The 54,934-nt window shown below is 67.8% G+C and carries 58 protein-coding genes, 5 tRNA genes, 1 pseudogene and 1 riboswitch (2 of these 65 only partly in view); of the genes and pseudogenes, 33 read left to right on the top strand and 31 right to left on the bottom strand.

All coding sequences use genetic code 11. The features are described 5' to 3' along the window. The 4 genes from RCP38_RS03810 to pdxH form a co-directional block, all read right to left on the bottom strand. Positions 1-22 carry the 5' portion of an FKBP-type peptidyl-prolyl cis-trans isomerase gene (locus RCP38_RS03810; protein ID WP_308475686.1) on the bottom strand. 347 nt of this gene lie to the left of the window's left edge, so only the first 22 of its 369 coding nucleotides appear in the window; it begins with the start codon at positions 20-22; its stop codon lies beyond the left edge, outside the window. Between the two features lie 5 nt (positions 23-27). Continuing rightward, positions 28-1,323: a citrate synthase gene (locus RCP38_RS03805; protein WP_308475685.1), complete on the bottom strand. Its 1,296-nt coding sequence runs from the start codon at positions 1,321-1,323 to the stop codon at positions 28-30. Positions 1,324-1,425: 102 nt separating this feature from the next. Next, a complete protein-coding gene (locus RCP38_RS03800; RefSeq protein ID WP_308475684.1) occupies positions 1,426-2,715 on the bottom strand; it encodes an MFS transporter in 1,290 nt (429 codons plus the stop codon). A gap of 16 nt (positions 2,716-2,731) precedes the next feature. After that, a complete protein-coding gene (gene pdxH, locus RCP38_RS03795) occupies positions 2,732-3,391 on the bottom strand; it encodes a pyridoxamine 5'-phosphate oxidase (RefSeq protein ID WP_308475683.1) in 660 nt (219 codons plus the stop codon). 85 nt (positions 3,392-3,476) lie between these two features. Between pdxH and RCP38_RS03790 the strand changes: the two genes are divergently transcribed. Next, entirely contained in the window at positions 3,477-4,592 is a 1,116-nt protein-coding gene (locus RCP38_RS03790; protein ID WP_308475682.1) for a citrate synthase 2, read from the top strand. Positions 4,593-4,658: 66 nt separating this feature from the next. On the opposite strand, the gene RCP38_RS03785 is transcribed toward RCP38_RS03790, so the two are convergent. Beyond that, positions 4,659-6,359, bottom strand: coding sequence for an FAD-dependent oxidoreductase (locus RCP38_RS03785; RefSeq protein ID WP_308475681.1), 1,701 nt, complete (start codon positions 6,357-6,359; stop codon positions 4,659-4,661). Between the two features lie 10 nt (positions 6,360-6,369). Beyond that, entirely contained in the window at positions 6,370-7,404 is a 1,035-nt protein-coding gene (locus RCP38_RS03780; protein ID WP_308475680.1) for an AurF N-oxygenase family protein, read from the bottom strand. A gap of 185 nt (positions 7,405-7,589) precedes the next feature. Between RCP38_RS03780 and serC the strand changes: the two genes are divergently transcribed. After that, positions 7,590-8,708, top strand: a complete 1,119-nt coding sequence (gene serC, locus RCP38_RS03775; protein WP_308475679.1) for a phosphoserine transaminase — start codon at positions 7,590-7,592, stop codon at positions 8,706-8,708. A 125-nt stretch (positions 8,709-8,833) separates the two neighbouring features. Further along, positions 8,834-9,613: a septation protein SepH gene (gene sepH / locus RCP38_RS03770; protein WP_308475678.1), complete on the top strand. Its 780-nt coding sequence runs from the start codon at positions 8,834-8,836 to the stop codon at positions 9,611-9,613. Here sepH and RCP38_RS03765 read toward each other — a convergent pair. Together RCP38_RS03765 and RCP38_RS03760 are read right to left on the bottom strand one after the other, a co-directional pair. Beyond that, a complete protein-coding gene (locus RCP38_RS03765) occupies positions 9,604-9,879 on the bottom strand; it encodes a DUF2537 domain-containing protein (protein ID WP_308475677.1) in 276 nt (91 codons plus the stop codon). The genes sepH and RCP38_RS03765 overlap by 10 nt on opposite strands. Further along, positions 9,876-10,709, bottom strand: coding sequence for a TrmH family RNA methyltransferase (locus RCP38_RS03760; protein ID WP_308475676.1), 834 nt, complete (start codon positions 10,707-10,709; stop codon positions 9,876-9,878). The genes RCP38_RS03765 and RCP38_RS03760 overlap by 4 nt, the downstream gene beginning before the upstream one ends. Before the next feature lie 39 nt (positions 10,710-10,748). On the opposite strand from RCP38_RS03760, the gene RCP38_RS03755 reads away from it, so the two are divergent. Genes RCP38_RS03755 through RCP38_RS03745 form a run of 3 tightly spaced genes read left to right on the top strand, consistent with a single transcriptional unit; the run spans position 10,749 to position 12,116 of the window. Beyond that, on the top strand, positions 10,749-11,000 hold the full coding sequence (locus RCP38_RS03755) for a DUF2530 domain-containing protein (protein ID WP_308475675.1): 252 nt from the start codon (positions 10,749-10,751) through the stop codon (positions 10,998-11,000). Positions 11,001-11,031: 31 nt separating this feature from the next. Next, complete coding sequence (locus RCP38_RS03750) at positions 11,032-11,487, top strand: SRPBCC family protein (RefSeq protein WP_308475674.1); 456 nt, start codon at positions 11,032-11,034, stop codon at positions 11,485-11,487. Between the two features lie 47 nt (positions 11,488-11,534). Then, on the top strand, positions 11,535-12,116 hold the full coding sequence (locus RCP38_RS03745) for a hypothetical protein (RefSeq protein ID WP_308475673.1): 582 nt from the start codon (positions 11,535-11,537) through the stop codon (positions 12,114-12,116). Here RCP38_RS03745 and RCP38_RS03740 read toward each other — a convergent pair. Next, positions 12,113-13,123 (bottom strand): DUF3027 domain-containing protein, encoded by a 1,011-nt coding sequence (locus tag RCP38_RS03740; protein ID WP_308475672.1) that lies wholly within the window; start codon positions 13,121-13,123, stop codon positions 12,113-12,115. The genes RCP38_RS03745 and RCP38_RS03740 overlap by 4 nt on opposite strands. Positions 13,124-13,335: 212 nt before the next feature. Here RCP38_RS03740 and RCP38_RS03735 point away from each other — a divergent pair, with 212 nt between their 5' ends. Continuing rightward, entirely contained in the window at positions 13,336-14,907 is a 1,572-nt protein-coding gene (locus RCP38_RS03735; RefSeq protein WP_308477045.1) for an MFS transporter, read from the top strand. A gap of 7 nt (positions 14,908-14,914) precedes the next feature. Further along, positions 14,915-15,421 carry a DUF2771 domain-containing protein gene (locus RCP38_RS03730; protein WP_308475671.1) on the top strand — a complete coding sequence of 169 codons (507 nt, stop codon included), beginning with the start codon at positions 14,915-14,917 and terminating at the stop codon, positions 15,419-15,421. Here RCP38_RS03730 and RCP38_RS03725 read toward each other — a convergent pair. Continuing rightward, a complete protein-coding gene (locus tag RCP38_RS03725) occupies positions 15,403-16,422 on the bottom strand; it encodes a glutathione S-transferase family protein (protein ID WP_308475670.1) in 1,020 nt (339 codons plus the stop codon). The genes RCP38_RS03730 and RCP38_RS03725 overlap by 19 nt on opposite strands. A 41-nt stretch (positions 16,423-16,463) precedes the next feature. Continuing rightward, a complete protein-coding gene (locus RCP38_RS03720; protein ID WP_308475669.1) occupies positions 16,464-16,877 on the bottom strand; it encodes a cold-shock protein in 414 nt (137 codons plus the stop codon). 212 nt (positions 16,878-17,089) lie between these two features. On the opposite strand from RCP38_RS03720, the gene moaA reads away from it, so the two are divergent. From moaA to RCP38_RS03705, 3 genes are all read left to right on the top strand, one after another. Then, positions 17,090-18,217: a GTP 3',8-cyclase MoaA gene (gene moaA / locus RCP38_RS03715; protein ID WP_373692430.1), complete on the top strand. Its 1,128-nt coding sequence runs from the start codon at positions 17,090-17,092 to the stop codon at positions 18,215-18,217. Positions 18,218-18,221: 4 nt separating this feature from the next. Beyond that, a complete protein-coding gene (locus RCP38_RS03710) occupies positions 18,222-18,500 on the top strand; it encodes a MoaD/ThiS family protein (protein ID WP_308475668.1) in 279 nt (92 codons plus the stop codon). A 307-nt stretch (positions 18,501-18,807) separates the two neighbouring features. Beyond that, positions 18,808-18,993: riboswitch (cyclic di-AMP (ydaO/yuaA leader) on the top strand. 9 nt (positions 18,994-19,002) lie between these two features. Beyond that, positions 19,003-19,980 (top strand): transglycosylase family protein, encoded by a 978-nt coding sequence (locus tag RCP38_RS03705; protein WP_308475667.1) that lies wholly within the window; start codon positions 19,003-19,005, stop codon positions 19,978-19,980. Between the two features lie 69 nt (positions 19,981-20,049). Here RCP38_RS03705 and RCP38_RS03700 read toward each other — a convergent pair whose 3' ends face one another. The 4 genes from RCP38_RS03700 to RCP38_RS03685 are packed head-to-tail and all read right to left on the bottom strand — an operon-like array spanning position 20,050 to position 21,633. Further along, a complete protein-coding gene (locus RCP38_RS03700) occupies positions 20,050-20,487 on the bottom strand; it encodes a molybdenum cofactor biosynthesis protein MoaE (protein WP_308475666.1) in 438 nt (145 codons plus the stop codon). Continuing rightward, complete coding sequence (locus tag RCP38_RS03695; protein WP_308475665.1) at positions 20,484-20,963, bottom strand: MogA/MoaB family molybdenum cofactor biosynthesis protein; 480 nt, start codon at positions 20,961-20,963, stop codon at positions 20,484-20,486. The genes RCP38_RS03700 and RCP38_RS03695 overlap by 4 nt, the downstream gene beginning before the upstream one ends. Continuing rightward, positions 20,960-21,388: a cyclic pyranopterin monophosphate synthase MoaC gene (gene moaC, locus RCP38_RS03690; RefSeq protein ID WP_308477043.1), complete on the bottom strand. Its 429-nt coding sequence runs from the start codon at positions 21,386-21,388 to the stop codon at positions 20,960-20,962. The genes RCP38_RS03695 and moaC overlap by 4 nt, the downstream gene beginning before the upstream one ends. Before the next feature lie 56 nt (positions 21,389-21,444). Further along, on the bottom strand, positions 21,445-21,633 hold the full coding sequence (locus RCP38_RS03685; RefSeq protein WP_308475664.1) for a hypothetical protein: 189 nt from the start codon (positions 21,631-21,633) through the stop codon (positions 21,445-21,447). A 62-nt stretch (positions 21,634-21,695) separates the two neighbouring features. Here RCP38_RS03685 and RCP38_RS03680 point away from each other — a divergent pair, with 62 nt between their 5' ends. Genes RCP38_RS03680 through RCP38_RS03665 form a run of 4 tightly spaced genes read left to right on the top strand, consistent with a single transcriptional unit; the run spans position 21,696 to position 26,809 of the window. Beyond that, positions 21,696-24,023 carry a helicase-associated domain-containing protein gene (locus RCP38_RS03680; protein ID WP_308475663.1) on the top strand — a complete coding sequence of 776 codons (2,328 nt, stop codon included), beginning with the start codon at positions 21,696-21,698 and terminating at the stop codon, positions 24,021-24,023. Between the two features lie 39 nt (positions 24,024-24,062). After that, positions 24,063-25,715, top strand: a complete 1,653-nt coding sequence (locus RCP38_RS03675; RefSeq protein ID WP_308475662.1) for a DNA repair helicase XPB — start codon at positions 24,063-24,065, stop codon at positions 25,713-25,715. Between the two features lie 60 nt (positions 25,716-25,775). After that, on the top strand, positions 25,776-26,198 hold the full coding sequence (locus RCP38_RS03670) for a pyridoxamine 5'-phosphate oxidase family protein (protein WP_308475661.1): 423 nt from the start codon (positions 25,776-25,778) through the stop codon (positions 26,196-26,198). A gap of 5 nt (positions 26,199-26,203) precedes the next feature. Further along, positions 26,204-26,809, top strand: a complete 606-nt coding sequence (locus tag RCP38_RS03665; protein WP_308475660.1) for a class I SAM-dependent methyltransferase — start codon at positions 26,204-26,206, stop codon at positions 26,807-26,809. 10 nt (positions 26,810-26,819) lie between these two features. On the opposite strand, the gene RCP38_RS03660 is transcribed toward RCP38_RS03665, so the two are convergent. The 3 genes from RCP38_RS03660 to RCP38_RS03650 form a co-directional block, all read right to left on the bottom strand. After that, on the bottom strand, positions 26,820-27,104 hold the full coding sequence (locus tag RCP38_RS03660; RefSeq protein WP_308475659.1) for a hypothetical protein: 285 nt from the start codon (positions 27,102-27,104) through the stop codon (positions 26,820-26,822). A gap of 68 nt (positions 27,105-27,172) precedes the next feature. After that, positions 27,173-29,305: a 3-hydroxyacyl-CoA dehydrogenase NAD-binding domain-containing protein gene (locus tag RCP38_RS03655; protein ID WP_308475658.1), complete on the bottom strand. Its 2,133-nt coding sequence runs from the start codon at positions 29,303-29,305 to the stop codon at positions 27,173-27,175. Positions 29,306-29,320: 15 nt separating this feature from the next. After that, positions 29,321-30,532 (bottom strand): acetyl-CoA C-acetyltransferase, encoded by a 1,212-nt coding sequence (locus RCP38_RS03650; RefSeq protein WP_308475657.1) that lies wholly within the window; start codon positions 30,530-30,532, stop codon positions 29,321-29,323. Positions 30,533-30,711: 179 nt separating this feature from the next. On the opposite strand from RCP38_RS03650, the gene RCP38_RS03645 reads away from it, so the two are divergent. Next, positions 30,712-31,923 (top strand): pyridoxal phosphate-dependent aminotransferase, encoded by a 1,212-nt coding sequence (locus RCP38_RS03645; protein WP_373692429.1) that lies wholly within the window; start codon positions 30,712-30,714, stop codon positions 31,921-31,923. Here the strand turns inward: RCP38_RS03645 and RCP38_RS03640 are convergent. Then, entirely contained in the window at positions 31,910-32,362 is a 453-nt protein-coding gene (locus RCP38_RS03640) for an SRPBCC family protein (protein WP_308475656.1), read from the bottom strand. The genes RCP38_RS03645 and RCP38_RS03640 overlap by 14 nt on opposite strands. Before the next feature lie 55 nt (positions 32,363-32,417). Further along, positions 32,418-32,861, bottom strand: a complete 444-nt coding sequence (locus RCP38_RS03635; RefSeq protein ID WP_308475655.1) for an SRPBCC family protein — start codon at positions 32,859-32,861, stop codon at positions 32,418-32,420. 66 nt (positions 32,862-32,927) lie between these two features. Here RCP38_RS03635 and RCP38_RS03630 point away from each other — a divergent pair, with 66 nt between their 5' ends. Next, positions 32,928-33,269 carry a DUF732 domain-containing protein gene (locus RCP38_RS03630; RefSeq protein ID WP_308475654.1) on the top strand — a complete coding sequence of 114 codons (342 nt, stop codon included), beginning with the start codon at positions 32,928-32,930 and terminating at the stop codon, positions 33,267-33,269. Positions 33,270-33,273: 4 nt separating this feature from the next. Here RCP38_RS03630 and RCP38_RS03625 read toward each other — a convergent pair whose 3' ends face one another. Continuing rightward, the gene (locus tag RCP38_RS03625; RefSeq protein ID WP_308475653.1) at positions 33,274-34,107 is read right to left on the bottom strand and encodes a chymotrypsin family serine protease; all 834 of its coding nucleotides are present in this window, start codon (positions 34,105-34,107) and stop codon (positions 33,274-33,276) included. A 144-nt stretch (positions 34,108-34,251) separates the two neighbouring features. Then, a tRNA-Phe gene (locus RCP38_RS03620) sits at positions 34,252-34,316 on the bottom strand. Between the two features lie 175 nt (positions 34,317-34,491). Between RCP38_RS03620 and RCP38_RS03615 the strand changes: the two are divergent. From RCP38_RS03615 to RCP38_RS03575, 9 genes and pseudogenes are all read left to right on the top strand, one after another. Then, positions 34,492-35,943 (top strand): annotated as a pseudogene (locus RCP38_RS03615) (rolling circle replication-associated protein). An 18-nt stretch (positions 35,944-35,961) separates the two neighbouring features. Beyond that, positions 35,962-36,552 (top strand): DUF3800 domain-containing protein, encoded by a 591-nt coding sequence (locus RCP38_RS03610; protein ID WP_308475651.1) that lies wholly within the window; start codon positions 35,962-35,964, stop codon positions 36,550-36,552. Positions 36,553-36,923: 371 nt separating this feature from the next. Beyond that, positions 36,924-37,949 (top strand): S1 family peptidase, encoded by a 1,026-nt coding sequence (locus RCP38_RS03605; RefSeq protein ID WP_308477041.1) that lies wholly within the window; start codon positions 36,924-36,926, stop codon positions 37,947-37,949. A gap of 95 nt (positions 37,950-38,044) precedes the next feature. Next, positions 38,045-38,428, top strand: a complete 384-nt coding sequence (locus RCP38_RS03600) for a TIR domain-containing protein (RefSeq protein ID WP_308475650.1) — start codon at positions 38,045-38,047, stop codon at positions 38,426-38,428. Further along, on the top strand, positions 38,383-38,901 hold the full coding sequence (locus tag RCP38_RS03595; protein ID WP_308475649.1) for a RipA family octameric membrane protein: 519 nt from the start codon (positions 38,383-38,385) through the stop codon (positions 38,899-38,901). The genes RCP38_RS03600 and RCP38_RS03595 overlap by 46 nt, the downstream gene beginning before the upstream one ends. Further along, positions 38,898-39,194 (top strand): DUF7701 domain-containing protein, encoded by a 297-nt coding sequence (locus RCP38_RS03590; protein WP_308475648.1) that lies wholly within the window; start codon positions 38,898-38,900, stop codon positions 39,192-39,194. The genes RCP38_RS03595 and RCP38_RS03590 overlap by 4 nt, the downstream gene beginning before the upstream one ends. A gap of 92 nt (positions 39,195-39,286) precedes the next feature. After that, the gene (locus RCP38_RS03585; protein ID WP_308475647.1) at positions 39,287-39,934 is read left to right on the top strand and encodes an N-6 DNA methylase; all 648 of its coding nucleotides are present in this window, start codon (positions 39,287-39,289) and stop codon (positions 39,932-39,934) included. Next, positions 39,927-41,600 carry an Eco57I restriction-modification methylase domain-containing protein gene (locus tag RCP38_RS03580; protein ID WP_308475646.1) on the top strand — a complete coding sequence of 558 codons (1,674 nt, stop codon included), beginning with the start codon at positions 39,927-39,929 and terminating at the stop codon, positions 41,598-41,600. Before RCP38_RS03585 ends, RCP38_RS03580 begins: the two co-directional genes overlap by 8 nt. Further along, positions 41,593-44,136: a GIY-YIG nuclease family protein gene (locus RCP38_RS03575; protein ID WP_308475645.1), complete on the top strand. Its 2,544-nt coding sequence runs from the start codon at positions 41,593-41,595 to the stop codon at positions 44,134-44,136. Before RCP38_RS03580 ends, RCP38_RS03575 begins: the two co-directional genes overlap by 8 nt. 31 nt (positions 44,137-44,167) lie before the next feature. On the opposite strand, the gene RCP38_RS03570 is transcribed toward RCP38_RS03575, so the two are convergent. Both RCP38_RS03570 and RCP38_RS03565 read right to left on the bottom strand, forming a co-directional pair. After that, positions 44,168-45,124 carry a DUF3644 domain-containing protein gene (locus RCP38_RS03570; RefSeq protein ID WP_308475644.1) on the bottom strand — a complete coding sequence of 319 codons (957 nt, stop codon included), beginning with the start codon at positions 45,122-45,124 and terminating at the stop codon, positions 44,168-44,170. Between the two features lie 172 nt (positions 45,125-45,296). Beyond that, positions 45,297-45,725 carry an NUDIX hydrolase gene (locus tag RCP38_RS03565; protein ID WP_308475643.1) on the bottom strand — a complete coding sequence of 143 codons (429 nt, stop codon included), beginning with the start codon at positions 45,723-45,725 and terminating at the stop codon, positions 45,297-45,299. A gap of 93 nt (positions 45,726-45,818) precedes the next feature. Here RCP38_RS03565 and RCP38_RS03560 point away from each other — a divergent pair, with 93 nt between their 5' ends. The 6 genes from RCP38_RS03560 to RCP38_RS03535 all read left to right on the top strand — a co-directional run bounded on the left by RCP38_RS03560 (position 45,819) and on the right by RCP38_RS03535 (position 50,216). After that, positions 45,819-46,598 carry a GntR family transcriptional regulator gene (locus RCP38_RS03560; RefSeq protein WP_308475642.1) on the top strand — a complete coding sequence of 260 codons (780 nt, stop codon included), beginning with the start codon at positions 45,819-45,821 and terminating at the stop codon, positions 46,596-46,598. 101 nt (positions 46,599-46,699) lie between these two features. After that, positions 46,700-47,122 (top strand): plasmid replication, integration and excision activator, encoded by a 423-nt coding sequence (locus tag RCP38_RS03555; RefSeq protein ID WP_308475641.1) that lies wholly within the window; start codon positions 46,700-46,702, stop codon positions 47,120-47,122. After that, entirely contained in the window at positions 47,119-48,471 is a 1,353-nt protein-coding gene (locus tag RCP38_RS03550; RefSeq protein WP_308475640.1) for a cell division protein FtsK, read from the top strand. Before RCP38_RS03555 ends, RCP38_RS03550 begins: the two co-directional genes overlap by 4 nt. Further along, positions 48,464-48,805: a hypothetical protein gene (locus tag RCP38_RS03545; protein ID WP_308475639.1), complete on the top strand. Its 342-nt coding sequence runs from the start codon at positions 48,464-48,466 to the stop codon at positions 48,803-48,805. Before RCP38_RS03550 ends, RCP38_RS03545 begins: the two co-directional genes overlap by 8 nt. A gap of 5 nt (positions 48,806-48,810) precedes the next feature. Further along, positions 48,811-49,047 (top strand): helix-turn-helix transcriptional regulator, encoded by a 237-nt coding sequence (locus RCP38_RS03540; protein WP_308475638.1) that lies wholly within the window; start codon positions 48,811-48,813, stop codon positions 49,045-49,047. Next, positions 49,047-50,216, top strand: a complete 1,170-nt coding sequence (locus RCP38_RS03535) for a site-specific integrase (protein WP_308475637.1) — start codon at positions 49,047-49,049, stop codon at positions 50,214-50,216. The genes RCP38_RS03540 and RCP38_RS03535 overlap by 1 nt, the downstream gene beginning before the upstream one ends. Before the next feature lie 23 nt (positions 50,217-50,239). Here the strand turns inward: RCP38_RS03535 and RCP38_RS03530 are convergent. The 3 genes from RCP38_RS03530 to RCP38_RS03520 form a co-directional block, all read right to left on the bottom strand. Then, positions 50,240-50,316 (bottom strand) — tRNA-Phe (locus RCP38_RS03530). 33 nt (positions 50,317-50,349) lie between these two features. Next, positions 50,350-50,423: transfer RNA gene (locus RCP38_RS03525), tRNA-Asp, on the bottom strand. Positions 50,424-50,466: 43 nt separating this feature from the next. Next, a tRNA-Glu gene (locus tag RCP38_RS03520) sits at positions 50,467-50,539 on the bottom strand. A gap of 135 nt (positions 50,540-50,674) precedes the next feature. On the opposite strand from RCP38_RS03520, the gene RCP38_RS03515 reads away from it, so the two are divergent. Next, a tRNA-Lys gene (locus tag RCP38_RS03515) sits at positions 50,675-50,750 on the top strand. Between the two features lie 50 nt (positions 50,751-50,800). Here RCP38_RS03515 and RCP38_RS03510 read toward each other — a convergent pair. The 4 genes in view from RCP38_RS03510 to RCP38_RS03495 are tightly spaced (at most 38 nt apart) and all read right to left on the bottom strand, a layout consistent with a single transcriptional unit that may run on beyond the window. Then, positions 50,801-51,715, bottom strand: a complete 915-nt coding sequence (locus RCP38_RS03510; protein ID WP_308475636.1) for a class I SAM-dependent methyltransferase — start codon at positions 51,713-51,715, stop codon at positions 50,801-50,803. A gap of 38 nt (positions 51,716-51,753) precedes the next feature. Next, entirely contained in the window at positions 51,754-53,085 is a 1,332-nt protein-coding gene (locus RCP38_RS03505) for an amidohydrolase family protein (RefSeq protein WP_308475635.1), read from the bottom strand. Next, positions 53,079-54,176: a CoA transferase gene (locus RCP38_RS03500; protein WP_308475634.1), complete on the bottom strand. Its 1,098-nt coding sequence runs from the start codon at positions 54,174-54,176 to the stop codon at positions 53,079-53,081. Before RCP38_RS03500 ends, RCP38_RS03505 begins: the two co-directional genes overlap by 7 nt. After that, positions 54,173-54,934: the 3' portion of an enoyl-CoA hydratase/isomerase family protein gene (locus tag RCP38_RS03495; RefSeq protein ID WP_308475633.1), read on the bottom strand. The gene runs 195 nt beyond the window's last position; 762 of the gene's 957 nt are visible here — the last part of the coding sequence; its start codon lies beyond the right edge, outside the window; it ends in the stop codon at positions 54,173-54,175. The genes RCP38_RS03500 and RCP38_RS03495 overlap by 4 nt, the downstream gene beginning before the upstream one ends.

The following is a 54,934-nucleotide window of genomic DNA, read 5'->3' as shown; positions in this document are numbered from 1 at the left end:
GCGGTTTACCCGGGTTCGTCACGTCGCTTACCGCCCGTCGATGCCGAGGTAGTCGCGCTCGGTGGCGCCGGTGTAGATCTGCCGCGGCCGGCCGATCTTGGAGTCGCCCTCGTCGTGCATCTCCCGCCAGTGCGCGATCCAGCCGGGCAGGCGACCCAACGCGAACAACACGGTGAACATCTGCGCCGGGAAACCGATCGCCCGGTAGATCAGGCCGGTGTAGAAGTCGACGTTCGGGTAGAGCTTGCGCTCGATGAAGTAGTCATCGGTCAGCGCGGCCTCTTCCAGCGCCTTGGCGATGTTGAGCAGTTCGTCGTCGCCGCCGAGCTTGCTCAGGATCTTGTCGGCCTGCTCCTTGACGATGCGCGCCCGCGGGTCGTAGTTCTTGTAGACCCGGTGGCCGAAGCCCATCAGCTTCACGCCGTCCTCGCGGTTCTTCACCTTGCGGACGAAGTCGCCGACGTTGCCGTGCTGGTCGCGGATCTCTTCGAGCATCTCCAGCACCGCCTGGTTGGCGCCGCCGTGCAGCGGGCCCCACAGCGCGTTGATGCCACCGGAGATCGAGGTGAACAGGTTGGCCCGCGAGGACCCGACCAGGCGCACCGTCGACGTCGAGCAGTTCTGCTCGTGGTCGGCGTGCAGGATGAACAGCATGTCCAGGGCGCGAACCACTTCGGGGTCGGCCTCATACGGCTCGGCCGGCAGGCCGAACGTCATCCGCAGGAAGTTCTCCACCAGGCTCTGCGAGTTGTCCGGGTAAAGGAACGGCTGACCGGCGGACTTCTTGTACGCGTAGGCGGCGATGGTGGGCAGCTTGCCCAACAGCCGGATGGTGGCCAGTTCGACCTGGTTGTTGTCCGACGGGTCCAGCGAGTCCGGGTAGTAGGCGCTCAGCGCGTTGACCACGCTGGACAGCACCGGCATCGGGTGGGCGTTGCGGGGGAAGCCGTCGAAGAACCGCTTCAGGTCCTCGTGCAGCATGGTGTGCCGCTGGATCCGGTCGGTGAACGCCGCCAGCTGCTCGGCGGTGGGCAGCTCGCCGTAGATCAGCAGGTAGCTGACCTCGATGAAGGTCGACTTCTCGGCCAGCTGCTCGATCGGGTAGCCGCGGTAGCGCAGGATCCCGGCGTCACCGTCGATGTAGGTGATGGCGCTCTTGACCGGCGAGGTGTTGGCGTAGCCGTTGTCGAACGTGGTGTAGCCGGTCTTGGCCAGCAGCGACCCGATGGCCAGGGCGTCGGAACCCTCGGTGGCCTTGATGATCGGCAGTTCCAGCTCGCCGCCCGGATACTTCAGAGTGGCGGAGTCGTCGGTTGCGGCCACAAGGAACCCCTTTGCGCTATTCGGCTGACCAGATTGGGCGTGTATCAAGAAAAGGTAGTCGGTTCCGGGCCGGAGCGCCCGCCCGGGGCCGGGTATCTCATGTCAGCCGGCCGACGGCGGAGGCCGCCGCACGTCGCCTGGCCTGCGGTAGCGCAGGAACGCGGGGGCGGCCAGCGCGGCCAACACCACGCCCACCACCACCAGTACCCCGCCGCCGGCCGCTGCGGCGGCCGTCCCCACCGCCGCCCCGGCGGCACCGTGCACGGCATCGGCGAAGCGGGGACCACCGGCGACGATCACGGTGAACACCCCCTGCAACCGCCCCCGGATCTCGTCGGAGGCGGCCTCCTGCAGGATCGTCGACCGGTACGCCGCCGACACCATGTCCGCGGCACCGCCGACCGCGAGGAACGCCAGTGCTATCCAGAGCGCCCGACCCGCGTGCCCACCGCCGTGCCCGACCGCAACCCCGAAGCCGATCATCGCCGCGCCCCAGACCACGATCGCGATCACGATGGCCAGGCCCTGACGGGTGATCCGCGGCAACCAGCCCGAGAACACCCCGCCGAGCACCGCACCGGCCGACATCGCCGCGGCCAGCAGGGCCATCGTGGTGCCGCCCTCGACCGGTCCGCCGAAGTCCGCGGTGGCGATCTGCGGGAACAGCGCCCGCGGCATGCCCAGGACCATCGCGATCAGGTCGACCACGAACGACATCAGCACCACGGTGTTGCCGGCCAGATGGCGGAACCCGTCCAGTACCGCCCGCACCCCGAAGTCGGAGGGCCCGGCCGTCGCCGTCGGCGGCATCGGGGCCAGCCGGAACGTCGCCCAGATCGGGAAGACACAGGTCACCGCGTCGATCAGGTACAGCGTGGACAGGTCCACCCAACCGAGCAGCAACCCGGCCAGCAACGGGCCGACGATCGCCCCGAACTGCATCACGGTCATGTTCAGCGCGTTGGCGGCCGGCAGGTCGCCGCCGGCCACCAGTCGCGGGATCGCCGCGGATCGGGTCGGGGCGTTGACCGCGTAGAAGCCCTGCTGGACGCCGAGCAGAACGAGCACCACCCAGACGTTGTCCACGGCCGTCGCGGCCTGGATCCACAGCAGCACCGACGCCGCCGCGAGCCCGCAGGAGGCGATGATCAGCAGCTTGCGGCGGTCCATGGCGTCGGCCCAGGCGCCGCCGAGCAGGCCGAAGACCACCAGCGGCACCAGCGCGAACAGGCCGGACAATCCCACGTAGGCCGAGCTGCGGGTCAGCGCGTAGATCTGCACCGGGACGGCGAAAATCGTGAGGTTCGCCCCGATCACGGTCGGGATCCCGGCCACCCACAACCGCCGGAAATCGGGGCTGCGCAGCGGCGTGGTGTCGGCGAAGATCCTCACCGACGCGCTACCGGGTTCACGGCTGGATCCGCTCGACCCGTCCGTCGATCACCCGAATCCGGTTGTGCAGCCGGCCCTCCCGGCCCTGCCAGAACTCCACCACTTCCGGCGCTATCCGGTAGCCGCGCCAGTTCACCGGCGCCGGGATCGGGTCGGTCCCGGCCAGCCGCGCGGTCACCTCGTCGAGCCGTGCCAGCAGCGCCGCCCGCGAGGCGATCGGCTCCGACTGCGCCGATGCGCAGAAACCCAGTTGGGACTGCCGCGGCCGGTGCGCCCAGTATTCGGCGCTGACCGACTCGTCGAGCAGGGTCACCGGCCCGCGGATATGGACTTGGCGCCCCAGCCCGTACCAGGGAAACGTGGCCGACGCGTACGGGGTCGCGGCCAGTTGGGCGCCCTTGGCGGAGCCGGAGTCGGTGAAGAACGTCACACCGTGCTCATCGAGGTTCTTGCACAGCACCGAGCGGGTGACCGGCAGGCCGGCTTCCACGGTCGCGAGCACCATCGCGTTGGGTTCGGCCAGACCGGCGCGCTCGGCATCGCCGATCCAGTTGCGCAGCAATGCCTCCCAGCCCACGTCGAGCCAGTCCGCGTCGAGATCGCCGCTGTCGTCCTTCTCGCGGTATTCCATGCGCATCGCCGCCAGCTGCTCGTTGTCGGGGTCCGTCCTGTGCACCGCCCAACGCTACGCCCCGGCGCACGTCAGGCTTTATTACCAGCCGGTAGGAACGGTTGCGCACCGAAGTGAAAGAATCGGGGGCATGACCACTGCAGTCCCGGAGAACTTCGTCGCCGGCTTGGAAGGAACGGTGGCCTTCACCACCGAGATCGCAGAACCCGACAAAGACGGTGGCGCCCTGCGCTACCGCGGTGTCGACATCGAGGACCTGGCCGGCAAGGTCAGCTTCGGCGATGTGTTCGCGCTGCTGGTCGACGGCGATTTCAGCCGCCCGTTGCCGCCCGCCGAACCGCTCGAGCTGCCGATTCGCACCGGCGACGTCCGAGTGGACGCCCAGGCCGGGGTGGCGATGCTGGCACCGCGGTGGGGCTTCGAACCGCTGCTGGACACCGACGACGCCACCGCTCGCGACCAGCTGGCTCGCGCCGCGGTGACGGTGTTGTCCTTCGTCGCGCAGTCGGCGCGCGGCGAGGCGCCGGCGGTGCCGCAGGCCACCATCGACGGCTGCGCCACCATCACCGAGCGGTTCATGACCCGGTGGCGCGGCGAGCCCGACCCGCGGCACGTGGAGGCGATCGACGCCTACTGGGTGTCGGCGGCCGAGCACGGCATGAACGCCTCCACCTTCACCGCCCGGGTGATCGCCTCCACCGGCGCCGACGTCGGTGCCGCGTTGTCGGGTGCGATCGGCGCGATGAGCGGCCCGCTGCACGGCGGCGCCCCGGCCCGGGTGATCCCGATGATCGCCGAGGCGGAGCGCACCGGTGACGCCCGCGCCGTGGTCAAGGGCATCCTGGACCGCAAGGAGAAGCTGATGGGCTTCGGGCACCGGGTGTACCGGGCCGAGGACCCCCGCGCCCGGGTGTTGCGGGCGACCGCCAAGCGGTTGTCGGCGCCGCGTTTCGAGGTGGCCGCCGAGCTGGAGCAGGCGGCGTTGACCGAGCTGCGCGAGCGCCGGCCGGACCGTGCCATCGAGACCAATGTGGAGTTCTGGGCGGCGGTGATCCTGGACTTCGCCGAGGTTCCCCCGGCGATGATGCCGGCGATGTTCACCTGCGGCCGTACCGCGGGCTGGTGCGCCCACATCATGGAGCAGAAGCGGCTGGGCAAGCTGGTGCGCCCGTCGGCGATCTACGTCGGGCCGGGGCCGCGCAGCGCGGAGTCGGTGGCCGGCTGGGACCGGGTCGGCAAGGGCTGATCCGGCCGGCCCGTTCACCGGGCCTACCCGGTCACCCGGCTGCCCGTTCGCAGCCGGGTTCGCCGGTCAGCGGCGCCGCAGCGCGCCCAACAGGTTCTGCAGCAGCGGCACGTCGGAGTGGTCGGTGACCACGTCGAGCATGTCGGGCACCCGGGTGAACTTCACCCGGGGCCGGCCCTGTGCCGCACCGGCGGCGATCTCGGCCTCGTTGATGGCCTTCCACCCCGCGGCGTCGATGACATCGGGCTGATGCGCGTGCACCATCCGGGCCGCCGAGCGGGGACCGCCGACCGGCTCGGCCAGCAGGCCCGCGTTGTAGTCGGCGGCCAGCGTCTGGATCGTCTTGAGCGAGTCGGACTTGTTCGAGCCGATGAAGCCGTTGGTGCCGCGCTTGATCCAACCCGACACGTAGGCCCCCGCTACCCGTTGGCCGGTCGCCGGGTCGATGACCCGCCCGCCGTCGTTGGGCACGATCCCGGCGGCGTCGTCGAACGGCAGGTCCGCGATGGGCGTGCCGTGGTAGCCGATCGAGGTCAGCACCAGGCCGGCCTCGATCCGCCGCGGCTGATCACTACCGGTGACGGTGAATTCGACTGCGGTGCAACGCCCGTCGCCGCTGATGCGTTCCGGGGTCAAGCCGTAGGCGAATCGGATCCGGGGCCGGGTGATCGGCGCCGAGGCGTCGCCCAGTTTGGCCAGTATCTCCAGCTTCTGCCGGGTCAGGTGGTCGCCGTCGGCGGGCAGTGCCGCCAGGTCGCTGCGCACCCGCGCATGGTCTTCGGTGTCGAGCACCACCTCGGCGACCTGCGTCAACCCGACCAGTTCGGGCAGGGTGAACGCCGATGCCGCGGGGCCGCGACGGGCCACGATCACCACTTCTTGGACGCCGGAATCACGCAGTGCCGCAAGCGCGTAGTCGGCGATATCGGTGTCGGCCAGCCGGTCCGGATCCGAGGTCAGGATGCGCGCCACGTCGAGGGCGACGTTGCCGTTGCCGACGATCACGACGCGCTGATGGCTCAGATCGACCGGCAGGTCGGCGAATTCGGGATGCCCGTTGTACCAGCCGACGACCTCGGTCGCGGTGCCGGTTCCGGGCAGGCCCATCCCGTCGATCTCCAACCGGCGGTCGTGCATCGCGCCGGAGGCGTACAGGACGGCGTGGTGGTACTGCAACAGATCGGCATGGCGGAGGTGCTTGCCGACCTCGACATTGAGGAAGAACTGGAATCCGCGGCGGCGGGAGATCTCGTCGAAGAGCCGGGTGGCCAGTTTGGTGCGCTGGTGATCCGGCGCTACCCCGGCTCGCACCAAACCGTAAGGCGTGGGCAGCTTTTCGAACATGTTGACCAGCACCCCGGGCTGGGTCAGCAGCTCGTCGGCGGCGTACATGGCGGCCGGCCCGGAGCCGACGATCGCGACCGTCAGCGGATACCGGCCACGCTGGGGGACCTCCGCGGCGGGCAGGATGGGGGCCAGCTTGGAGGTCGGCGGCAGCTTCACCCCCGCCGGCCGCTCCGGGTAGAACGCCCGGTTGATCTCGACGAACGGCAACTGCTCGGCCGCCACCTTGGTGTGCGGAACGATCGCGTCGACCGGGCAGGCCCGCACACAGGCTCCGCAGTCCACGCAGGCGTCCGGGTCGATGTAGAGCATCTCCGAGGTGGCGAAGCCCGGCTCGTCCGGCGTCGGGTGAATGCAGTTGACCGGACAGGCGAAGACGCAGGACGCGTCGTTACAACACGCCTGGGTGATTACGTGTGGCATCGAGAGCCCGTCAGGCCGCCGCGACCGGCGCGAGGTGCGCGCGCTGCGGTTGGCTGCGGAACCTCGACGGGGCACCGTGAATCCGGCAGGCCCGCCACACCAGCTTGGCGACCGGGTTCATCAGACCGGTGTCGTGGCAGAGCATCCGGACGTCGCCGAACATGTCCTGCAGCATCTGCCGCGCCTCGATCGAGTCGAAGAAGATCTCCTTGCGGACGTGGCGCGGGATGTTGAACTCACGCCAGAACGCCTTGGGCGGCACCACGATCGCCGAGCACAGGATCCGCATCACGATCGGCACGTAGATCGACAGCCAGAAGCGCTTGCGCCGGGACAGGCTCGGGATGCGCTTGTGCAGGTATTCGTGCGCGAACGAGATGTGCCGCGCCTCTTCGGCCACGTGGATGGCCATCACCCGTTCCATGATCGGGTGCAGGCTCTTGCCTTCGCGCAGGATGCTCTTCTGGATGTGGTCGATGGGCTCCTCGCCGGCCAGGATCCCGAACCAGAACGGGATCGGCGCGGGACCGGCGACCAGCGGGATCAACGGCTGGATCCACTTGAGCAGTCGCGGCATGCCGGGAACGTCGGCGCCGATGTGGTTCACCATCTCCTGGAACATCATGGTGTGGTTGCACTCTTCGACCGCTTCGTGCAGGCAGTAGCGGTACTCCGGGGAGCCGTTGGGCACCCAGAACGCGTATTCCATCAGACCGCGGATCAGGATCGACTCGAAGTGCAGACCCACCTTGGCGACGTTGGCCTGCCGCCACATGCCGATCTTGATCTGGACGTCCTCGGGCTGGGACTGGTACCACGGGTGCCGGCCGATCGGGTCGGTGGCGGTCAGCACCCAGCGCGGGTCGTTGTCGAAGACCTCGAACTCGGGGCTGTCCCACGCGATGTCGGTGTAGGGATTGAAGTTCCGCCGCACCGACCCCTGCGACAAGGTGTTGAGCATCTCGACGTACGCGGCGTCGTCGGCGACCTCCATGTTGGCCCGCCACCGCCGCACCATCCGGGTTCGCGCTGTCTTCAGGGCCATCAGAACACCTCCACGAGACGTTTACATTTACGGGCGATATGTACAACGGTACCGCAGGTATCGACTACCCGTCCATATCCCGGTTCAACACTGTGGGCTCGACGGGCGTCAAGCGCGATCGGTGATATGGATCACAATAAACCTACCGTTCGGGCCGGCGCCAACGGCTGTCTACGCTAGAGCCCATGGCTGAGCAGCTCACTATTCCGGACAACATCAAGCCCGCCGACGGACGGTTCGGCTGCGGCCCGTCGAAGGTCCGGCCCGAGCAGTTGAACGCGCTGGTCACCACCGCGGCACCGCTGTTCGGCACCTCGCACCGGCAGGCGCCGGTCAAGGATCTGGTCGGCCGCGTCCGGTCCGGACTGCGCGAGCTGTTCTCGGTGCCCGACGACTACGAAGTGGTGCTGGGCAACGGCGGGTCCACCGCGTTCTGGGATGCCGCGGCGTTCGGCCTGGTCGACAAGCGTTCGCTGCACCTGACCTACGGGGAGTTCAGCGCCAAGTTCGCCTCGGCGGTGGCCAAGAACCCCTTCGTCGGCGACCCGATCATCATCAAGGCCGACGCGGGCAGCGCTCCCGAGCCGCAGTCCGACCCGTCGGTCGACGTCATCGCCTGGGCGCACAACGAGACCTCGACCGGGGTCGCGGTGCCGGTGCGTCGGCCCAGCGGTTCCGGTGACGCGCTCGTCGTCATCGACGCGACCTCCGGCGCCGGCGGGCTGCCGGTCGACATCACCGAGGTCGACGCCTACTACTTCGCTCCGCAGAAGAACTTCGCCTCCGACGGCGGTCTGTGGCTGTCGATCATGAGCCCGGCGGCACTGGCCCGCGTCGAGGCCATCGCGGCCTCCGGGCGCTGGGTGCCGGAGTTCCTGTCCCTGCCGATCGCGGTGGACAACAGCACCAAGAACCAGACCTACAACACCCCGGCGATCGCCACCCTGGCACTGCTGGCCGAGCAGCTGGACTGGATGCTGGGCAACGGCGGCCTGGACTGGGCGGTCAAGCGCACCGCGGACTCGTCGCGACGGCTGTACTCCTGGGCCGAGGAGCGCTCGTTCACCACGCCGTTCGTCGCCGACCCGGCGCTGCGGTCGCAGGTGGTGGGCACCATCGACTTCGTCGACGAGGTGGATGCCGCGGCGGTGGCCAAGGTGCTGCGGGCCAACGGCATCGTCGACACCGAGCCCTACCGCAAGCTGGGCCGCAACCAGCTGCGGGTGGCGATGTTCCCGGCCGTGGAGCCCGACGACGTCAGCGCCCTGACCCAGTGCGTGGACTGGGTCGTCGAGCGGCTCTGAGCGCCGCGCGCAGCACCGATTCCCAGGTCCGTGATCGGATCGTTATAACGCCCGCGTGTCACGGCCTGCGGCGCGTACCGGTGGACTAGAGTCCGCACGTAACCGGGCGTTCGCAAGGAGAAATCATGCGGGAACTGAGGGCTATCGGCCTCGACGTCGACGGCAACCACATCATCTGCGAAAGCGCCGGCGAGGACGACGGACGCACCGAGATGTTCCGGGTGCGCATCGACGATCGGCTGCGCGGCGCGGTGCGCGGTGAAGGCCGCCGGGTCGGGCAGACCAACGCCGACGCGAGCTCCATGCTGCGCCCCAAAGACATCCAGGCACGTATCCGCGCCGGGGCGTCGGTGGAACAGGTGGCCGCGGCCGCCGGTGTGGACGTCGCACGTGTGGAACGCTTCGCCCACCCGGTGCTGCTGGAACGCTCGCGGGCCGCCGAGTTGGCGACCGCCGCCCACCCGGTGCTCTCCGACGGCCCGGCGGTGCCGACGTTGCTCGAGGTGGTCACCAGCGCGCTGGTGGCCCGCGGACTCAGCTCCGACAGCAGCGCCTGGGATGCCTGGCGCAACGACGACGGGCGCTGGACGGTGCAGTTGGCCTGGAAGGCGGGCCGCTCCGACAACGTCGCCCACTTCCGTTTCACCCCGGGCGCGCACGGCGGGACGGTGACCGCCGTCGACGACGCGGCGATGGAACTGATCGACCCGGACTTCGGCCGCCCGCTGCGGCCGGTCGCCGCTGTCCCCGAGTTGGACTTCGATGAGCCGGCCGCGCCCGCGGCACCCGTCGAGGAGGACCAGCCCGCGCAGCCCCGTCCCGGGGCCCGGGCCCGCCGCAGCAAGCCCACGATTCCGGGGTGGGAGGACGTGCTGCTCGGGGTGCGCTCGACCGGTCAGCGCTGAGCGCCGAGCACCACCAGCACCAGCCACGCGACCGCCACCCCGACGCCGAAGCCCAACGCCAGCCACCGCAGCACCGGGGTGCGCCGCCAACCCCACACGGTGGGTGCCAGACCGCCGACGGCCATCAGGTTGAGCGCGACCGCCACCGCCGGGTGCACCCGCACCAGACCGACGCCCAGCACCACGATCGCGGTTGCGGTCACCGCTGCGACGAAGCCCGACACCGTCAAACCCGTTGCCCACGGCGTTCGTTCGCGGGAGGTCATCCGGGCAGCCTAATGCGCTCGTAGAACGCCAGGGCGGCAGCGGTCGCGACGTTGAGCGAGTCGGTCCCCCGCGACATCGGGATGCGTACCCGCATGTCGCTGGCCCGCATCGCCCGCTCGGACAGCCCCGGCCCCTCCGCGCCGACCAGCACCGCCAGCGGTTGGTCACCGACCTCCGTCATCGCGTCCGCAAGCGTCGCGGCGCCCGGATCCGGCGTCATCGCCAGCAGCCGGAACCCCTGCTCGCGCAGCATCGTCAGATCACCCGGCCAGTCCGCCGAACGTGCGAACGGCACCAGCAGCGCGTGCCCCATCGAGACCCGCACCGAGCGCCGGTACAGCGGATCGGCGCAGCCGCTGCCGAACACCACGGCGTCCACCCCCAGCCCGGCACCGTTGCGGAAGATCGAACCCAGGTTCTCGTGGTCGTTGACGCCCTCGAGCACCGCGACGGTCCGGGCGCCGGCCACCAGGTCGGCCACGGTCGGCTCCGGCACCCGGGACGCGGCGGCCAGCACACCCCGGTTGAGGTGAAACCCGACCACCTCGGCCATCACTTCCGGCGACACCCGGTAGTAGGGCACGTCCGGGGCGTCGGGGGCGCTGAGATCCGGTGTCAGCTCCGCAAGCCGGCGGTCGGTGCCCAACAGTGCCCGCGGGGTGAACCGCGACGCCAGCATCCGCTGGACCACCAGCACGCCCTCGGCGATCACCAACCCCTTGCCCGACGGTAGGTCGGGCCGACGGTCGATGCTGTTCAGATCACGGAAGTCGTCCAGCCGGGCGTCGGACGGATCATCGAGATCGACGACGTCGACGAGCCTGGCCACTGCGGAGACTTTACCGGCGAGGCGCTAACGTCAACGGCGATGACCCCCACCCCCGAACCCCCGCCGATGCCGACCGCACTCTTGCGGGTCTGGCCGGTGATCGGCGCCGGGGTCACCGGCTTCTGCTGCGCGACGATCGCCGCCTTCACCGTGCCGGCGCTGGAATCGTGGCGGCCGGTGAGCGTCGCGGGGCTGGGCGTCGGCGTGCTGGGCACCACGATCTTTCTGGTGCAGCGCGGCGCGGCGAGACGCGGCGCGCGCGGCGCCCAAACCGGGCTCGAACACGAATAGAGTTGCACCCGACACTTCGAGGAGGATCGCCATGGCAGCACCGCTGTTGAAAGCAGAGATCGACATCGACGCACCGGTGGCCAAGGTGTGGGCCCTGCTCTCCGATTTCCGCCGGATGCCGGACTGGAGCCCGCAGTGTCGGCTGATGAAGCCGCTGGGCGCGGTGCGGCCCGGTACCCGCACGCTCAACATCAATCGGCGCGGACGGCTGTTCTGGCCCACCAGCTCGGTGATCACCGAGTTCGTTCCCGAACGCAAGCTGGCCTTCCGGGTGGTCGAGAACCGCAGTGTGTGGAGCTACGAGCTGGAGCCGACGGCCACCGGCACCCGGGTCGTCGAGACGCGGCACGCCCCGGACGGCATCACCACCTTCTCGACCGTGGTGACCAAGACCTTCATGGGCGGCGTACCCGAATTCGAAAGTGAGCTGGTCGAGGGCATGAACGCCTCGCTGGCCAAGATCAAGGCCGCCGCCGAGAACAGCTGACACCCCGGGACGACGAACTCGACGCCCCGCAGATCTGGGAGGAACCCATGGAAACCGTGCAATCCGGTCCGCGCCTGGCGGGTGCCGCCGTCGCGTCCGCCGCGCTGCTGGCCGCCGCCCTGACGCCGGTGGCCGTCGCGCCCGAGCGCGGTGCGCACACCCTGGCCACGGTGTCGGCCGAGGTGACGTTGGCCGCCGACGCGGTGACCGACGTCGTCGCCGACCTGCAGGCGCTGATCGCTCCCGATGCGTTCGACTTTGCCGCCCCGGCCGATGCGTTCGACATCCCCGACCTGGCCGATACCCTCGGCTTCCCGGGCATCGCCGAAGCGCTCGATGTCCCCGGCCCGGCGGCCGCGTTCGACATCGTCGGGCTGTTCAACGCCGAGGTGGCCGCCGCCGTCGGATTGTTCGAGCGCTTCATCAGCCTGCCGGGAACACTGTTCAACGACGTCTCGAACTTGGTGACCAGTTTGATCAACCTGGACTTCGGCATGGCGTTCAGCGAGGCCGTCGGCATCCCGATCGATATCGTCAACTACGCGCTGGGGCTGCCCGGCGCGGTGGTCAACACCGTCATCAACATGGTCCTGGTACTCCCGGGCGAGTACCTGTTCAACTTCGGTTAAGCCGTCCCGGGCTCGTCGGATTCGTTCGCCTGCTCCGCGGGGGCGTCGGCGGATTCGTCGACCACCGCGGGTTCTGCCGCGGGTTCGTCGACGACGGACTCGGCCGCCGGGACTTCGGTGACCGCGTCCGGTTCGACGGCGGCGGCGTCATCCGCGGCCGGTTCGACGGCGGCGGCGTCATCCGCGGCCGGTTCGACGACGGCGGCGGCATCATCCGCGGCAGATTCGACGACGGCCTCGGCGACCGGGGTGGCGACGATCTCCAGCACACCGTCGTCGTAGGGCTCGTACGCCGGTGAACCGATAGCGGCCGGTGCCGGGGTGTCGCTGTGCGCGCCGCAGCCGTAACCCATGTCGACCACCCGGCCGTCGGCGGACATCTCGTTGCCGCAGACCCCGAAGAGTGTGCCCAGCCCACCCGCCAACGGCAGGTAGAAGCCACAGTCGCGGCAGACCCGCTTGGTGGCGCGGGCCATCGGCGAATCCGGGCCGAATTCACCGTCGTGCCAGCGCTGCGCCGCTTCGGCGCGTCCCTCCGGGCCGAGCAGCCAGCGTCGGCCCAGGCCGATCTCGCCGGCCACCTCGTCGAGTTGCGGGTCGCCACTCGAGGTGTGGCCGGGAACCAGTCGCGGATCGCCGGCCGGCGGTGCCAGCAGATCACCGGGGCCCAGGTCGCCGGGCCTGATCCGCTGATCCCAGGGCACCCACTCCGGGGCCAGCAGTGCGGTGGGCCCGGGCACCAGCACGACCTCGCTGACGGTCGGGTGCACCGCGCCCGGAGCGGCGGCGACGACGACCGCCCACTGCCAGCCCTGATAACCGGGCAGCACCGCGGCGAAGCGATGCGTCGCGGCGGTGGGGTCCTCGTAGTCGACCCCCAGGTGCTCTCCGACGGTGTCGGCGCCGCTGAACTCCGCGACGGCCGCACGAGCCTGGTCGAGTGCTTCGGCCAGCACCGTGGGCACGGCGATGGTCGCGCTGGCTGATTCTGCGCTGGGTCCGGTCACGCGGGTCCCTTCCGTTCAATGACGCCCCTAATACTGCCGCAGCGCCGCGCGCTCGGCCACATGCAGGCACGATCACGGCCTGCACGGCCCTGCACCGGCGATAGGGAACAATCGGAGGCGTGTCTGCACGGCTGCGTGATCTCCCCGACCCAGACCGGCGTCGCACTCCCCCCACCGCGGCCGGTGGAGGCTCGGCCGGCGAACACCCCGGTATGGCGAACTACCCCAGTGGCGACGTCGGTGACCAGCACCGACGCCCGATGCCCAGCGCCAACCGTTATCTGCCCCCACTGCACGACGACGACGTCCAGGCCGACCGTCGGCAGCCGTCGGCGAACCCGGGATCCGGTGATCGCATCACGGTGACCCGGGTGGCCGCCGCGCGCAGCCGCGAAATGGGTTCCAAGATGTATGGCCTGGTGCAGCGTGCCGCCACCGCCGACGGCGCCGACAAATCCGGGTTGACCGCACTGACCTGGCCGGTGGTCGCCAACTTCGCGGTGGACGCCGCGATGGCCGTGGCGTTGGCCAACACCTTGTTCTTCGCCGCCGCGTCCGGCGAGAGCAAGGGGCGCGTCGCGTTGTACCTGCTGGTGACGATCGCCCCGTTCGCCGTGGTGGCCCCGCTGATCGGGCCGGCCCTGGACCGGATCCAGCACGGCCGACGCGTCGCGCTGGCCACGTCGTTCGCGTTGCGCACCGCGCTGGCGTTGGTGCTGATCACCAACTACGACGGCGCCGCGGGCACCTTCGGCTCGTGGGTGCTCTATCCGTGTGCCCTGGCGATGATGGTGTTGTCGAAGTCGTTCACGGTGCTGCGCAGCGCGGTCACCCCGCGGGTGATGCCGCCGTCCATCGACCTGGTGCGGGTCAATTCCCGGTTGACGATGTTCGGCCTGCTGGGGGGAACGATCGTCGGCGGCGGTATCGCCGCGGGCGCCGAGTACGCCTTCACCCGGCTGCTGCAACAACCCGGTGCGTTGTTCGTACTCGTCGTGGTCTCGGTGGCCGGGGCGGCCCTGTCGATGCGGATTCCGCGGTGGGTGGAGGTGACCGCCGGCGAGGTTCCCACCACCTTGAGCTACCGCTTCGACGAAAGCCCCCGGAGCTGGCCCCAGCAGGTTCGGCAGGCCGGCGGCGCGCTGCGCCAGCCGTTGGGCCGCAACATCATCACCGCCCTCTGGGGCAACTGCACGATCAAGGCCATGGTCGGGTTCCTGTTCCTGTATCCGGCGTTCGTGGCCAAGCAACACGACGCCGGCGGGTGGGTGCAGCTCGGCATTCTCGGGCTGATCGGGGCATCGGCGGGCGTCGGCAACTTCGCCGGCAACTTCACCAGCGCCCGACTGCAGTTGGGCCGCCCGGCGGTATTGGTGGTGCGCTGCACCATGGCGGTGACCGCGGTCGCCCTGGCGGCCGCGGTGGCCGGCAGCCTGGTGATGGCGGCCGTCGCCGCCCTGGTGACCTCGGGGGCCAGCGCCATCTCGAAGGCGTCGCTGGACGCGGCGCTGCAGGACGATCTGCCCGAGGAGTCCCGGGCGTCGGCGTTCGGCCGGACCGAGTCCACCCTGCAGTTGGCCTGGGTGCTGGGCGGCGCGATGGGCGTGCTGGTGTATACCGACCTGTGGGTGGGCTTCACCGCGATCACCGCTCTGCTGATCCCCGGACTGGCCCAGACCATCCTGTCGTTCCACGGCGATTCGTTGATCCCCGGGCTGGGGGGCAATCGGCCGGTGCTGATCGAACAGGACGGCGCCCGCCTCGATCCGGTAAGACAGGGGTGATGTTGTGATGAAGCGCTCGACGCTCGCGCTCGTGGCGGTGTTGACGGTGGTGGCCGCGGCCGTCGCCGGATTCGGCACCTGGAAATTCACCCGGGACGAGGAGCCGACGCCCCCGCAGATCAGCGCCTACACCAACGGGCAGCTCAGCCGGGTCGCCCCCTACAAGTTCTGCGACGTGTACCTCTACGAGTGCCTGCCGTTCAACGAAACCGGCACCTTGGCACCCGATGCCCGCCATCCGATTCAGCTGGCCGTGGGCGACGCCGTCGGCCGGGCGCCGTGGTGGCTGCTGCGGCTCTACGACAACCCGAAATACGACACCCACCAACAGTATTCGCCGGGAACGCTGGCGGTCACCGTACCCACCGTCGACCCGGAGCGCGGCCGCCTGCGCCGCATGGAGGTGCAACTGCTCACCTGGGTCGTCGACCTGGAAACCGGCACGGAATTCCCGATCCCGCACGCGGTGTGGGCGGTGGACCTGCCCTGGAACCGTCAGTCGCGGGCCGGCTGAACCCCGTGCCCGTCGGGCACCCGTTCGGCGGCCACCACCGGGCCGGGCGGGGTGCCGTCGCCGAACGGCGTGCCGCCGAGGGCTTCGCGGCCGTGCGGCAGTAGCCAGTTGGCCAGGTCGGGCCCGCCGGGAACGATCCGGGACGGATTGATGTCGGCGTGCACGATGTAATAGTGCTGCTTGATCTGGGTGAAGTCGACGGTGTCGCCGAACCCCGGGGTGGTGAACAGATCGCGGGCGTAGGCCCACAGCACCGGCAGTTCGGATAGCTTCTGCCGATTGCACTTGAAGTGACCGTGGTAGACGGCGTCGAAGCGCACCAGTGTGGTGAACAGCCGCACATCGGCCTCGGTGATGGTGTCGCCCACCAGGTAGCGCTGACGGGACAGTCGTTCGCCGACCCAGTCCAGCGCGGTGAACAGCCGCTCGTAGGCGGCGGTGTACGCCTCCTGGGTGCCGGCGAAACCACACCGGTAGACGCCGTTGTTGATCTCGGTGTAGATCCGTCGGGCCACCTCGTCGATCTCGGCGCGCAGCGGTTCGGGATACAGCTGCGGCGCCCCGTCGCGGTGGTGGGCGGTCCACTCGGTGGAGAAGTCCAAGGTCATCTGGGCGAAGTCGTTGGTGACGACCTGCCCGGTGGGCACGTCCACGACGGCGGGGACGGTGATGCCCTTGGGGTAGTCCGGGAAGCGCTTGAAGTACGCGTCGGCCAGGCGGGGGATCTGCAGCACCGGGTCCACCCCGCCGGGATCCAGGTCGAAGGTCCAGCTGCGGGCATCGTGGGTCGGCCCGCAGAAACCGATGGACAGCACGTTCTCCAGCCCCAGCAGGCGGCGCACGATGATGGCCCGGTTGGCCCACGGGCAGGCCCGGGCCACGATCAACCGGTACCGGCCCGGCTCGACGGGATATCCGTCCCGGCCGTCGGCGGTGATCCGGCTGTCGATGTAGCGGGTGTCGCGGGTGAACTCGCCGCCCTCGGCCCGATAGGAACCCATGGCTCAATGATGCGCCACCGGCCGCCTATCGCGGCCCGACTTCAGGCGTCGAGTTCGCGTGCGACGGCCTTGACCACCTCGGAGATCTGCCGGGCGGTCTTGCGGTCGGGGTAGCGGCCCTTGCGGAGCTCCGGCTGCACGGTGCCCTCCAGCAGCGTGATCATGTCCTCGACCATGCCGTGCAGTTCGTCCGGGGTGTGCCGGTGCTCGGCGGCCGGGGCCGCCTCACGACGGGTCCGCGACAGGCTCGGCGGCGGGTCGATCAGCTTCACGGTGAGCGCCTGCGGTCCGCGCCGTCCGGCGGCGACACCGAACTCCACCCGCTGCCCCGCTTTGAGGCCCTCCACACCGGCAGGCAGAGCCGAGGCACGGACGTAGACGTCCTCGCCTTCTTCCTGGGATAGGAAGCCGAAGCCCTTCGCGGCGTCGTACCACTTCACCTTGCCGGTCGGCACTGGTCTCACCTGCTTGTCTTGCTGATAACGGTGGGGGGACACATAAGGACGCGTCCCGCCTTCGCAGGACGCGTCGGCTTCCGATCTTACTCGGCGAGCTACCCACAAAACACCCAGGTTTACTCGGTAGGCTGGTCGAGCCGCCGGAGGTGAGCTGGACCGGACAACGAAATCGATCGGTCCCGCCCCGGCCGACCGAATCGGATACGGACATGACGTTGAGGGACCCGGGTCTACCCGCGACACCGCCTCAGGCGGACGCGGCGGACAAGCAGGCTGCCCGCAAGGCGTTCGACGACGCCGTGCGCAGTGCGGTCGCCGGGCCGATGCCGACCGCGGGGCCGCTGGTGGACACCTTCGGCCGGGTACACACCGACCTGCGCATCTCGCTGACCGACCGCTGCAACCTGCGCTGCACCTACTGCATGCCCGCGGAGGGCCTGGACTGGATTCCCAGTAGTCACCTGCTCGGCGACGACGAGCTGATCCGGCTGATGGATATCGGCGTCACCCGGCTCGGTATCACCGATATCCGTTTCACCGGCGGGGAACCACTGCTGGCCCGCCATCTCGAGCGCGTGGTGGCCGGCGCCGCCGCCCTACGGCCCCGCCCCGAGATCGCACTGACCACCAACGGCCTGGGACTGGCCCGCCGCGCGGGCGCCCTGGTGGCGGCCGGACTGGACCGGATCAACGTCTCCCTGGACACCGTCGACCGCGCCCACTTCGCCGAGATCACCCGGCGGGACCGACTTCCCGATGTGCTGGCCGGCCTGGATGCGGCCGCGCAGGCCGGGATGGCGCCGATCAAGGTCAACGCGGTCCTCGATCCGAAGATCACCGGCGAGGACATCGTCAACCTGCTGCGCTTCTGCCTGCAGCACGGTTACCAGTTGCGTGTCATCGAGATGATGCCCTTGGACGCCGACCACGCCTGGAACCGCGACGCGGGGCTCAGCGTCGACCGACTGCTGGAGACGGTGCGGGCCCGGTTCGCCCTGCGGCCCGATCCGAGGCCGCGCGGGTCCGCTCCGGCCGAGGTGTGGCTGGTCGACGAGGGTGCCGACACCCCGGCCGGCAGCTTCGGGATCATCGCGTCGGTATCGCGTCCGTTCTGCGGCGACTGCGACCGCACCCGGCTCACCGCCGACGGCCAGATCCGCAACTGCCTGTTCGCCACCGAGGAGTCCGATCTACGTGCCCTGCTGCGGAACGGCTCCGACGACGACACCATCGAGCAGGCGTGGCGCGCCGCGATGTGGACCAAGAAGGCCGGACACGGCATCAACGATCCGGATTTCATCCAGCCGGATCGGCCGATGAGTGCGATAGGCGGATGAATCCATGACCCAACAGATCGACGACCCCACCCGGGTTGCGGTGACGGTCCGTTATTTCGCCGCGGCGCAGGCGGCGGCCGGAATCGAATCGGAGACCGTCAGCCTGCCGTCCGGTGCGGGGATCGGTGCCCTCACCGAACTGCTCGCGGGCCGCGGTGAGCGACTGGCCGCGGTGCTGAGCCGATGCTCCTATCTGCGCGACGGGATCGCGGTACGCGACCACACGGCGGCCCTGCGGCCGGGCGAGACCGTCGACGTGCTGCCCCCGTTCGCCGGCGGTTAGGAAGCCTCGACGAAGGAGAGGCGAAGCTGGACCGCCGCATCGAATCCGGCGGATAACCCGCCCACAGGGCATGATCTGCGTCACATAACGAAACGGTAACAGCGCGGCAACGGGTTGATGGAGGCGTCTCTGACCTGCGCAGATGCCCGCGATTCCTGGTGGTATAAGAAGATCCTGCGATGAAAACACCTAACCGCGTCGAGGATGACGCGGCAGATGCGAACGGTTACCGTACATCTCCGGGTGTATCGAAAATCTTTCCATCGATTCATCCTTCCTCGCCCGTAGCGCCGAGCTCCATCCAACGGACGGGGAACCACCAAATCCTGATGGATGGAGGCGGGGGACCCACCGGGTCCGCCGAGAGCGGCCCTGAGGCCATGTTTTCCGGCCTCTTGGGGTGAAGCCGAGGACGCACTGCGGTGCGCCACGGCCGGGCAGACCCCCTGTCCGAACCCGACGCTGACCTCGCAGGCGTAGACAGAGAGGATTTCACCACCGTATGAGTGGACGGCATCGCAAGCCCACCCAGTCGAACGTCAACATCGCCAAGATCGCCTTCACGGGCGCCGTGATCGGCGGCGGCAGCCTCGCCCTTGCCGGGCACGCGGGCGCAGCCACCGATGACGAGTGGGACCGGGTCGCCAGGTGCGAGTCCGGCAACAACTGGGCCATCAACACCGGTAACGGCTACCACGGCGGGCTGCAGTTCGCGCCGAGCACTTGGAGCGGCCACGGCGGCGGCAAGTACGCCCCGTCGGCGCACATGGCCAGCCGCGAGCAGCAGATCGCGATCGCCGAGAAGGTGCTCGCGACCCAGGGCCGCGGCGCCTGGCCGGTCTGCGGTCGTGGCCTGTCCGGCCCGACGCAGCGTGACGTTCCGGAGGCACCGCCGGCCGACGCCCCGGGCGACGCCGTAGCCCTGGACAACCCGATGGCCCCGCCCCCGGCTCCCGAGCCGGCACCGTGGTGGATGCCGCCGCCCCCGGAGGCTCCCGCGCCCGCCGAGGGTGGTGCCGCGCCGGTCGTTCCGGCCGGTTGGATGCCGCCGGCCCCGGAGGCTCCCGCGCCCGAGGCTCCGGCCTTCGACGCCCCCGCCCCCGAAGCACCGGCCCCGGCACCCGAGGCCCCGGCCTTCGACGCCCCGGAGGCTCCGGCTCCCGAGGCTCCGGCCTTCGACGCCCCCGCCCCCGAGGCACCCGCCCCGGCACCCGAGGCCCCGTGGTGGATCCCGCAGGCCCCGGCGCCCGAGGCTCCGGCTCCCGAGGCACCCGAGGCTCCGGCCTTCGACGCCCCGGCTCCCGAAGCACCGGCCCCGGGCGACGAGGTCGCTCCCGCTCCGGCTCCCGGGCAGGACGGCAACCGCGACGCCGTTGCGGTCGGCTTCCACCAGCAGCTGTGGCAGGCCGTCCAGGCGGAGAACATCAGCGGCAACGACGCGCTGGCCGCGTTCGCGCAGCAGCCCAACCGGGTCGTCTGACAGACAACGAGAAAAGCGGGGCCGGCTGTTCGACACAGTCGGCCCCGCTTTTTCGTCGGTACCGGCCGATCAGGCCGAGCCGACCCACTCCTCGGTGTCGTCGGCGAAGAACTGGTGCTTCCACACCGGTAGCCGCTCCTTGACGGTGTCGACCAGCAGCGCGCAGGCCTCGAACGCCTCCCGGCGGTGATCGGCCGCCACGGCGGCCACCAGGGCGGCGTCACCGATGTGCAGCGCACCGATCCGGTGGCTGGCCGCCAGCGCGCGGACCCCGACCGCCCGCTCGGCGATCTCGGCCAACACCTCGGCCATCACCTGCTGCGCCGACGGATGCGCCGAATACTCCAGCCGGGTCACCTGCCGACCGTGATCGTGGTCGCGGATCATTCCCACGAATCCGACGATGGCACCCGCGGCCCGGTGGCCCACCAACTCCTCGTGTTCGGCCAGCACGATGGGATCCGCGGTGACCGCGGCGCGCAGCACCACCGCGTCGGGGCCGCTCATCGGTGGTCTCCGCCGGCGAGCTGGTCGAGGGCGTGTTCCAGCACGTCGGCCAGTACCCCGAGCCCGTCCCGCACACCACCGGACGATCCGGGCAGGTTGACGACCAGGCTGCGGCCGGCGACTCCGCACACGCCGCGGGACAGCACCGAGGTCGGCACCTTCGGCAGCCCCGATCGGCGGATGGCGTCGGCCAGTCCGGGGATCTCGTAGTCCAGCACGGCCACCGTCTGGGCCGGGGTGTCGTCGGTCGGCGAGATGCCGGTTCCGCCGGAGGTGATGATCAGATCCGCCCGGTCGGCCACCGCGGCCCGCAATGCGACACCGACCGGTTCGCCGTCGGGCACGACCTGGGGTTGCACCGGCGCGAAACCGCGCTGCACCAACCAGTCGGCGATGATCGGTCCGGTGCGGTCGCTGTACTGCCCGGCCGCCGCCCGGGTGGAGGCGATGATCACCCTCGCGGTCCGGGCACTCATCCGCGCTCCCAGGCCCCGGTGCGGCCGCCGTCCTTGCTCAGCACCCGGATGTCGTCGACGACCGCGGCGCGGTCCACGGCTTTGATCATGTCGTAGAGCGTCAGCGCGGCCACGCTCACCGCGGTGAGCGCCTCCATCTCCACCCCGGTGCGGTCGGTGGTGCGCACGGCGGCGGTGATGTCGATCCGGGCCTCCCCGATCACGAAGTCCACGTCGACCCCGGTGAGGGCCAGTTGGTGGCAGAGCGGGATCAGATCGCTGGTGCGTTTGGCCGCCATGATGCCGGCCACCCGCGCGGTGGCCAGTGCGTCGCCTTTGGGCAGCCCACCGTCGGAGATCAGTCGGATCACCTCGGCGGTGGTGCGCAGCACTCCGCCGGCGACCGCAACACGTTTGGTGGTCGCCTTGGCACCGACGTCGACCATATGGGCCGCGCCTCGCTCGTCGAGGTGGGACAGCGGCCCGGTCACGGCGTCACCGCCTACCGGTTGACGACGGTGACCGGATGCAGGTACGGCAGCTCTTCGGCCGGCAGCGGGAACTCCAGGTCCCCGAACGGCGACAGGGCGCCGGTGCGGTCGGTACGCAGCTCGCTGACGGCCGGCTCGCCGTCGGTCTGAGGCCAACCGTTGTCGACGTAGTGATTCTTCTTGTCCTGGTTTCCAGCCACGGACCCATTCTGACAGGTCGCAATCGACGGCGTTCACCGGTTGGGCCTTACGCTGGTCGTCGATGACCGAACGCGCCCGGGGTGTGCCGCTGGGATCGTGGCTGGCCGACCTTCCCGACGAAGATCTGATCCGGCTACTCAAGCTGCGACCCGACCTTGCCCAACCGCCGCCCGGCAGCATCGCCGCGCTGGCGGCGCGGGCTCAGGCCCGCCAGTCGGTGCGCGCCGCCACCGACGAGCTGGACTTTCTGCGGCTGGCCGTCCTCGATGCCCTGCTGGAGTTGCACGCCGACGTCAGCGGGGTATCGCTCGGGGATCTGCTGGCCCTGCTGGGGGACCGTGCCCGCGCCGAGGCGGTGCGCGAGGCGGTGGCCGATCTGATCGAACGGGCACTGTGCTGGGGTTCGCCCGAGCCGGACGGCGTGCTGCGGATCGTCGCCGAGGCGGGTGCGGGTCTGCCGTGGTTCCCGGGCCAGGTGACCCGGGAAGACACCGGGTACGACGACGCGCAGATCGCCGCCCTCGGGGAGACCATCACCGATCTGGACGCGCCACAGCGCGACCTGCTGGACAAACTGTTGACCGGCTCGCCGATCGGACGCACCCGCGACGCCGCCCCCGATGCGCCCCCGGAACGGCCGGTACCGCAGCTGCTGGCCGCGGGTCTGCTGCGGCGCGTCGACGACGAGACGGTGATCCTGCCGCGGATCGTCGGGCAGGTGCTGCGCGGCGAACAGCCCGGCCCGCTGACGCTGTACGCACCCGACCCGGTGGTGTCGCAGACCACCGCCGCCGACGTCGATGCGACGGCAGCCGGCGCCGTGCTCGACGTGTTGCGTCAGCTCGATGTGGTCTTGGCCTGCCTGGGCGAGAGCCCCGCACCGGAGCTGCGCGGCGGCGGGCTCGGGATTCGCGAGGTCAAGCGGCTGGCGAAGACGACCGGCATCGACGAAACCCGACTGGGTCTGCTGCTGGAGCTGGCCGCGACCGCCCGGCTGATCGCGGCGGACTTCCCCGATCCTTCCAGCGTCGACGAACGGGACTGGCCCGACGCCGACGGGCCGTATTGGGCGCCGACGGTGCTCGCCGACCGGTTCGCCGAACAGTCCACCGCCGAACGCTGGTACCTGCTGGCGTCCACCTGGCTGGAGCTGGCGGCCCGGCCGGGCCTGATCGGCAGTCGCGGCCCCGACGGCAAGCCCCGGGCCGCACTGTCGACACCACTGTTCTCCACCGCCGCCCCGCTGGACCGCCGGTTGCTGCTGGGCATGCTGGCCGAATTGCCCGCCGGCGCCGGCGTCGACGCCGTGACGGCCTCGCGGGCCCTGGTCTGGCGCCGGCCGCGGTGGGCCAACCGGTTGCAGCCGGGGCCGGTGGCCGAACTGCTCGACGAGGCCCACGCGCTCGGCGTGCTGGGCCGCGGTGCGATCAGCTCCCCGGGGCGGGTCCTGCTGGCCGGCGCGCCGGCATCGCCGGACGCCTTGGCCGAGGTCGGCAACGCCGCCGCGGTGGCCGCCATGACCAAGGCCCTGCCCGAGCCGATCGATCATTTCTTGGTGCAGGCGGATCTGACCGTGGTGGTGCCCGGGCCGCTGAAGCGGGAACTCGCCGAGGAATTGGGCGTCGTCGCCACGGTCGAGTCAGCCGGTGCGGCAACGGTGTACCGGGTCTCCGAGCAGACCATCCGGGCCGCGCTGGATGCGGGCCGCACCGGTGCCGGGCTGCAGGCGTTCTTCGAGCAGCATTCCAAGACCCCGGTGCCGCAGGGGCTCAGGTATCTGATCGACGACGTCGCACGCCGGCACGGGCAGCTGCGGATCGGATTGGCGGCGTCCTTCGTGCGCTGCGAGGATCCCGTGCTGCTCGCGCAGGCGGTCGCGGTGCCGGCCGCCGAGACGCTGGGCCTGCGGCTGCTGGCCCCCACGGTGGCGGTGGCCCAGGCCCCGATCGCCGATGTGCTGGGCGCGTTGCGCGACGCCGGTTTCGCCCCGGCCGCCGAGGACGCCACCGGAACGATCGTCGACATCAAGCGGCGCGGCATGCGGGTGCACACCCCGGCCGAACGCCGCGGCGGCCGGGCCCCCACCGCGCCGGGCGACGACAGCCTGCATTCCCTGGTCCGGGTGTTGCGGACCGTGACCTCGGCGCCGTTCGACAACATCCGGCTCGAGCCGGTGACCGCGATGATCATGTTGCGGCGGGCGGCGATGGAACGGGCCACGGTGCTGATCGGTTATGTCGATGCCGCCGGGGTGGCCACCCAGCGGGAGGTGGCGCCCACCCAGGTGTTGGGCGGCAAGCTGGTGGCGTTCGATGCGGCGTCGGGGCAGATGCGGGAGTTCTCGATCCACCGGATCACCTCGGTGTCCTCGGCGCCCGAAGAGTCGTAGCGCCGAGCACGGTGTCGGAGCTCTCCGGATAATGAACCCATGAGCACAGACGGCCCGTTGATCGTCCAGTCCGACAAGACTCTGCTGTTGGAGGTCGATCACGAGCAGGCGGGCGCCGCGCGCGCGGCCATCGCACCGTTCGCCGAACTCGAGCGTGCTCCCGAGCACGTGCACACCTACCGCGTCACCCCGCTGGCGTTGTGGAACGCCCGTGCCGCCGGGCACGATGCCGAGCAGGTGGTCGACGCGCTGGTCAGCTACTCCCGGTACGCGGTGCCGCAGCCGCTGCTGGTCGACATCGTCGACACCATGGCCCGCTACGGGCGCCTGCAGCTGGTCAAGCACCCGGCGCACGGCCTGACGCTGGTCAGCCTGGATCGGGCGGTGCTCGAGGAGGTGCTGCGCAACAAGAAGATCGCCCCGATGCTCGGTGCCCGCATCGACGACGACACCGTGCTCGTGCACCCCAGCGAGCGCGGCCGGGTCAAACAGATGTTGCTGAAGATCGGTTGGCCCGCAGAGGATCTGGCCGGCTACGTCGACGGCGAGGCGCATCCGATCGAGCTGCGGCCCGACGGCTGGCAGCTGCGCGACTATCAGGAGATGGCCGTGGACTCGTTCTGGTCGGGCGGGTCCGGGGTGGTGGTGCTGCCCTGTGGCGCGGGCAAGACGCTGGTCGGCGCCGCGGCGATGGCCAAGGCCAAGGCCACCACCTTGATCCTGGTGACCAACACCGTTTCGGGCCGGCAGTGGAAGCGTGAACTGGTGGCGCGCACCTCACTGACCGAGGACGAGATCGGCGAATACTCCGGTGAGCGCAAGGAGATCCGACCGGTCACCATCGCCACCTATCAGGTGATCACTCGGCGCACCAAGGGCGAATACCGGCATCTGGAGCTCTTCGACAGCCGCGACTGGGGCCTGATCGTCTACGACGAGGTGCACCTGCTGCCCGCGCCGGTGTTCCGGATGACCGCCGATCTGCAGTCACGCCGGCGGCTGGGGTTGACCGCGACGCTGATCCGCGAGGACGGCCGCGAAGGCGACGTGTTCAGTCTGATCGGGCCGAAACGCTACGACGCGCCGTGGAAGGACATCGAGGCGCAGGGCTGGATCGCGCCGGCCGAATGCGTCGAGGTGCGGGTCACCATGACCGAGAGCGAGCGGATGACCTACGCGGTCGCCGAGCCCGAGGAGCGCTACAAGCTGTGCTCGACGGTGCACTCCAAGATCGCGGTGGTGCGCTCGATCCTCAAACAGCACCCCGGCGAGCAAACCCTGGTGATCGGCGCCTATCTCGACCAGCTCGACGAGCTCGGCGAGCAGTTGAACGCCCCGGTGATCCAAGGGTCCACCCGCAACGCCGAGCGCGAGAAGCTGTTCGACGCCTTCCGCCGCGGTGAGATCTCCACACTGGTGGTGTCCAAGGTCGCCAACTTCTCCATCGACCTGCCGGAAGCGTCGGTGGCCGTGCAGGTTTCGGGCACCTTCGGGTCCCGCCAGGAGGAGGCGCAGCGACTAGGCCGGCTGCTGCGACCCAAGGCCGACGGTGGTGGCGCGGTGTTCTATTCGGTGGTCGCCCGCGACAGCCTGGACGCCGAATACGCCGCGCACCGGCAGCGGTTCCTGGCCGAGCAGGGCTACGGCTACATCATCCGCGACGCCGACGACCTGCTGGGTCCGGCAATCTAGGGCGACCCCCGCCCGCATGGCGAACGGCTCCCGACGGCCGTTGCCGCTAGCCTCGAATCCATGGCAATGTCCGTCGACGAGCGCGAGCTGTTTCTGTCCGAACCACACATCGCTGCGTTATCGGTGCACGCCGGGCCGGACCGGGGGCCGCTGACGGTACCGATGTGGTACCAGTACTCCCCCGGTGGCGAGCCCTGGGTGCTGACCGCGGCGAACGCACGCAAAGCGGAGCTGATCCGGGCGGCCGGCCGGTTTTCGCTGATGGTGGAGCGCACCGAGCCGACCCTGCGCTACGTCAGCGTGGAGGGGGCGGTCAGCCGCATCGAGCCCGGCACCGATGACCACCACATCGAGCTGGCACATCGCTACCTGCCGGCCGAACGCGCCGAACGCTACCTGCAGTTCGCGTTGAAGCTGGGTGATCAGGTGGTCATCCGCCTGCGTCCCGAGCACTGGCTGTCGTCGGACATGGGCGCGATCTAGCCACTATGACCGCCAGGCAGAAGCTGTTCCGTGCCATGTATCGGGCGGGGTTCACCCCCTGGGACGGCCACGCCCTGGCCCGCGGACTGCGCAACCTGGTCGAGGGCGGCCCCGAGATGGCGCTGCCGCCGGGCACGGCCCTGGATCTGGGGTGCGGCACCGGCGACGACGCCATCTACCTGGCGCAGAACGGTTGGACCGTCACCGGCGTCGACTTCGCCCCGCGGGCGCTGGAGGCCGCCCGCGACAAGGCCGACGCCGGGAAGGTCTCGGTCCGTTTCGTGTGCGCCGACATCGCCGAGCTGGCTGCCGCCGACGTCGGCGGGGACTTCGCGCTGGTCATCGACAGCGGCTGTATCCACGGCATGAACGACAAGGACCGCATCGCCTACGCCCGGTCGGTCGATGCGGTGACCACGGCGCAGTCGCGGATGCTGATCATCGGCGTCGTTCCCGGCGCATTGTTCGGGGTCCGCGGTATCGACGAGGCCGAGCTCGCGCGGCTGTTCGCGCCGAAGTGGGAGTTGGTGGCGGCCGCCGACGAACCGAGCTTTCTGCCGGCCGGCAGCGGACAGCCGGTGCGGCACTATCTGCTGGCCCGCCGGGACTGACCGGCGGCGTTCAGCGGGTACAGACGTCGGCGGGCAGCAGCAGCATCACCGGCCACAGCGCGACCGAGGTCACCGTCGCCACTTCGTAGACGCTGGACGGCGGTATCCCGTACTGCCGTTCGGCCTGGGTCTGCAGGCGTTCGACCCCGTCGGGGTGCATGAACAGCCACACCACGCCCGCGATCACGTAGACCAGGCCGAACCACAGCCCGGCTTCGATGAGCGCCCCGAGGCTCACCTCGCGGTCCAGAAAACGCAGAATCCCCCGAAACCGCGGGGCTTCGGGGGATTCCACGTCTCCAGACTAACGACGGTCGCAAGCGCGGCGGAGCCGGGCGAAGCGGGCCGTCGTCATCGGCGCAGCTACAGCAGCGACGCCGGGGGGTTGAACCGGTCACCGTAGGTGGCGGCCAGTTCCTTGGCCCGTGCCACGAATGCAGCCTTGCCACCGGGGTAGCCGGTGATGAACTGCGCGGTGCCACCGGTCCAGGCCGGGAAGCCGATGCCCATGATCGCGCCGATGTTGGCGTCGGCGGTCGAGGTCAGCACTCCCTCGTCGAAGCACTTCTGGGTCTCCAGCACCTCGGCGAACAGCATCCGGTCGATCATGTCCTGCAGCGGCATCTGCTTCGAGCCGGAGTTGAAGGTCTCCCGCAGGCCGGGCCACAGACCCGAGCGCTTGCCGTCGACGTACTCGTAGAAACCGGCACCGGACAGCCGCGACGGGCGACCGAGCTCGATCATCTTCTCGACGACGACCTCGTTCTGCTGCTGCTCGTAGGTGCCGCCGGCCGCCTCGACACCCTCGCGGGTGGCGATGGCGATCTTCTGCATCAGCTCCAGGTTGAGCTCGTCGCAGAGCTGCAGCGGGGCCGCCGGGTAACCGGCCTGCAGACCGGCCTGCTCGATGCTGGCCGGCTCCACGCCCTCACCGAGCATCATCAGCGCCTCGTTGACGAAGGTGCCGATGACGCGGCTGGTGTAGAAGCCGCGGCTGTCGTTGACCACGATCGGGGTCTTGCGGATGGCCAGCACGTAGTCGAACACCCGGGCCAGCGCCTCGTCGGAGGTCTTCTCGCCCTTGATGATCTCCACCAGGGGCATCTTGTCGACCGGCGAGAAGAAGTGGATCCCGATGAAGTCCTCCTGGCGCTTCACGCCGGTCGCCAGACCGGTGATCGGCAGGGTGGAGGTGTTCGAGCCCAGCAGCGCGTTGGGCTCGACGATGTCCTCGATCTCCTGGAAGACCTTGTGCTTGAGGTCCTGGCTCTCGAAGACGGCCTCGATCACGAAGTCGACACCCTTGAGGTCGGCCGCGTCGGCGGTCGGGGTGATCTTGTCCAGCAGCGCCTGGGACTTCTCGGCGGTGGTGCGGCCCTTCTCGAGTGCCTTGGCTTCCAGCTTCTCCGAGTAGCCCTTACCGCGCTGGGCCGCCTCGAGCGAGACGTCCTTGAGCACCACGTCGAAGCCGGCCTTGGCCGACACGTAGGCGATGCCGGCGCCCATCATTCCGGCCCCGAGCACACCGATCTTCTTGATCGGGGTCTTCTCGATGCCGTCGGGCCGGCTGCCGCCGCCGTTGATGTGCTGCAGGTCGAAGAAGAACGCCTGGATCATGTTCTTCGCGACGTTGCCGGTGACCAGCGAGACGAAGTAGCGGCTCTCGATGCGGCTGGCGGTGTCGAAGTCCACCTGCGCGCCCTCGACGGCGGCGGCCAGGATGGCCCGCGGTGCGGGCATGTTGGCACCCTTGACCTGCTTGCGCAGCAGGGCCGGGAACGACGGCAGGATCGCGGCCAGCGCCGGGCTGGCCGGGGTGCCGCCGGGCATCTTGTAGCCCTTGGTGTCCCACGGCTGCACGCCGCCCTCGGGGTTGGCCTTGATCCACGCCTTGGCGGCGGGCACCAACTCGTCGACGCTGCCGACCAGCTCGTCGATCAGGCCGGCGGCCTTGGCCTTGGCCGGGGTGAAGCGGGTGCCCTGGGCCAGCACGTTCATGAACGCGTTCTGGATACCGAGCATGCGCACGGTGCGGGCGACACCGCCACCACCGGGCAGCAGGCCCAGGGTGACCTCGGGCAGGCCGAGCTGGCTGCCCTTGACGTCGGCGGCGATCCGGTGGTGACAGGCCAGCGCGATCTCCAGGCCACCGCCGAGCGCGGCGCCGTTGATGGCGGCGACGACCGGCTTGCCCAGGGTCTCCAGGGCACGCAGGTCGGCCTTGATGCCCTCACACTGCTCGAAGACGGCCTGGGCGTCGTCCGGGCCGACGTGGATCATCGCCTTGAGGTCACCGCCGGCGAAGAAGGTCTTCTTCGCGCTGGTGAGGACCACGCCGGTGACGGAGTCCTTCTCCTCGGTCAGACGCTGGACCGCGTTGTGCATGGACTCGCGGTAGTGGTCGTTCATCACGTTGGCCGACCCGGTCGGGTCGTCCAGGGTCAGCGTGACGATGCCGTCGGCATCCTTGTCCCACTTGATGGTGTTCTCTGCCATTTTTTACAAACCCTCTCAGACGCGCTCGATGATGGTGGCCACGCCCATGCCGCCGCCGATGCACAGCGTGATCAGGGCACGCTTGGCACCGCGACGCTCAAGCTCGTCGACCATGGTTCCGGTGATCATGGCGCCGGTGGCGCCCAGCGGGTGACCCATCGCGATGGCGCCACCGTTGACGTTGAGCTTCTCGTTGGGGATGTTGAGGTCCTTCTGGAACTTCAGCACCACCGAGGCGAACGCCTCGTTGAGCTCGAACAGGTCGATGTCGTCGACGGTCAGCCCGGCGCGGTCGAGCGCCTTGACGGTGGCCGGGGTGGGACCGGTCAGCATGATCGTCGCGTCGGCGCCGGTGGTGGCGGTGGCCACCACCCGGGCCCGCGGGGTCAGGCCCTGCGAGGCGCCGGCCTTCTCGCTGCCGATCAGCAGCAGGGCGGCACCGTCGACGATGCCGGAGCTGTTACCGCCGGTGTGCACGTGGTTGATGCCCTCGACCCAGTGGTACTTCTGCAGCGCCACGTCGTCGAAGCCGCCCATCGCGCCGATCCCGTCGAACGCCGTGCGCAGCTTGCCCAGGCCCTCCAGGGTGGTCTCGGGGCGCATGTGCTCGTCGTGGTCGAGGATCACCAGGCCGTTCTGGTCGCGCACCGGGATGACGGACTTGGCGAAGTAGCCACCCGACCAGGCGGCGGCCGCACGCTGCTGGCTCTGCAGCGCGTAGTTGTCGACGTCCTCGCGGGAGAAGCCCTCGATGGTGGCGATCAGGTCGGCGCCGATGCCCTGCGGGGCGATGTAGTTGTCGTAGGTGAACGGCACGTCGGAGAACATCGCGCCGCCGTCGGAGCCCATCGGCACCCGGCTCATCGACTCCACACCGCCGGCCAGCACCAGGTCGTCCCAGCCGGAGCGCACCTTCTGCGCGGCGGTGTTGACGGCCTCGAGCCCGGAGGCGCAGAACCGGTTGAGCTGCACGCCACCGACGGTGTCGGGCATGCCGGCGGCCAGCACCGCGGTGCGGGCGATGTCGCCGCCCTGGTCACCGACGGGCGAGACACAGCCCAGGATGACGTCGCTGATCAGGCCCTCGTCCAGGTCGGGGTGGCGGGTGCGCAGTTCCTCGATGAGGCCGACGACCAGGCTGATCGGCTTGACCTCGGTCAGCGCGCCGCCGCGCTGCTTACCGCGCGGGGTGCGAATGGCCTCGTAGATGAAGGCTTCTTCGGACATGGCTGATTCCTCTTCAGATTGGTGTTCGATGCGAATTTTTCGATTGCGTCTGCTCGGAGCGTAGTCCCCGGATTTGCAGCCTAACAGGATTGCCTATCAACCGGATGGTTGGTCTACCTGGCGGCCCCGATCCCGGCCCCTCCCCCGGCCTGATCGGGGCCGCTTTAGGCTCGGTTCCCATGACAGCGCGGATGGTCTCTCGGCTGGAGCCCTATGCCACCACGATCTTCGCTGAGATGTCGGCGCTGGCCGCCCGGATCGGCGCGGTCAATCTCGGCCAGGGGTTCCCCGACGAGGACGGACCGGCGGCCATGCTCGAAGCTGCCCGGGCGGCGATCTCCGACGGCGTCAACCAGTACCCGCCCGGGCCGGGCATCCCCGCGCTGCGCGAGGCCATCGCCGGGCAGCGGGCACGCAAGTACGGGATCGACTACGACCCCGACTCCGAGGTCCTGGTGACGGTGGGTGCCACCGAGGCCATCGCGGCCGCGGTGCTGGGCCTGGTGGAGCCCGGCTCGGAGGTGGTGCTGCTGGAACCGTTCTACGACTCCTACTCCCCGGCGGTAGCCATGGCCGGGGCGCGGCGGGTCAGCGTCTCGCTGGCGCCCGACGGCCGCGGGTTCGCCCTGGACGTCGATGCCCTGCGGGCGGCCATCACCCCGGCGACCAAGGCGCTGATCGTCAACTCGCCGCACAATCCCACCGGGATGGTGTTCACCGAGGCGGAGCTGACCGAGATCGCGCGCATCGCGGTGGACGCGGACCTGCTGGTGATCTCCGACGAGGTCTACGAGCATCTGGTCTACCCGGGTTCTGACGGCCGGGCCCACCTGCCGCTGGCCGGTTTCGAGGGGATGGCGCAGCGCACCGTCACCATCTCGAGTGCGGCGAAGATGTTCAACTGCACCGGCTGGAAGATCGGCTGGGCGTGCGGTCCCGCGGAGCTGCTGGCCGGGGTGCGGGCCGCCAAGCAGTACCTGAGCTATGTCGGCGGGGCACCGTTTCAGCCCGCGGTGGCATTGGCACTGAACACCGAGGACGCCTGGGTGGAGGAATTGCGCACCACCATGCAGACGCGCCGCGACCGACTCAGCGCCGGCCTGCGCGGTGTCGGGTTCGAGGTGCACGACAGTTTCGGCACCTACTTCTTGTGCGCCGATCCCCGCCCGCTCGGCTATGACGACAGCACCGCGTTCTGCGCCGAGTTGCCGCACCGGGCCGGGGTCGCGGCCATTCCACTGTCGGCGTTCTGCGTGCCCGCCCCGGAGGCGACCGCTCCCGAGGTCTGGAATCACCTGGTGCGATTCACCTTCGTCAAGCCCGAGGACACCATCGACGAGGCACTGCGACGCCTGGAGGTGCTGCGCGAGGGCCCCGTCACGCCTGGCTAGTGGCCCCGTCGCCCATGATGCGCTCGCGCAGCCGCTCGGTGGCGATGCTCAACACCAGTTTGCTGGCACGCCGGACCACGAATTCCGGGATGGGCCCCGACGGCTCGACGGTGATGTCGAAGCGCACCCGGGTGCTGTCGGGGCCTTCGCGGGTCAGGGTGTATTCGACGTGCTGGGCGCGCTGCTGCGCGGTCGCCTTGGCGTCCCAGACCATCCAGTCCGGACCCCAGTGGTATTCCAGGATCTCCTTGTCCACCAGGCCGAGCACTTTGATGGTGACCCGGACATGATGGGGACGCCCGTCCTCGTATTCGTCGAGGACCTCCACCCGCTTGTGTACCGGTGACCACGACTCCCAGTCGGACACATCGGCGAGCGCGTCGAGGATGGTCTCCGCCGGCGCGTCGATCACGATTTCCCGCGATGCTCGAACAGCCATTAGATCGAGAGTAGCGCCGAGCACCGCCGACGGCGGGGATTCACGACGAGCGAAATCAGCGGCCCTTCTTCACCTTGAGCACCTGGGTGCGCAGCCCGTCGGTGGCGGTCTTCATGCCGCCTTTGAGGGTGCTCTTGAGCAGGAACCCCGGCAGCGGGATGGACGGGTCGACGGCCATGTCGAAGCGCACCTTGGTCTTGTCGCCCTGCGGGGTCAGCGTGTATTTGGCGTCCTGGGCCTTGAGCTGACCGGCCGACACCAACGTCCAGCCGACACTGTCGCCGGTCCAGCTGTATTCCACGACCTGTTCGTCGGTCAGGCCCGCCGCCTTGATCCGCATCCGCACCCGGCGGGGACGTCCGTCGTCGTAGGTGTCGAGCACCTCGGCCTTTTCGTACTGCGGTGACCAGGACGGAACGGATTCGACGTCGGCGAGGACGTCGAAGATCTCATCCGGGCTCGCTTCGATGACCACCTCGCGGGAATCCTTGACTGCCATGGCTGAAACCCTAACCATGCGTGGGGTCCCGCGCGGGGATTTTCGTCGCGCTCGGGAGGTGGCACCATGGTGGACATGCATGTGAACGCCCGTTTCGCCGCTGTCCTGCTGGCTGCCGCGGCACTGGCCGCCGCGCCGACCGCCTCCGCCGATGACGCGAGCTATCTGGCCCGGGTCAATGCCTCCGGGGTGGCGATCCCGGTCGCCGATCACGTCAAGGTGACCTCGGGGCACTACATCTGTGCCCAGTTACGCATGTACGGCCACACCGGGACCTACCGCGCCGGGGTCTCGCCGGGCGATCTGGTGCGCCAGTTGACCAACACCTTCTACTACAGTCCCGCGGCCGCCGACGTCCAGATCGCCGCGGCGCAGGCCGAGCTCTGCCCGGAGACGTTGCGGGGCTAAGGCTTCAGCCGAGGCCGAACCCGGCGCCGGGGCCGCCCTTGGCGTTGAGGTCGGCCAGGATCGCCTTGAACATCACGATGCCCGGCCCCAGCTGATCCAGCGGCCCGGCCGGGACGGTGGCGTCGTGGACCATGCCGACGATCAGGTTGTCGACGGTGACCGGCGCCCCGTCGTCGCCGGGTTTCCACCAGTCTTCGCCGGCGGTGTCCACCCCGCCGGGACCCAGGTCGTAGCAGTTCAGGCCCGTGCCGCGGCCGAGTTTGCAGATCTGTTGGGCCGCAGGAGGTTCCGGGGCGGGCGGTTCGGCGTCGACGGGTTCCGGGGCGGGTACGGGTTCCGGGGCCGGCGCGGGTTCAGCAGCCGCCGGGTCCGGGGCGGGCGCGTCTGCTGCGGCGGGTTGCGTGTCACCGGTCTGCGGTTCGGCGGGTTCGGGTTCGACGGGTTCGGGTTCGACGGGACCCATCCCGAAGATCCCGAAGCCCTCGTAGTCGCCGATCGGTTTCACCTTGGCCGGATCGAGCTCGAGCACCGCGTAGTCGAGGCCCTCGTCGGTGGCCACCACCGTCCCGACCGGGCCGTGGTCTTCGGCACCCTCCACGAGCACCGACGATCCGGTCGGCCCGCAGTGCGCGGCGGTGAATCCGATCAGCCGGCCGGCACTGTCGTGGCCGATGGCGGTCAGGGTGCACAGCACGTCGTCGTGCAGCACGAGCGCGGCGCCGCCGCCGAGCTGGAGCTTGTCATTGACTGCGGAGGCGGTCGGCATCGCGGCGCCTGCGATCAGAACAGCCGCCGTCGCGGCCATCGCCGATGTCCGTCGAATGACTGGTTGTCGCACGGTGGTTCAGTTTATGGGTGTAGCGCCGTGGGAACGGGGAGCCAACGCCGACCGGCGTTCTACGTACCGAGAAGCATCTGCAGTATCGGGAACCGCCCGACCATGATCGTCGAGTTCGGCGGTGGTGAGCCGTCACCCTCAAAGTGGCCAGGGCCGGGATCGAACCGGCGACCTTCCGCTTTTCAGGCGGACGGGATAGCTACTGACCTGCGGTTTATCTGCCTCTGTGCGTCGTATGCGCCGCATTGAGCAGGGCTGACGTACTCGGCCTGTCCGGCGAACGGACATAAACCGGACACTGTGCTTGCACTCCCGACAGGGAGCTCTTCTTCGCTCGTCACTTGGTGACGCGCGCGCCGCGGGCTCCCGGGGAGCAGGTACCGGATGCCCAGAATCACCGGATCGACCGGCGGGCACGACACCCACTACGGCACGGCGGTCCACCGTTTGGCCAGCAATCACCCGAACGGCCAGCCGGAACACGGCCGTAGCCGCGGACGCCGGGAGGCCGCGAGCGTCCGAGGCCGCCAGGCCGCAGGGCGCGACAGCCGGCCGGGAGGCGGGAGCGGCGGAGGTCGTGTTCCGGCTGGGACTCCCGGGCTTGTTATATGTCCCAAAAGTGTCCGCGACGACGCCGAGTCCGGTGACGCCACAGACTGGTCGGCCGCCGATGCTCTGAGGCTGCGGTTCCCGAGCCCCGAGATGGTCACCTCGGCGGCAGCGCTCTTCGAGCCGGCGGCGCCGTGGGCGCACGGCATCGACCGCCTCGGCGTGGAACCTGAATCCGCGCGGTTCCGGATCACGGTCGGCCCTGGCGTGGTCCGGCTGAGCTGGACCAATCCTGTCCGCGCCGAAAAATCGGCCGAACGCGAGGTGGATCGGCACCGGTTCGACGCGGCGGTCGAAGAAGACCGCATCAAGTCCGGTCGGGGCGAAGCTGACCCGCCTGGCCGGTCGATCACCGAATGGTCTCGCAAGTCGCGTGCCACGATGTGTCGCACCTTCGCCGAACTCGACTACACCCCGCTCGTGGAATCCGGGCGGGTGCCGGCGATGATCACGCTGACCTATCCCGGCGACTGGGAGGCCGTCGCCCCGGATGGGGCAAGTGTCAAACGACACATGGTGTTGTGGCGCAAGCGCTTTCAGCGCGAATATGGAGAATCGGCGCGCTACATCTGGAAGCTGGAGTTTCAGCGACGCGGCGCACCGCATATTCACCTGTGGATGGCGCCGCCGATGTCACCGGGCTGCTCGGGTCGCGGCTTCGCTCAATGGCTGTCCGAGGCGTGGGCGCAGGTCGTCGACCACCCTCACCCGGAGCAGAAGGCGCGGCATCGGCTGGCCGGCACTGCCATCGACGTGCGCAATGGACTGCGCGCCTGCGATCCCAAACGCCTGGCGATTTACTTCACCAAACACTCTTCGCCAAACATGGACGGCGACAAGGAGTATCAGCACATCGTGCCTGAACTGTGGCGGCAGCCCGGTCACGGTCCCGGCCGGTTCTGGGGTGTTTACGGACTCAAGAAGGCCGTCGCCGTCGTGGAGGTCGCCCAGGACGCGTATCTGACCGCTCGTCGGATCGTGCGGCGCTGGTCACGCAACCAGGCGGTATACGGCGACACGGCCAGCCGGTTCCCCACGGCCTTGGTGCCGCGTATGGCGGTTCGCTTGGTACCGCGTGTCAACCGGGATACCGGCGCAACGACTCATCGGAGAGTCCGGCGACGACGAACCGTCTGCAATCAAGGCGGCCTGGCCGGCGGATACGCGCTGGTCAACGATGGGCCGGGCTTCGCCGCCCAGCTTGCCCGCGCAATCGCGTCCGCATAGAGCAGTACGCTCCGAACCGTGCTTCTGGCTTACATCGACGAGTCGTACGACAAGGTCGAGTACTGGCTCACCGCGCTCGTCGTGCCTGCTGACAACGCTCTGCAGCTTCAAAGCGACCTTGACACAGTCGTTTCCGACGCCGCGAGCAGTTACGGCGTTTCTCCCGATGCCGAGCTTCACGGAAGCCACATCCGCGGCGGGAAAGGCGACTGGTCAGGCATGAAGGAGATGATCCGCGCCCGGATCAAGGTCTACTCCGACGCCCTCGAAGCCATCGCGGCCTGCAACGGGCTGGAACTGGCATTTCGCGGAATCGACATCCCGAAGCACAAGGCCCGGTACGGGTCGGCGGCGTGGCATCCACACCGGGTGGCGCTCGACTTCCTGTGTCAGTCGTTGAACGGCATGGCGTTGGGGAAGAGCACGCACTTCTTGGCCATCGCCGACGAGATCGACCAAGCGGACACCCTGCGCGCCAGTTACTGGCACTTTCAGCGACTCGGAACGCTCAGCCCGTACACCTCCAAAATCGACAGAGGCGTGGATGCGCTCCACTTCGCGCCGTCCAAGCACAGCCGTTTACTCCAAGCCGCTGACCTGGTGTCGTAGCTCAATTTCAGGATGCGGCGCTCTGGCATCACCAATCCGCTGGCGCGGCAGGCCGACGCAGACTTGGCGGAAATCGTCGCGCCAAAAAGATGCGTGTGGAACCTCTGGCCGTAGATGCACAACAGCCCCGCCTAGGGCGGGGCTGCGGCTCACAGAATCCTTTCGGAGTTCCGGTGCCCATCATACCGGACCTGCCGGCATTCACAACCGCCGTGACATGGCCGCCTGCATGGCTGTAACCGTCCCCACCGCGGCTAGCGTCATGGACCATGCCACACGTCAGCGCTGACCACGAGGAATCCGCGACGCCAAGGCAGCACACGCCGGCTGACCTAAAGCCTGGCACTTCCGCATGGCGTGTGAACGTCGCGATGTGTGCCCACCAGTTCTTCGGGCTGGTCCACAACCCCGCGATGGCGGCGGCGATCGGAAAGCCCGAACCTTCACCCACCGATCCAGCTGGCGGGCCGCCGAAGACCGTGCCCCTTGAACCATGGTCCGTCGCCGACTTCTCGAAGTACCTGCATAGCCTCGGCCTCCCCGCCGCCGGCGAGGCGGTTACCCTCCACCGCCTCCTCAGTGCGATGGAACGCGCCGGGCTACTGTTGCCGTTCGGCTGGAACCCGCAAATGCCGATCATGGGCCAGCAGTACATCTCCCAGGGCGGCGCCTCGAATGGCCAGCTTGGCGGCAACCTGTGGTTATCCGAGGTGTTCGGCGCTGAACTCATCATCCCGAGCTACAACGCGGTGACAGTTCAACTCACCGGCCACGATGTCGAGGGCAACCCGGTCGACAGCTGGGGCACCGGCCTCGTCGTCGACCACAGCCACGTCATCACCAACAAGCACGTCCTGACTGGCCTCGCAGGCAACAGCTCAGGTCTTTCCATCTACCCGTCACGCAACCACGCCGACGCGGCTCAGGTGAACTGCTCGGGGACCGCTCGCGCGCATCCCACGCTCGACGTCGCCGTGATCAAGTTCGACATGCCCGACGGCATGTACCTACCGCGGCTCGCCGGCATGGCGTTCCGGGACCCCGACTGGGCCGACGAAGTCTACGTGTTCGGCTATCCGCGGGTGCCGATGACGGCGGAGATGGCCATCACGGTGCAGCGCGGAGAAGTCGTCAACCCGGCAGCCGCAACCATCCCCGACCGCCAGAAGATCTTTCTGTACTCGGCCATCGCGCGGCCTGGCAACAGCGGTGGTCCGATCGTCGCGCAAGACGGCCGCGTGATCGGCCTTGTGGTCGAGGACTGCGGCGAATCACCGTCGACGGATGCCGGACCGGCCGCGGCACCGTTTTATCGCGGTATCCCTTCGAGCGAAGTGATCCGGGCACTCGACGAACTTGGCTTTGGCGGCATCATCGAGATGGACACGCTGCGGTAACTGGCCTGAGCACACCGAACGCTCCGCAACTTGTCGGCGGCCTCTGGCAGTGTCTTGCGGTAGGCCGGGAGTTCGAGCCAGAGGGAGATCACAACGTGGTGCAACGAGCCTTCATCAGCTTCGACTACGACAACGACGCACGGTTGAAGGACCTGCTGATCGGCCAGTCGAAGCACTCCGACTCACCGTTCGAGGTGCATGACTGGTCGATAAAGACGGCCTCCCCGACGTGGCGCGACGAGGCCCGGCGCCGTATCCGTGCGAGTGGGCTGATGATCGTTCTCTGCGGGAGGCACACCCACACCGCAACAGGCGTCGGCGCCGAACTCGGGATTGCCCAAGACGAGGGGGTGGACTACTTTCTCCTGGCGGGATACCGCGATGGCGGCAACACCAAGCCGACCACCGCGCGGTCCACCGACAAGATGTATACGTGGACCTGGGACAACCTCAAGAAGCTGGTGAACGGCGGCCGATGAGCGGACCAAGCGACGACCTGCCGGACCCGCGGGTACTGGACATCTACAAGCTCACAGTCGAAATGGCGGACCGCGTTTCCGCGCGGCGCGCGTTGGCCAACGCATTCTTCCTCACCGTGAACACCACACTCGTCGCGGTCGTGGGCCTCTCGGGTGAGCAACCCGACTCCACACTTCAGTTCATCGCCGTCTGCGCAGCCGGTGTGGCCGTATCCGTGTGCTGGTGGCTCCTGCTGCGCGTCTACCGGAGACTGAACTCGGCCAAATTTGCGGTGATCAACCACATCGAGGCCGAGCACCTGCCGGTCAAGCCGTACACGGACGAGTGGGCTGAGCTGAGCCGTGACGGCTGCACCTGCCGCACGGGGCGGATCGCAAGATCCTTTCGGGAGCTGGGCGGCGTCGAGCGCGTCGTGCCGATCGTCTTCGGATGCCTGTACATTGCCCTGCTGATCGGCAGACTGCTCGGATGACCTACCTCGACGCCGACGCTGAACTGATTCAGAGCTACCTACCCGAGGGCACCCACGTGCCCAAGGACTCTAGCGACCTGTTCGTCCTCTACGCCGTCCTGATGCGAGCCAAGGGCGAAGACACCCAGGGAGCCGACGTGCACGACGCTTGGTCCGCGTGGAAATCCCGCAGTGAACCCGACCACGAGTCGATCCGCCCCTACGACCAGCTCTCGCCGTCCGTCCGGAAAGAAGACGCACCATTCCTCGCCGCGATACACAGCGCGGCCCGCGCCCAGGCCAGACGCAGGTGACACCGCCGCCGCCGGCCTGGCTACTTGGCGCAGCCTTAGCGGCATGGGCGGACCTACACCCTTTCAGTGCCTCGACTCATTAAGCTTTCGCCGTGAACCTGGTGAAGTCGAAAGCGCGCATGGCCGACCACGGCGAGGTGTTCACACCGCCGTGGATGGTTGACGCGATGCTCGACCTTGTGAAGGCCGAATCAGAAAGAGTCGACTCCCGATTTCTTGAGCCCGCATGCGGCTCGGGCAACTTCCTTGTCCCCGTGCTCAAGCGCAAGCTGGCGTCGGTTCACGCGCGCTACGGCCAAAGCGGCTTCGAGTGGCGCAACCAGGCGCTGCTGGCGCTGATGTCGATATACGGCATCGAGCTGCTCGATGACAACGTCGCCGAGTGCCGCCAGAATCTGCTGGAGGTCTTCGCCGCCGACCTCCGCATCGCCGAGGGGGACCCGTTCCACGCCGCGGCGAAGGCCGTCCTCACCGTGAACGTCGTGCATGGCGATGCGCTGTCGATGACCACACGGGGAGCCAGGTCGCAGCCCATCGCCTTCGCCGAGTGGTCGTATCTGGGGAAGGGACGCTTTCATCGGCGGGACTTTCGCTTTGACACGATGGCGCAGATGTCGTCCTTCCGCGAGGAGGACACCCTCTTCGGAGACCCCGGCAAGCACGAGGTTTTCACTCCCACTAAGTCCTACGGAACTCTGTCGGTCGCCGACATCGCTAGCCGGGGCGGCACCGATGACTGATCATGCCGCATTCAGCCTGCGCAACCGGAATCCAGACGTATTGACCTGCATCGCGAACCTTTCCAACGACGAGGTTTCGACCCCGCCCGAACTTGCCAACCGGATGCTGGACCGGATCGCGGAAGCATGGGCTGACGGCAACGCGGGTGACAATATCTGGTCCGACAAGTCGCTGACGTTTCTGGACCCATTCACCAAGTCCGGCGTGTTTCTGCGGGAGATCACTGCGCGCCTTACCGACGGCTTGAAGGACGAGATCCCTGACATTCAGGAGCGCGTCGACCACATTCTGACCAAGCAGGTTTTCGGCATCGGGATCACTGCACTCACCACCCTGATCGCTCGCCGCAGCGTCTACTGCTCGAAGTCGGCCAATGGGAAGCATTCCGTTGCCAAGTCCTTCACCACGGAGGCGGGCAACATCTGGTTCGAGCCCCTCAAGCACACCTGGTCCGGAGCCACCGAGTTCGTCGAAACCGCGGACGCGGAAGGAAACCCGGTCCGCAAGGGCATCAACGGAAAATGCACGCACTGCGGGGCCAGCCAGGTCGCGTTCGACCGCGACGAAGGTTTGGAAACGCACGCCTACGCTTTCATCCACACCGACGACATCAACGCTCGGATCGCCGAGCTGTTCGGAGACAACATGCAGTTCGACGTGATCATCGGCAACCCGCCTTACCAGCTCGACGACGGCGGGTACGGCACCAGTGCGGCGCCCATCTATAACAAATTTGTCGAGCAGGCCAAGCAGCTCAACCCACGTCTTCTGTCGATGGTTATCCCAGCCCGCTGGTTCGCCGGCGGCAAGGGTCTCGATGATTTCCGAGAGTCCATGCTGAGCGATGACCGCGTGCGCTCCATCGACGACTATCTGAACGCATCGGACGTCTTCCCGGGGGTCGGCCTCAAAGGTGGTATCTGCTACTTCCTGTGGGACCGCGATAATCCTGGCGAATGCCGCGTCACCACGAACTTCAAAGACGACGCACCGTCCACGGTCGTGCGGCCTCTGCTCGAAGAGGGCGCCGACGTGTTTATCCGGTTCAATGAGGGGTTGTCGATCCTCAAGAAGGTTGTCGCCGTGGAGACAGCGCAATCCGAGTCGCTGTCACTGCCTGAGGACAAGAGCTTCGAACAACTGGTCAGCGCACGAAAGCCTTTCGGCCTGGATACGACGTTTAAAGGTAAGGCCAGTAAACGTAACGCCGACCTATTGATTTATCAGAACGGCGGCACGGGCTATACCCCACGGGCGTCTATAACTACGGGCACCGAACTGGTCGATAAGTGGAAGGTATTCATAAGTTACGCGGCCCCGGGAACAGGCAACAAGGACACCTATCCGCACCGGATCATCAGTACACCGTTTGTCGGGGAGCCCGGCAGCATCTCTTCGGAAACCTACCTCTGCATCGGGCCGTTTGAGTCAAATGAGGAGGCGGAGAGCGTGTTGTCTTACCTCTCATGCCGACTTACCCGACTGCTGATTCTTCTTCACAAGCCGTCCCAACACGTCACGCGCAAGGTCTACACGTTCGTGCCCACTCAAGACTGGACGCAGAAGTGGACGGACGAGGCGCTCTACGAGAAGTACGGCATCACCAAGGATGAGATCGCCTTCATCGAGAAGGTGGTGCGACCGATGGAGTTGTCGGATGAGTAAGTCCGAACAAGAACTTCTACCGGAGAAACCCGAAGCACGTTTGCGGATCTACGCATACTCGATCGAGGACGACGCCCATGCCGGTCTTCTCAAGATCGGCCAGACCACGCTCGACGTGAAGACCCGCATCGAGCAGCAGCTGAAAACCGCGGCGATCGAGAACTACACAATTCTCCTCGACGAGTCAGCCGACTGTGACGACGGTTCCACGTTCAGCGACCATCAAGTGCGGGCCCGGCTCAAAGCCAAGGGCTTCGCCAACCCGCAGCTGGAGTGGATGCAGTGCACCGTCAACGACGTGGCGACGGTGATCACCGAGTTGCGCACCGGCCAGCAACTCACCGGCACGCACCACGAGACATTCGCGATGCGACCTGAGCAGTCCGCTGCGGTGAACAAAGCCCATGCCTACTTCCAGTCGATCTGGTCAGAAGACACCAATGCCGCGCCGCGCTTCCTGTGGAACGCCAAGATGCGATTCGGCAAGACGTTCGCCACCTACCAGCTGGCCAAGAAGCTGGGCGCGATGAAAATCCTGGTGGTCACCTTCAAGCCAGCCGTGGAGGACGCCTGGCAGCGGGACCTCGAATCACACGTCGATTTCGACGGTTGGCAGTATCTGTCGAAAGCAACCGGCGGGGATCCGACCACGGCCGACAAGGACCGCCCGCTCGTCTACTTCGGTTCCTTCCAGGACCTTCTGGGCAAGGATCAAGCGGGCAACATCAAGGCTAAGAACACCTGGCTACACGAAACCAACTGGGATCTCGTCGTTTTCGACGAGTACCACTTCGGTGCGTGGCGGGACAGTGCTCAGGAGCTGTTCGGGGGTGAGGATGCATCCGAGGCCGCAAAAGAGACGGCCGCTCAGTTCCATGCGGCCGGGCTGGATGCTGTCAACGAGGAGCTGGACGAGCTCGGCGAAAGCGAAGCCGAGTTTCTTCCCATCACTACCAAGGCCTATCTGTACCTGTCCGGCACACCGTTCCGGGCGCTGGCGACTGGCGAGTTCATCGAGGAACAGATTTTCAACTGGACCTACACGGATGAGCAACGCGCGAAACAGGAATGGGCTCAGGCACATCCGGGAGAGTGGAACCCGTACGGTGCGCTACCGGAGATGCGGCTGCTCACCTACCAGATGCCTGATGAATTGCTGGCCATCGCGACTCAGGGTGAGTTCGACGAGTTCGACCTGAACGAGTTCTTTGTCGCGGGCGGCACTGGTGCGGTCGCTGAGTTCAAACACAAGGACGAAGTCCAGAAGTGGCTCGACATCATCCGCGGCGCCTATTCAGCGACCCAGGTCGACAACCTGAAGTTAGGAGCGCAGAAGCCGCCGTTCCCATACTCCGACGTCCGCCTGCTGCCATACCTGAACCACTCGTTCTGGTTTCTTCCGTCAGTGGCGGCGTGTCATGCGATGGCGAATCTGCTGGCCGAGAAGCAGAACGTGTTCTTCCATGACTACAAGGTGCTCGTCGTCGCCGGCCAGGGCGCAGGTGTCGGTTTGGCGGCGCTACCGCCGGTGCGCGAGGCGATCGGCAGCGGGCACGATTCGAAAACCATCACGTTGTCCTGCGGGAAGCTGACTACTGGGGTCACAGTCCCGCAGTGGTCATCGATCCTGATGCTGCGCAACCTGCATTCGCCGGAGACCTATTTCCAGGCCGCGTTCCGGGTGCAATCTCCGTGGTCGATCAAGAATCCGAACGGTGACGACCCCAACCTGGAGGAGTCGCTCAAGCCGGTGTGCTTCGTCTTCGACTTCGCCCCAACCCGGGCACTGCGCCAGATCGCCGAGTACGGCGCCGGCCTGTCACCAGACGCCGCCAACCCTGAGGACGCCGTGAAAGAACTGGTGAGCTTCCTGCCGGTGCTGGCTTTCGACGGCTCTCACATGACGCAGTTGGATGCGGGCGCCATTCTCGACACCGCGATGACGGGAACGTCGGCGACGCTGCTCGCCCGCAAATGGGAATCGGCCCTGCTGGTCAACGTCGACAACGACACGCTTCGAAAGATCCTCGACAACCCGGCGGCGCTAGAGGCGATCATGCGGATAGAGGGGTTCCGAAAGCTCGGCGAAGACGTGTTCGAGACTGTGATCAACAAGAGCGAGAAGGTCAAAGCGACCAAGAAGGATAAGGGCGATGACATCACCGCGGCGGAGAAGCGAGAACTCACCGCCGAGGAGAGAGAGTACAAATCCAAGCGCAAGTTGATCCAGGAGAAGTTGGTCAAATTCGCGACTCGAATCCCGGCTTTCATGTACCTCACCGACTTCCGCGAGAACACGCTCAAGGACGTCATTACCAAGCTAGAACCCGGCTTGTTCAAGACGGTCACCGGCCTGAGCGTGGACGACTTCCATCTGCTGGTTTCTCTCAACGTTTTCAACAGCACCCATATGAACCAAGCCGTGTTCGCGTTCCGCCGCTACGAGGATTCGTCGTTGTCCTACACCGGGATCGACAGTCACGAGGGGCTCAGCCACCTGGGCCTGTACGACACAGTCGTCGCACGTGAGGAGTAGCCCCCTTTAGCGACAAGCAATTCCGGGTGAGTCATGTTGATCTATTCTTATATTCAGCACGCATTTGATCATATTTCTCGTCTGAGATCGATACTAGATAGGTAACCGCATCTCCGGACCACACGTGCGTAGCGGCATTACTATGCTTCCAGGCATATTTCACCTTTTCCCGAAGGGATTCTTTCCAGCAAATTGCCTGATAATCATACATGGTTAGAGGTCTTCCGGAACGCTTTTTGTTAACCTTTTCAAGCAGCTCTGTAGCACTGAACGGATGCGTTAAGTTCGGGTCGGTCTTTCGTAATACCACCTGACCATCAGCGGTAGATGAAATCGCAACGGCAAGGTCAGCGCTCGTCAAATTTTTGACCGATTGCATGTTGATGTCATAGACCGTCGCCACGCGGACCATATCGGCAGCGGACGCTTCTGCATCGTCCATGAATTTCCGCAGTTCGTCGATAAACTCCTGAACCTCAGCAACCATCGTTGCACTCTTATCAACTTTCATGAATTGCACCGCATCCGCAGGAGCTGTCGCCCCGAGCGGTAGCAACTGCCACGTCATTGAGTTGGCCAAGTCCTTCTTGAACTTCGCAAGCACGAAGTCTCGATAATTTAAAACATTCTGCTGCAGGAAAGGGTAGATGACAGCGCCTAACCCCTGAGCGTTGTAGAGATGAATAACGCGGTCACGGTATTCCGTCAATGCCTTGACGTTCGCCGTGACCGCAGGGCCGTCTACACCATCAGGCCACAGGCCGGCCGAGTTAACCCGGTTAAGTGCGTCATCGATCCCGATCGATCGATAGCGCTCACCCCGCTGTTTCCCATAAAAGATTGAACGCCCTTTCTGACGCAATGTTGCTTTCAGTGCTAATTCCCAAGCGTTCACGATTAATATAACCGTCACCTCGTCGCGGTACGACATTTGCGGTTTGTTATAGACTTCGACAGCAGCCAACATCGCGGCCAGAGAGTTATCCACTAATCGCTTGATAGAAACGTATGGGGCGCTCAACGTGGTTCCTTCATCGGGTAACTACTATGCGGGGCTGCCGAGCAATGTCTACTCCCAGCTGTCAGTAACGAGATGCGCCGACACCCGGATAAGAACCCCCAAGGTAGTCGACATACGGATGACGTGCCCGGTAACGCGCTCACGAACTCAGCAGCTCAACTCCGTCATGGGCGCGTGACGGTACGCCTTCACCGAACGCATCCAGGACCCGCACCCCGAACGCCGGCACCATCGCAGACTGCACTTCCTCCGTTGTCATCCAACGGATTTCCCGCGCCTCGTCGGTCGCGTGCGGTTCACCGCCAGTAGGCCGGCAGCGGTACACCAACGCAACGATTCCGCGGGTCAGGTTCTTGTAGACACCCGTGAGCCGTTCAACCTCGACCTTGAGCCCCGTTTCTTCCAGCACCTCGCGCTTCACGCCGGTCTCGAATGATTCGTCGAGTTCGAGCACGCCCCCAGGCGCTTCCCAGTGGCCGTTGTCGTCGCGCCGGATCACCAGGACGCGGCCATCCTGGCGCACGACGACGCCGGCCACACTGACCGAATGTTTGGGCATGGTTGTCATCGCTGGATCTCCCTTGTTCGACGCCGTCAGGAGTGACACCGACAGACTCGTTCTATAGGCTAGTCGTCTAGACGTGTAAGGGAAGGTCTGCGGGTGCTGGAACTTGGACAGATCGACCGTGCAGCGGACACGCCGCCGTACCGGCAGATCGCGGGCATGTTGCGGCAGGCGATCCGCGCCGCCCGACTCACCCCCGGGGAGCGACTGCCCTCGGAGACCGCGCTGATCGAGCACTTCGGCGTAGCCCGCATGACTGTGCGCCAGGCCGTCCAAGAGCTTCGCGCCGAAGGACTTGTCGTCTCGGAACACGGCCGGGGCGTTTTCGTGCGGCCAACTCCCCCGATCCGACGCCTGGCATCGGATCGCTTCGCCCGAAAACACCGCACGGAAGGCAAGGCAGCCTTCAGCGTCGAAGCGGAGAAGTCCGGCTACACGCCACAAGTCGACAACATCGTGGTGGGACGGCAGAAGCCGGATTCGGTTGTGGCTGAGCGGCTTCGCATACCGACCGACCACGAGGTCGTAGTCCGGTCACGGCGCTATCTGGCCAACGGGCGGCCGGTCGAGACCGCGGTGTCGTACATACCGGCAGCATTCGCCGACGGCACCCAAATCGAGCAGGTCGACACCGGCCCCGGCGGTATCTACGCCCGACTGGAAGACAGTGGCCACGCGCTGGCCCGCTTCACCGAAGAAGTCGGCGCCCGGATGCCCACGCCCGAGGAACGCCGGCAGCTGGAGCTCGGACCGGGTGTTCCGGTGCTGACGGTCGTCCGCACCGCATACGACACCAATGACGTGGCCGTCGAAGTCTGCGACACGGTGAAGGTCGCGTCCGCATACCTGCTCGAATACGATTTCTCCGCCCGCTGAACCACGAAACCCTCCTCGATCCGGCCATAACCGTTGCGGTCCTCTAGACGACTATGTATCTTGAACTTGTCTAGAGCAGTTCCAACGCAGAAAGGCCAACCATGTCCGTACCGAAGTGGCTCACAGTGCCCCACCAGCAGGTTTTCCCCCACAAGGCGTTCCTGGTCTCCGACGTGACAGCCGTGATCGACTACGACCGGTCCACGAAGGACAACCGAGTCCAGGCGACCGACCGCGAATCCGGCCAGCCGCTCTGGCAGGTGGAAGTCCTCGACGGCGACCCGGCAGCAAGCAAGCGAACACGCACGGTCACCGTCAAGTTCGTCGGACCAACCCAGCCGGTGTGCCCGCCGAACAACAGCGGAATGCCTTTCACCCCGGTGGTTTTCGAGGGGTTGTCCGTGCTGCCGTATGTCGACCGGTCGAGCGAGTCCGGCCGCATCGCGTGGTCGTTCCGCGCCTCCGCGATGGCAGCCGACACGGAGAAGGCGAGCGCGCCGACAGTGGGGAAGGCGTCAGCATGAATCCCTTTGCGCCTGATCCAGGAGTACCCGCCGACCCGTATCCCGGGCGCGGGGTCGACTTGATCGACTTGATCAATCACCTCACGCACTTGGTCATCACCGGCGTGATTTGGTCCATCGTCATCGTCTGCCTTGGCGCCTTGGCCGCCGTCGCCTGGCGCCTGAGTTCGCCAGACACCTACGAGCAGCACTTCGCCGCTCCTGCGCGGCGGATGCGGTGGCGCCTCTGGCCGCTGTTCGGTTGGTCCAGGGTGGCCAAAGCCTGCGGGTTGTCGGCCTCCGAACAAGTCACCCGCAAGACCGCGGATGGCAAGACGACAACCACCACGAAGTGGACCCACCCGCGTGTGCTGGGTGTCGGCACTTCCAGCCACTGCCTTCGCATCACGGTGCGCACTCGGACCGGTCAGACGGTCGATGACCTCGAAAGAGCGGTCCCAGCAATCCGCGACGCCCTACGCGCTCACTCGGCGCGGGCAACGGTGGTCTCGCCTGCGACGGTGCGCATGGAATTCGTTATGCGCCCCCACCTTTCAACGGTAGAAACCGCTGTCCCGACAAGTCGGATAGCGACGACCGGTGTGGATCTGGGGCGACGTGAGAACGGATCGCCCTGGAACCTACGGATCGCAGAACGCCAGACGCTGACCGTCGGCTGCTCCGGTTCGGGCAAGGGTTCGATCTTCTGGGGCATCGCCGGCGGATTCGGCCCGGCGGTAAAGGCAGGCGTAGTGCGGCTGCTAGCCATCGACCTGAAGTACGGGATCGGAGTCGCCATCGGTTCACCGCTTTTCACCACCGTTGCGACGACCGAGGCCGCGGCCGCACAGCTGCTCCAGAAGCTCGAAGAAGTCATGGACAAGCGTGGCAATCAGATGGCAGGCACGGCGCGCGCTCATAAGCCGACCGCTGGCAATCCGCTGCTGGTCCTACTGATCGACGAGCTGGCCGGCCTGACGGCCCACATGACCGATGCGAACCTCAAGAAACAGGTAGCAGGCTCACTGTCTCGGATTCTGACCAAGGGCCGGGGACTCGGCATTGTGGTAGTCGCCTTCATGCAGGACCCGCGCAAAGAGATCCTGCCGATGCGCGGACTGTTCACCCAGACGATTGCGCTCCGGCTCCGTTCCCGTGACGAGGTAGCCATGGTGCTCGGCGACGGGCTCGCCGACGTCGCGCCAGCCCACCGCATCAGCCCGAACGATCCGGGGACCGGCTACGTCATCGACGAGGACGGGCAGGTAACCAAGGTGCGATCTGACTTCTGGACTGACAACCAAATCAGCTCTACCGCACAGAAATACGGGCGGACGCATACTACCGAGGAAGGACAGCGCCATGAGTGACGACGGGCCAATCTTCGAGCCACCCGACCAGGATCAATTGGCGCGCCGAGCTGATGATCTTCGGCACCGAGCCGAGCTCGTCCGCCGATACGGCTGGGACCAGTACCGGAGTCACTGGTCCACAGGCGAAGTTCTCGGAGTCGCCTTGGTCCTCGACGATCAGACCGAACTGTCGCGCCGCTTCGCAACAACGGAGTTCGCCCTTGCCACCTGGGCATTCACCCTGTGGGGAATCACTCGCGGCGAAGACGATGTCGCAGCCGGACTGGCGGCCACCCTGGCCTGGTTCGACGCACTCCGCGAGCAAACCACCGGATCGCAGCCGCCGAGGTGATGGAGATGGTTACTCACGGCATCCGGGAAGCTCTCGTCACCGCCGGCGGCTTCCCAGAGCTGCTCACCGTCGATCAGGTGTCAGCGCTCTTGGGGGTCTCCGCTGCCACGCTCAACCGCTGGGCCGCGCTCCGGGAAACCACCGGCGAACAAATCGGTCCGCCCTGCTACACCCTGTCGGAGCGGGTGCGCCGCTGGGATTGCGCTGAAGTTCGGTCCTGGTTGAAGCAGGTGCGCCGGTAATGGCCGGCAACACCCCGCGCGGCATCCGAAAGCGCCTCAACGCGGCCGGAGAGCCCCGCTACCAAGTGCGGTACCTGATCCGCGATCCGGACGCGCTGTCCGGCTGGGTTGAAACGTCCGCCACGTTCCCGACACTGCGGGAGGCAAAGGCGTTCAAATCCGAACGAGACAACGAGGCCGCACTCGGTGCCCGCCGGTTCGACCCGCGCCTCGGCCGTACCCCACTGAATCGGATCTGGGCACAGTTCTCCGAATCCAAGAAACCCGCGGTGTCACCGAAGACGTGGAGCGGCTACACCCAGCACTGGGAACTGCGCATCGCGGCCCGGTTCGGCCACATACCGGTTGATGAGATCACCCGGGCTGAAGTCCAGGCTTTCGTTGACGGGCTCACGGTCGGGCCGTGGGCAAAGGTGTCCACGCTGCGGCTCCTGCGGTCGATCCTCGACGTCGCTCACCAGGACGGCCGGATCCACCGCAACCCCGCCGCAGGCGTTTCAGCGGGCCGTATTCCCGAGCGGGAACGCCACCGCTACCTCACCGCACAGGAAGTGCAGGCCCTGACCATCGCGTGCGGCGACCAAGGCGACGTCGTGACCATCCTCGCCTACACCGGCCTGCGCTGGTCCGAGCTCGTCGGCCTCCGCGTCAAAGACATCGACCTCATCGCTCGTCGGCTCTACGTCCGACGTGCCGCGCCCGAAGTCGAAGGGCACATCATCATCGGGCCGCCCAAGACTCGCGCCGGAATCCGAACTATCCCACTCCCCCAAGTCGTCGTCGACATGCTCAAAACGCGCATCGGCGGGCGGGCTCCCGACGAGCCGGCCGTCACCTCACCCAACGGGGCATTACTGCGATCGAACAACTGGCGCAGGCACACGCACTGGAACAAAGCACTGAAGAAGACCGACTTGGCACCCCTGACGATCCACGACCTGCGCCACACCTACGCCAGCCTGGCCAGAAAGTCCGGCGCGGATCTGCGCTACGTACAGAAAACGATGGGCCACTCGACACCGACCGTCACCGCGAACATCTACAGCGACCTCTACTCCGACGAGCTGGATCAGGTCGCAACCAACCTCGATCAGCTTCACGCGACTGAGATTCACCCACCGAGGACCGGACAAGAACCGGACGAATCAAACCGACAACCGAGTGCATAACCCGTGTCTATGCAGGTAGAACGTGGTGGCCAGGGCCGGGATCGAACCGGCGACCTTCCGCTTTTCAGGCGGACGCTCGTACCAACTGAGCTACCTGGCCGGAAGGCACCAGGTGCCTCGCCGTAATAAAAAGCGACCCTGACGGGACTTGAACCCGCGACCTCCGCCGTGACAGGGCGGCGCGCTAACCAACTGCGCCACAGGGCCTTGCTTGTACTGCTTCACTCCCGGCGTTACCGCCGCTTGCGAGTACCCCCAACGGGATTCGAACCCGTGCTACCGCCGTGAAAGGGCGGCGTCCTAGGCCACTAGACGATGGGGGCCAGAACCGAATCTCTCCGAGGCACTCACAACGTTTCACGTTGGGAGCTTGGTTAGCTTAGGGCACAAGAGGCCGAATCCTCAAACCCGGTCCCGAGCGCGACCCGATCCGGCGGGCAGTATCCTGTTCGAGCACGGCCCCTATAGCTCAGTTGGTAGAGCTACGGACTTTTAATCCGCAGGTCGCAGGTTCGAGCCCTGCTGGGGGCACCACACCACCGTCCGTTCTCCGGCGTCGTCGGGCCCGATCGCTGTGACCCGTCTCATACCGCGGGGCCCGCCAAAACGGCACTCAAATAGGTCATGTCATCGAAGGCGACCGCCAGATCGTCGTCGCCGTACTCCAGTCCGTACTCGGCGTATTTGTCGCGGACCTGAGTGCCGGTCACCGTCCAGCCGGCGGCGGTCAGGTAGTCGGGGATGTGGTTGCGGTCGCCGTGATAGACCAGATCACCGATCTCCACCTCGGCGCCCAGTGCGGCCATCTTCTCCCGGTGTGCACGCCATTCCGGGCCGGAGAACACCGTGGTGTCGCCGATGAACTCGCACGCCACCCGGCTACCCGGGGCGCTCAGCGACGTGATGGTGTCGAACAGCGCATCCTGGGCGTCGGGCTGCAGGTAGATCAGCAGGCCCTCGGCGCTCCACACCGTCGGCGCCTGCGGGTCGAAGCCGGCGGCCTTCAGCGCTGCGGGCCAGTCGTCACGCAGGTCGATGGCCACGGTGCGGCGTTCGGCGGTCGGCTGCGCACCCAGGTCACGCAGCGTGCTGGTCTTGAAGTCGATCACCTCCGGCAGGTCGACCTCGTAGACCACGGTGCCGGCCGGCCAGTCCAGTCGGTAGGCGCGGGAATCCAGGCCGGAGGCCAAGATCACCGCCTGGCGGATGCCGCCGCGAGTCGCGGACAGGAAGTGCTCGTCGAAGAATCGGGTGCGCACCCCCATGCCGTGTCCCATCCGGACCGGGTCGAACTCGCCGCCTTCGACGACGGGGATCTCGCCGTCCACCATCCGGGTGAAGAAGTCGATGCCGACCGCGCGCACCAGCGGCGCCGCCCACGGGTCGTCGATCAGCTTGTCCGGTCCCGCGGTGGCCAGGGCGCGCTGCGCGGCCACCATGGTCGCCGTCGCCCCCACGCTGGATGCCAGGTCCCAGCTGTCACTGTCCGAACGCGTCATCGATGCCTCTCCCGTTGTTCGCAAACTATCTAGCCAGGCTACCGACCGTCGTGCACCACGGCACCGGCGACAACGGTTAGCCGCACCGGAGCGGCGCCGAGGGCGGCCGGGTCACCGTCGAGCAGGCAGAGGTCACCGGGTTCCCCGACGGCGACGCGGCGCGGTACGGCGGGCCGATCGGCCCACCCGGTGAACCCGTGCAACGCGGCGCTCGCGGCGATCCGCTCGCCGGGCCCCAGGACCGCACCGCCGGGGGTGCTGCGGTGCACCGCGGCACGCATGGCTGCCCAGGGATCGCCGTCGCCGAACGGGGTATCGGTGGACAGTGCGACGGGAATCGCGTTGCGCTGCAACGACGCCAGCCGCCACAGTTCGTGGTGGTGTTCGGGTGCGATGCCGGCCAGGTACTCGTCGCCACGTTCGGCGACGAAGTTCGGTTGGGTGACGACGGTGATGCCCAGCGCGGCCAGGTCGGCGAGCCGGTCCTCGGGTACCACCGCGGCGTGTTCGATGCGGTCCGCCGGGTGGGTGCCGACGGCCTGCCAGGCGGCGATCGCGACGGTCAACTGGGCGTCGGTGACGCAGTGCACCGCCACGCCGTGACCCCGAGAATGGTTGCCAGACAACGCTTCTGTCAATTCTTCCAGGTCCAGTCGGTCGTCGTCGAGGATGATCTTGACGGGCCCGATGCTGACTCCGGGCGCTGCGGCGGTACCGGCGGGTGCCAGGCAGTGCAGTCGCTGCAGCAGTTCTCCGCTCCGGCGGGCCGCGGCGAATCTGGCGATGTCGGCGTCGGTGTGCCCGGGGGTGGCCTCGGTGATGCCGGTGACGCCGTAGGCCGCCAGTCGCCGACTCCAGACCGCCAACGGGGGTTCGCGCGGCGGCAGTGCCGGTGCCGGATCGCCGTGGGCACGCAGCAGTCGCCCGTCCGGGCGGTCGGTCAGGCCGGCACGGACCAGCCCGGTGGTGTTGAGCACCCACAGCGCACCGCTGCGGTGCGCCACGCGCACCGGAATCTGCGGCGAAAGCCGTTCCAGCAGTGCGGCATCGAGTTCCCCGGCGACCGATTCGTGGTAGCCGTAGCCGCGCACCCAACCGTCGGCGTCGGGCACGGCGGCCCGCAGCGCGGCGGCCAGTTCGTCGAGGGTCCGCACCTGCGGTGGACCCAGGCGCACCGATTCCAGTGCGGCCGCAGCCGATCGCAGATGCACGTGGTGGTCGTGCAGGCCGGGGATCACCGTGGCGCCGTGGGCGTCGACGACGTCTTCGCCGGGTTGGGCGGCCAGCGCCGGGGCGAGTTGTTCGATGGTGTCGCCGAGCCGGATGTCGACGCACGACCCGCCGGGCAGGACCGCACGCCGGATCAGCACGGGGCGCCCGCCCGCGCTAGGAGTTCAGCGATCCGGGCGTTGTCGGCGCCCAGCACCGGGCCCGGCGCCGTGACCCGCGGCGGTGACACCGCGGGCTGCGCCGTCGAGCAGATCGCGGGCAGGGCGGTGTATTCGGCTGCAACCTCGGCCAGGGCGAGGGTGATCAGCTCACCGCCGCCGCGGGCCAGCGAATCGGCGACGGCGGCAGCCGCTTCGATCCCGGTCAGCGGGTCGGCGATCGCGTCGCCGCAGAACACCGGGTCGCCGCCACCGTCTCGGTCCACCAGTCCCCCGGCGACCGCGGCGTCGTCACCGAACCCGACGTAGCCGCAGTCGGCACCGTGGGCGGTGATCTGCAGCCAGACCCGTCCGGGCCGGTCCGCAACGTCCAGCGGACCCAGTCCACGACGGGCCAGCGCGGCCGGCCGCGACCCCTCCAACACCACGTCTGCGGCGGCCAGAAGCCGGGCCAGCATCGCATGATCCCGATCGAAATCCAGTGCGCAGGAAAGTTTCCCGCTGTTCATCCAGTCGAAGAACGCGGCCGGACCGTTGCGGGTGCCGTCCGGGCGCGACGGGCTCTCCACCTTGACCACGGTCGCTCCGGCCCGGGCCAACAGTTGCCCGCACAGCGGCCCGGCCCACAGTGAGGTCAGGTCCACCACCAGTGCCCCGCGCAGCGAACCGCCCGGCCCGGCCGCACCCACCCGCCGGATCACCGGTGCCGCGGCAACCGTCTCGCCCAGCACCGCGGCGGGCAGATCGAGCAGGCGGGCCCGTGCGACCACCTCGACCGCGCGCCGCCCGGCCGCCCACGCGGCGACGCCCGCCCACGGTTCGGTGCAGTCGGCTTCGATCAGGGCGGGTACCGCTTCGAGGTCGTCGGGCCGCGACAGCGTCAGCGCCCACCATCCGTCGGCCGCCGCCAGCAGTCGGGTGGCGCCCCCGGCCGAGACCCGCCCGCGGCTCGCCCAGCCCAGCAGCGCCGCCCGCCCGGCCAACAGCTGCCCGGCGTCGGCGGCGACGCCGGTCGCCGTGGTGAAGCGGCGCAGTGTCTGCTCGGCGCGGGCCCGCACCGCCGCCGGAATCATCTAAGGACCGCGATCTCGTCGATCAGGCCCCAGTCCAGCGCGGTCTGCGCGTCCAGGGTGCGGCCGGACAGGATCAGATACGCGGTGCGCCACCGGCCGATGCGGCGGGTGACGCTGACGGTGCCGCCGGCCCCCGGTATCAGGCCCAGGCTCAGTTCGGGAAGGCCCACCACCGTGGCGGGGTCCGCGGTCACCCGCCCGCAGAAGGCGGCCATCTCCAGGCCGCTGCCCAGCACCTGTCCGTGGATCTCGGCGCGGCAGCGGGCCCCGAGTCGCGCGGTGAGCGCGTCCAACCCCAGCGCGGGGCTGTGCCGGGTGCGGGCCAGATGTGCGGCGGCCACGTCGGTGAAGCTCCCGAACTCGGCGAGGTCGCCGCCGCTGCAGAACGACGGGCCGATCCCGCTGAGCACCACCTGATCGATCGCGGTGTCGGCGGCGGCCACGGCCAGTCCGTCGAGCAGCACGGCCCGGGTCGCGTTGTCGAAGGCGTTGTGGCGTTGCGGGCGGTTGAACCGCAGGTGCAGGGTGTCGCCATCGCGGTCGAGCAGCATGGGCTCGGCGGCCGCCGGCACGGACGCCGGGCCGCGGGCGGCCAGCCAGGCGGCGAACTCCGGGCCGGCCTGCAGCACCGAGTAGGCCAGCGATTCGGTGATCACCCCGGCGAAGGCCGGGGCGGCCGGGTCCACGGCACGCAGCACGTCGTCGCAGATCGCCGACGCCTGCGGCCACTGCCGGCACCGCTCGGTGATCTCGGCGAG

This window comes from Mycolicibacter sp. MU0083 (assembly GCF_963378075.1).
Lineage (GTDB): Bacteria > Actinomycetota > Actinomycetes > Mycobacteriales > Mycobacteriaceae > Mycobacterium > Mycobacterium kokjensenii.
The sequence above is the reverse complement of the archived record's forward strand: the minus strand, read 5'-3'. Positions and strand labels throughout refer to the sequence as shown.

Excerpts from the sequence above, each read along its gene's own strand:
- RCP38_RS03790 (WP_308475682.1), top strand. The coding sequence starts at position 3,477 with ATGACCACTGCAGTCCCGGAGAACTTCGTCGCCGGCTTGGAAGGAACG.
- RCP38_RS03785 (WP_308475681.1), bottom strand. The coding sequence starts at position 6,359 with ATGCCACACGTAATCACCCAGGCGTGTTGTAACGACGCGTCCTGCGTC.
- RCP38_RS03780 (WP_308475680.1), bottom strand. The coding sequence starts at position 7,404 with ATGGCCCTGAAGACAGCGCGAACCCGGATGGTGCGGCGGTGGCGGGCC.
- serC (WP_308475679.1), top strand. The coding sequence starts at position 7,590 with ATGGCTGAGCAGCTCACTATTCCGGACAACATCAAGCCCGCCGACGGA.
- sepH (WP_308475678.1), top strand. The coding sequence starts at position 8,834 with ATGCGGGAACTGAGGGCTATCGGCCTCGACGTCGACGGCAACCACATC.
- RCP38_RS03765 (WP_308475677.1), bottom strand. The coding sequence starts at position 9,879 with ATGACCTCCCGCGAACGAACGCCGTGGGCAACGGGTTTGACGGTGTCG.
- RCP38_RS03755 (WP_308475675.1), top strand. The coding sequence starts at position 10,749 with ATGACCCCCACCCCCGAACCCCCGCCGATGCCGACCGCACTCTTGCGG.
- RCP38_RS03750 (WP_308475674.1), top strand. The coding sequence starts at position 11,032 with ATGGCAGCACCGCTGTTGAAAGCAGAGATCGACATCGACGCACCGGTG.
- RCP38_RS03745 (WP_308475673.1), top strand. The coding sequence starts at position 11,535 with ATGGAAACCGTGCAATCCGGTCCGCGCCTGGCGGGTGCCGCCGTCGCG.
- RCP38_RS03735 (WP_308477045.1), top strand. The coding sequence starts at position 13,336 with ATGGCGAACTACCCCAGTGGCGACGTCGGTGACCAGCACCGACGCCCG.
- RCP38_RS03730 (WP_308475671.1), top strand. The coding sequence starts at position 14,915 with ATGAAGCGCTCGACGCTCGCGCTCGTGGCGGTGTTGACGGTGGTGGCC.
- RCP38_RS03725 (WP_308475670.1), bottom strand. The coding sequence starts at position 16,422 with ATGGGTTCCTATCGGGCCGAGGGCGGCGAGTTCACCCGCGACACCCGC.
- moaA (WP_373692430.1), top strand. The coding sequence starts at position 17,090 with ATGACGTTGAGGGACCCGGGTCTACCCGCGACACCGCCTCAGGCGGAC.
- RCP38_RS03710 (WP_308475668.1), top strand. The coding sequence starts at position 18,222 with ATGACCCAACAGATCGACGACCCCACCCGGGTTGCGGTGACGGTCCGT.
- RCP38_RS03705 (WP_308475667.1), top strand. The coding sequence starts at position 19,003 with ATGAGTGGACGGCATCGCAAGCCCACCCAGTCGAACGTCAACATCGCC.
- RCP38_RS03700 (WP_308475666.1), bottom strand. The coding sequence starts at position 20,487 with ATGAGCGGCCCCGACGCGGTGGTGCTGCGCGCCGCGGTCACCGCGGAT.
- RCP38_RS03695 (WP_308475665.1), bottom strand. The coding sequence starts at position 20,963 with ATGAGTGCCCGGACCGCGAGGGTGATCATCGCCTCCACCCGGGCGGCG.
- moaC (WP_308477043.1), bottom strand. The coding sequence starts at position 21,388 with ATGGTCGACGTCGGTGCCAAGGCGACCACCAAACGTGTTGCGGTCGCC.
- RCP38_RS03680 (WP_308475663.1), top strand. The coding sequence starts at position 21,696 with ATGACCGAACGCGCCCGGGGTGTGCCGCTGGGATCGTGGCTGGCCGAC.
- RCP38_RS03675 (WP_308475662.1), top strand. The coding sequence starts at position 24,063 with ATGAGCACAGACGGCCCGTTGATCGTCCAGTCCGACAAGACTCTGCTG.
- RCP38_RS03670 (WP_308475661.1), top strand. The coding sequence starts at position 25,776 with ATGGCAATGTCCGTCGACGAGCGCGAGCTGTTTCTGTCCGAACCACAC.
- RCP38_RS03665 (WP_308475660.1), top strand. The coding sequence starts at position 26,204 with ATGACCGCCAGGCAGAAGCTGTTCCGTGCCATGTATCGGGCGGGGTTC.
- RCP38_RS03655 (WP_308475658.1), bottom strand. The coding sequence starts at position 29,305 with ATGGCAGAGAACACCATCAAGTGGGACAAGGATGCCGACGGCATCGTC.
- RCP38_RS03650 (WP_308475657.1), bottom strand. The coding sequence starts at position 30,532 with ATGTCCGAAGAAGCCTTCATCTACGAGGCCATTCGCACCCCGCGCGGT.
- RCP38_RS03645 (WP_373692429.1), top strand. The coding sequence starts at position 30,712 with ATGACAGCGCGGATGGTCTCTCGGCTGGAGCCCTATGCCACCACGATC.
- RCP38_RS03640 (WP_308475656.1), bottom strand. The coding sequence starts at position 32,362 with ATGGCTGTTCGAGCATCGCGGGAAATCGTGATCGACGCGCCGGCGGAG.
- RCP38_RS03635 (WP_308475655.1), bottom strand. The coding sequence starts at position 32,861 with ATGGCAGTCAAGGATTCCCGCGAGGTGGTCATCGAAGCGAGCCCGGAT.
- RCP38_RS03630 (WP_308475654.1), top strand. The coding sequence starts at position 32,928 with ATGGTGGACATGCATGTGAACGCCCGTTTCGCCGCTGTCCTGCTGGCT.
- RCP38_RS03605 (WP_308477041.1), top strand. The coding sequence starts at position 36,924 with ATGTGTGCCCACCAGTTCTTCGGGCTGGTCCACAACCCCGCGATGGCG.
- RCP38_RS03590 (WP_308475648.1), top strand. The coding sequence starts at position 38,898 with ATGACCTACCTCGACGCCGACGCTGAACTGATTCAGAGCTACCTACCC.
- RCP38_RS03580 (WP_308475646.1), top strand. The coding sequence starts at position 39,927 with ATGACTGATCATGCCGCATTCAGCCTGCGCAACCGGAATCCAGACGTA.
- RCP38_RS03575 (WP_308475645.1), top strand. The coding sequence starts at position 41,593 with ATGAGTAAGTCCGAACAAGAACTTCTACCGGAGAAACCCGAAGCACGT.
- RCP38_RS03565 (WP_308475643.1), bottom strand. The coding sequence starts at position 45,725 with ATGACAACCATGCCCAAACATTCGGTCAGTGTGGCCGGCGTCGTCGTG.
- RCP38_RS03555 (WP_308475641.1), top strand. The coding sequence starts at position 46,700 with ATGTCCGTACCGAAGTGGCTCACAGTGCCCCACCAGCAGGTTTTCCCC.
- RCP38_RS03550 (WP_308475640.1), top strand. The coding sequence starts at position 47,119 with ATGAATCCCTTTGCGCCTGATCCAGGAGTACCCGCCGACCCGTATCCC.
- RCP38_RS03545 (WP_308475639.1), top strand. The coding sequence starts at position 48,464 with ATGAGTGACGACGGGCCAATCTTCGAGCCACCCGACCAGGATCAATTG.
- RCP38_RS03540 (WP_308475638.1), top strand. The coding sequence starts at position 48,811 with ATGGTTACTCACGGCATCCGGGAAGCTCTCGTCACCGCCGGCGGCTTC.
- RCP38_RS03535 (WP_308475637.1), top strand. The coding sequence starts at position 49,047 with ATGGCCGGCAACACCCCGCGCGGCATCCGAAAGCGCCTCAACGCGGCC.
- RCP38_RS03510 (WP_308475636.1), bottom strand. The coding sequence starts at position 51,715 with ATGACGCGTTCGGACAGTGACAGCTGGGACCTGGCATCCAGCGTGGGG.
- RCP38_RS03500 (WP_308475634.1), bottom strand. The coding sequence starts at position 54,176 with ATGATTCCGGCGGCGGTGCGGGCCCGCGCCGAGCAGACACTGCGCCGC.